Annotated in this window: 37 protein-coding genes and 4 pseudogenes; 27 read left to right on the top strand and 14 right to left on the bottom strand. The window is 67.9% G+C overall.

Features of this window, described 5'->3' with window-relative positions; genetic code table 11:
• Positions 1 to 225 precede the first annotated feature (225 nt).
• Positions 226 to 909, top strand: a complete 684-nt coding sequence (locus tag ABZY11_RS20750; RefSeq protein WP_356480535.1) for a reverse transcriptase domain-containing protein — start codon at positions 226 to 228, stop codon at positions 907 to 909.
• Between the two features lie 33 nt (positions 910 to 942).
• On the opposite strand, the pseudogene ABZY11_RS20745 reads toward ABZY11_RS20750, so the two are convergent.
• The 3 genes and pseudogenes from ABZY11_RS20745 to ABZY11_RS20735 form a co-directional block, all read right to left on the bottom strand.
• Positions 943 to 1122, bottom strand: a pseudogene (locus ABZY11_RS20745) (hypothetical protein); the annotation flags it as partial.
• Positions 1118 to 1504 carry a hypothetical protein gene (locus ABZY11_RS20740; RefSeq protein ID WP_356480531.1) on the bottom strand — a complete coding sequence of 129 codons (387 nt, stop codon included), beginning with the start codon at positions 1502 to 1504 and terminating at the stop codon, positions 1118 to 1120. The gene ABZY11_RS20740 and the pseudogene ABZY11_RS20745, both read right to left, overlap by 5 nt.
• Before the next feature lie 79 nt (positions 1505 to 1583).
• Positions 1584 to 2576, bottom strand: coding sequence for a helix-turn-helix domain-containing protein (locus ABZY11_RS20735; RefSeq protein WP_356480530.1), 993 nt, complete (start codon positions 2574 to 2576; stop codon positions 1584 to 1586).
• A 52-nt stretch (positions 2577 to 2628) separates the two neighbouring features.
• Between ABZY11_RS20735 and ABZY11_RS20730 the strand changes: the two genes are divergently transcribed.
• Entirely contained in the window at positions 2629 to 3024 is a 396-nt protein-coding gene (locus ABZY11_RS20730) for a cupin domain-containing protein (RefSeq protein ID WP_356480529.1), read from the top strand.
• 95 nt (positions 3025 to 3119) lie between these two features.
• On the opposite strand, the gene ABZY11_RS20725 is transcribed toward ABZY11_RS20730, so the two are convergent.
• Entirely contained in the window at positions 3120 to 3305 is a 186-nt protein-coding gene (locus ABZY11_RS20725) for a hypothetical protein (protein WP_356480528.1), read from the bottom strand.
• Positions 3306 to 3735: 430 nt separating this feature from the next.
• Between ABZY11_RS20725 and ABZY11_RS20720 the strand changes: the two genes are divergently transcribed.
• Together ABZY11_RS20720 and ABZY11_RS20715 are read left to right on the top strand one after the other, a co-directional pair.
• Positions 3736 to 4125, top strand: coding sequence for a hypothetical protein (locus tag ABZY11_RS20720; RefSeq protein WP_356480527.1), 390 nt, complete (start codon positions 3736 to 3738; stop codon positions 4123 to 4125).
• 3 nt (positions 4126 to 4128) lie between these two features.
• Positions 4129 to 4563 (top strand): transposase, encoded by a 435-nt coding sequence (locus ABZY11_RS20715; RefSeq protein WP_356480526.1) that lies wholly within the window; start codon positions 4129 to 4131, stop codon positions 4561 to 4563.
• A 216-nt stretch (positions 4564 to 4779) separates the two neighbouring features.
• Here the strand turns inward: ABZY11_RS20715 and ABZY11_RS20710 are convergent, their stop codons facing one another.
• Positions 4780 to 5718, bottom strand: coding sequence for an AraC family transcriptional regulator (locus ABZY11_RS20710; protein WP_356480525.1), 939 nt, complete (start codon positions 5716 to 5718; stop codon positions 4780 to 4782).
• Positions 5719 to 5752: 34 nt separating this feature from the next.
• Positions 5753 to 6676 (bottom strand): NADP-dependent oxidoreductase, encoded by a 924-nt coding sequence (locus tag ABZY11_RS20705; RefSeq protein ID WP_356480524.1) that lies wholly within the window; start codon positions 6674 to 6676, stop codon positions 5753 to 5755.
• Between the two features lie 642 nt (positions 6677 to 7318).
• On the opposite strand from ABZY11_RS20705, the gene ABZY11_RS20700 reads away from it, so the two are divergent.
• The 6 genes and pseudogenes from ABZY11_RS20700 to ABZY11_RS20675 form a co-directional block, all read left to right on the top strand.
• The gene (locus tag ABZY11_RS20700) at positions 7319 to 8164 is read left to right on the top strand and encodes a polyphosphate polymerase domain-containing protein (RefSeq protein WP_356480523.1); all 846 of its coding nucleotides are present in this window, start codon (positions 7319 to 7321) and stop codon (positions 8162 to 8164) included.
• Complete coding sequence (locus tag ABZY11_RS20695) at positions 8161 to 8838, top strand: DUF4956 domain-containing protein (protein ID WP_356480522.1); 678 nt, start codon at positions 8161 to 8163, stop codon at positions 8836 to 8838. Before ABZY11_RS20700 ends, ABZY11_RS20695 begins: the two co-directional genes overlap by 4 nt.
• Positions 8838 to 10493: a CotH kinase family protein gene (locus tag ABZY11_RS20690; protein WP_356480521.1), complete on the top strand. Its 1656-nt coding sequence runs from the start codon at positions 8838 to 8840 to the stop codon at positions 10491 to 10493. The genes ABZY11_RS20695 and ABZY11_RS20690 overlap by 1 nt, the downstream gene beginning before the upstream one ends.
• A 163-nt stretch (positions 10494 to 10656) precedes the next feature.
• Complete coding sequence (locus tag ABZY11_RS20685) at positions 10657 to 11376, top strand: response regulator transcription factor (RefSeq protein ID WP_356480520.1); 720 nt, start codon at positions 10657 to 10659, stop codon at positions 11374 to 11376.
• Positions 11376 to 12914, top strand: a complete 1539-nt coding sequence (locus ABZY11_RS20680) for a HAMP domain-containing sensor histidine kinase (RefSeq protein ID WP_356480519.1) — start codon at positions 11376 to 11378, stop codon at positions 12912 to 12914. The genes ABZY11_RS20685 and ABZY11_RS20680 overlap by 1 nt, the downstream gene beginning before the upstream one ends.
• Positions 12915 to 12938: 24 nt before the next feature.
• Positions 12939 to 13277 (top strand): annotated as a pseudogene (locus ABZY11_RS20675) (cupin domain-containing protein); the annotation flags it as partial.
• Between the two features lie 525 nt (positions 13278 to 13802).
• On the opposite strand, the gene ABZY11_RS20670 reads toward ABZY11_RS20675, so the two are convergent.
• Entirely contained in the window at positions 13803 to 14846 is a 1044-nt protein-coding gene (locus ABZY11_RS20670; RefSeq protein WP_356480518.1) for a LacI family DNA-binding transcriptional regulator, read from the bottom strand.
• Positions 14847 to 15244: 398 nt separating this feature from the next.
• Here ABZY11_RS20670 and ABZY11_RS20665 point away from each other — a divergent pair, with 398 nt between their 5' ends.
• The 5 genes from ABZY11_RS20665 to ABZY11_RS20645 all read left to right on the top strand — a co-directional run bounded on the left by ABZY11_RS20665 (position 15245) and on the right by ABZY11_RS20645 (position 20505).
• Complete coding sequence (locus ABZY11_RS20665) at positions 15245 to 16468, top strand: extracellular solute-binding protein (RefSeq protein WP_356480517.1); 1224 nt, start codon at positions 15245 to 15247, stop codon at positions 16466 to 16468.
• A complete protein-coding gene (locus tag ABZY11_RS20660) occupies positions 16468 to 17466 on the top strand; it encodes a sugar ABC transporter permease (RefSeq protein WP_356480516.1) in 999 nt (332 codons plus the stop codon). The genes ABZY11_RS20665 and ABZY11_RS20660 overlap by 1 nt, the downstream gene beginning before the upstream one ends.
• On the top strand, positions 17466 to 18290 hold the full coding sequence (locus ABZY11_RS20655) for a carbohydrate ABC transporter permease (RefSeq protein WP_356480515.1): 825 nt from the start codon (positions 17466 to 17468) through the stop codon (positions 18288 to 18290). The genes ABZY11_RS20660 and ABZY11_RS20655 overlap by 1 nt, the downstream gene beginning before the upstream one ends.
• Before the next feature lie 65 nt (positions 18291 to 18355).
• Entirely contained in the window at positions 18356 to 19336 is a 981-nt protein-coding gene (locus tag ABZY11_RS20650) for a glycosyl hydrolase family 32 (protein ID WP_356480514.1), read from the top strand.
• Positions 19333 to 20505: a serine hydrolase domain-containing protein gene (locus ABZY11_RS20645; protein ID WP_356480513.1), complete on the top strand. Its 1173-nt coding sequence runs from the start codon at positions 19333 to 19335 to the stop codon at positions 20503 to 20505. Before ABZY11_RS20650 ends, ABZY11_RS20645 begins: the two co-directional genes overlap by 4 nt.
• A gap of 121 nt (positions 20506 to 20626) precedes the next feature.
• Here the strand turns inward: ABZY11_RS20645 and ABZY11_RS20640 are convergent, their stop codons facing one another.
• Positions 20627 to 21598, bottom strand: coding sequence for a lipase (locus tag ABZY11_RS20640; RefSeq protein WP_356480534.1), 972 nt, complete (start codon positions 21596 to 21598; stop codon positions 20627 to 20629).
• A 495-nt stretch (positions 21599 to 22093) separates the two neighbouring features.
• On the opposite strand from ABZY11_RS20640, the pseudogene ABZY11_RS20635 reads away from it, so the two are divergent.
• A pseudogene (locus ABZY11_RS20635) lies at positions 22094 to 22353 on the top strand (IS110 family transposase); the annotation flags it as partial.
• A gap of 1036 nt (positions 22354 to 23389) precedes the next feature.
• Here the strand turns inward: ABZY11_RS20635 and ABZY11_RS20630 are convergent.
• From ABZY11_RS20630 to ABZY11_RS20620, 3 genes are all read right to left on the bottom strand, one after another.
• Positions 23390 to 24256, bottom strand: a complete 867-nt coding sequence (locus ABZY11_RS20630) for an NmrA family NAD(P)-binding protein (protein ID WP_356480512.1) — start codon at positions 24254 to 24256, stop codon at positions 23390 to 23392.
• 55 nt (positions 24257 to 24311) lie between these two features.
• Positions 24312 to 24776 (bottom strand): hypothetical protein, encoded by a 465-nt coding sequence (locus ABZY11_RS20625; RefSeq protein WP_356480511.1) that lies wholly within the window; start codon positions 24774 to 24776, stop codon positions 24312 to 24314.
• Positions 24777 to 24867: 91 nt separating this feature from the next.
• On the bottom strand, positions 24868 to 25389 hold the full coding sequence (locus ABZY11_RS20620; protein WP_356480510.1) for a MarR family transcriptional regulator: 522 nt from the start codon (positions 25387 to 25389) through the stop codon (positions 24868 to 24870).
• 93 nt (positions 25390 to 25482) lie between these two features.
• Here ABZY11_RS20620 and ABZY11_RS20615 point away from each other — a divergent pair, with 93 nt between their 5' ends.
• Positions 25483 to 25626 carry a hypothetical protein gene (locus ABZY11_RS20615; RefSeq protein ID WP_356480509.1) on the top strand — a complete coding sequence of 48 codons (144 nt, stop codon included), beginning with the start codon at positions 25483 to 25485 and terminating at the stop codon, positions 25624 to 25626.
• 473 nt (positions 25627 to 26099) lie between these two features.
• On the opposite strand, the gene ABZY11_RS20610 is transcribed toward ABZY11_RS20615, so the two are convergent.
• Entirely contained in the window at positions 26100 to 27119 is a 1020-nt protein-coding gene (locus tag ABZY11_RS20610; protein ID WP_356480508.1) for a LacI family DNA-binding transcriptional regulator, read from the bottom strand.
• A gap of 145 nt (positions 27120 to 27264) precedes the next feature.
• Between ABZY11_RS20610 and ABZY11_RS20605 the strand changes: the two genes are divergently transcribed.
• From ABZY11_RS20605 to ABZY11_RS20590, 4 genes are all read left to right on the top strand, one after another.
• Entirely contained in the window at positions 27265 to 28569 is a 1305-nt protein-coding gene (locus ABZY11_RS20605) for an MFS transporter (RefSeq protein WP_356480507.1), read from the top strand.
• Between the two features lie 689 nt (positions 28570 to 29258).
• On the top strand, positions 29259 to 29438 hold the full coding sequence (locus tag ABZY11_RS20600; RefSeq protein WP_356480506.1) for a hypothetical protein: 180 nt from the start codon (positions 29259 to 29261) through the stop codon (positions 29436 to 29438).
• Positions 29435 to 32125 carry a family 78 glycoside hydrolase catalytic domain gene (locus ABZY11_RS20595; RefSeq protein ID WP_356480505.1) on the top strand — a complete coding sequence of 897 codons (2691 nt, stop codon included), beginning with the start codon at positions 29435 to 29437 and terminating at the stop codon, positions 32123 to 32125. Before ABZY11_RS20600 ends, ABZY11_RS20595 begins: the two co-directional genes overlap by 4 nt.
• Positions 32126 to 32358: 233 nt before the next feature.
• Positions 32359 to 33840: an amidase gene (locus ABZY11_RS20590; protein ID WP_356480504.1), complete on the top strand. Its 1482-nt coding sequence runs from the start codon at positions 32359 to 32361 to the stop codon at positions 33838 to 33840.
• Positions 33841 to 33870: 30 nt separating this feature from the next.
• On the opposite strand, the pseudogene ABZY11_RS20585 reads toward ABZY11_RS20590, so the two are convergent.
• Positions 33871 to 34659, bottom strand: a pseudogene (locus ABZY11_RS20585) (IS5 family transposase); the annotation flags it as partial.
• A 228-nt stretch (positions 34660 to 34887) separates the two neighbouring features.
• Positions 34888 to 35559: a GntR family transcriptional regulator gene (locus ABZY11_RS20580; RefSeq protein WP_356480533.1), complete on the bottom strand. Its 672-nt coding sequence runs from the start codon at positions 35557 to 35559 to the stop codon at positions 34888 to 34890.
• A gap of 130 nt (positions 35560 to 35689) precedes the next feature.
• Between ABZY11_RS20580 and ABZY11_RS20575 the strand changes: the two genes are divergently transcribed.
• From ABZY11_RS20575 to ABZY11_RS20550, 6 genes are all read left to right on the top strand, one after another.
• Complete coding sequence (locus ABZY11_RS20575; RefSeq protein ID WP_356480503.1) at positions 35690 to 36454, top strand: sulfite exporter TauE/SafE family protein; 765 nt, start codon at positions 35690 to 35692, stop codon at positions 36452 to 36454.
• Positions 36444 to 37799, top strand: a complete 1356-nt coding sequence (locus ABZY11_RS20570) for an amidohydrolase family protein (RefSeq protein WP_356480502.1) — start codon at positions 36444 to 36446, stop codon at positions 37797 to 37799. The genes ABZY11_RS20575 and ABZY11_RS20570 overlap by 11 nt, the downstream gene beginning before the upstream one ends.
• Positions 37800 to 37869: 70 nt before the next feature.
• Positions 37870 to 39114, top strand: a complete 1245-nt coding sequence (locus ABZY11_RS20565; protein ID WP_356480501.1) for an MFS transporter — start codon at positions 37870 to 37872, stop codon at positions 39112 to 39114.
• A complete protein-coding gene (locus ABZY11_RS20560; protein ID WP_356480500.1) occupies positions 39111 to 39821 on the top strand; it encodes a fumarylacetoacetate hydrolase family protein in 711 nt (236 codons plus the stop codon). Before ABZY11_RS20565 ends, ABZY11_RS20560 begins: the two co-directional genes overlap by 4 nt.
• Positions 39811 to 40710, top strand: a complete 900-nt coding sequence (locus ABZY11_RS20555; RefSeq protein WP_356480532.1) for a polysaccharide deacetylase family protein — start codon at positions 39811 to 39813, stop codon at positions 40708 to 40710. The genes ABZY11_RS20560 and ABZY11_RS20555 overlap by 11 nt, the downstream gene beginning before the upstream one ends.
• Before the next feature lie 343 nt (positions 40711 to 41053).
• Positions 41054 to 42025, top strand: a complete 972-nt coding sequence (locus ABZY11_RS20550) for a polymorphic toxin-type HINT domain-containing protein (RefSeq protein WP_356480499.1) — start codon at positions 41054 to 41056, stop codon at positions 42023 to 42025.
• Positions 42026 to 43073: the final 1048 nt, after the last annotated feature.

Here is a 43073-nt window from a genome sequence, read left to right as displayed (position 1 = left end):
CGATGAACCAGGCGTGTCAGAACCCCGACACCCACCCGGTCGGTCAAGCGCACACCGGAAACCGGTCCCGAGTCATCCCACTCCCCACCCATGGGTGAGGAACATAACGGGTTCCGCGGCAAGACGAAAGTGCAGCAGCCAGATCAGTTGACTATCCACAAAGACCCCTGGCGTGTCGCTGTGCATATGTGGACGATCGAGCACCGAATCACTTAACTAAGCGGCATTGCCCCGCAGGGTTCCGCGGTCGCGCCCGTACTTGCAAATCTGTTTCTGCGCTACGCGTTCGATGCGTGGATGACCCGGGAGTTCCCCGGTGTCGCCTTCGAGTGCTATGTGGACGACGCGGTGGTCCACTGCGTCAGCGAGGGCCGGGCGCATCATGTGCTCGCGTCTCTCCAGAGGCGGATGCGTGAGGTCGGACTGGAACTGCACCCGGACAAAACCAGGATCGTGTACTGCAAGGACAGCAACCGGCGCGGCTCCTACGAGCACACCGAGTTCACGTTCTTGGGATTCACATTCCGGGCCCGTCAGGTGCGACTGAAGACTGGGAAGATGTTCACCGGCTTCAATCCAGCGGTCAGCAACGACGCCCTGAACAAGATCAGTATGCGGGTGCGGTCCTGGAGACTGCACCTGCACACTGAGGTCTCCGAAGCGGACCTTGCCCGGCTGATCAATCCAGTCGTGCGAGGTTGGATGCAGTACTACGGCGCCTTCTACCGGTCGGCGCTTTATCCCCTCCTGGGGCGCATCAATTCCTACCTGATGCGCTGGATCCGCAAGAAATACAAACGACTGCGGGGACGAAAGAAGGCGCAGGAAGCGTGGAACAGGACCGTCACTCAGCGGCCTCGGTTCTTCGCCCACTGGGCTTGGGCACCAACAGTCCCCGTCGTCTGGTGATCAGGGCAGCAAGAGCCGTATAACGAGAGATCGTTACGTACGGTTCTGTGAGGGCCGGGGGCTGTGATGCCCCCGGCTACTCGACATCAGTTTCGTCTTCGTGTTGACGCCTTCGGTTCCGCCGTTGTGGAAGGGGAGGGTGAGTCCGTTGACGACGGCGTCGTGGTCGCGTTCCAGGCCGCGAGTGAAGGCGTGCAGGTGAGGCAGGTCAGCGAGGATCCGGTCGCCGTCGGTGATCTTCTGCCGGAACACGCCGCCGCGGGTGCCCGGACGCCGGTTGCCGCCGCGCTGGCGGTGCTGGCGCTCTTCGATCGCGGCGGCAGTAGGGCACGATCAGCTCTTCGCGCAGGGCATGCAGTGCCTCGCGGGACATGCCGGTCAGCGTCGGGTCCGTCAGCGCTTGGCGGGTCGGTGTCGCGGGAGCGTGCTCGGCCGGGCCGCTGCCGGTGACACAGGCGCGGAGATCCTCGGCGCGGGTGAAGTAGCGCACGACGGTGGGCGTGATGCTGATTTTCCGTTCGTCCAGCAGTTTCCGGGTGGCCTTGATGCCGAGGCCGATGGTGACCGGGTTCATCCCGAGCAGGTCGCCCAGCACCTTCTGCGGGCAGACCTGCCGCAGGTAGATGACAGTGAGTAGGACTTCGTCCTGGTTGGCCGGAAGGGGATGCCCGCCGTCAATTCACCTCCGGCCCGAACCGGCGCTTGTATGCCGACGGAGTGATGCCGGTCTCGCGGCGCATCAGCGTGCGCAGATTGGCAGCGGTGCCAAGCCCGCTGCGCCGCGCGACCATCTCGAAGCGGGACTCACCTTGCTCGATCAACCGGCACGCCAGGGCAAGTCGTTCCCCCGTGAGCCAGACCAGCGGCGTCGTGCCCAGTTGCGCCTGGAAGCGGCGGTGCAGCGTCGCCGGACTGACCGCCGCGCGCGCCGCAAGGTCAGACACTGTGAGCGGTGAGTCCAACCGTTCCTGGGCCCAGGCCAGGACAGGCGCCAGGGACTCGTCCGGCAGGTCGGGCATGGGGCGCTCCACAAACTGCCGCTGCCCACCGTCCCGGTGCGCCGCGAAGACCAGTCGCCGGCTCACAGAGTTGGCGACCTCCGCGCCGTAGTCGCGGCGGACCACATGCAGCCCAAGATCGAGCGCGGCCGCGCTCCCCGCAGCGGTGAGGATGTCACCGTCATCCACGAAAAGCACGTCTGATTCGAGCCGGACAGAGGGGAAGCGGGCCCGGAAGGAATCCGCCCACTGCCAGTGCGCTGTGGCCCGGCGCCCGTCGAGGACTCCGGCCTCGGCCAGTGTGAAGGCGCCGCTGCAGAAGCCGACCAGGCGCGCACCGCGTGCGTGCGCCCGTCGGACGGCATCGAGCACGGCGGGGCGGCGGGGCACCTCGATGTCCGGGCGGTTGGGGACGATCAAGGTGTCCGCCGCGTCGGCCGCTTCCAGATCGGCGACTCCCGTGAGCGTGAAGAATCCGTCTCGCATCAGGGTGCGGGGCTCGGGGGAGCAGAGCCTGAAGTCATAGAGATCACGGCCGATCTCCGGTCTGCGTAGACCGAAGACCTCGGTCGCGCAGCCGAGCTCGAAGGGGTTCGAGTTCTCGTCCACGATCACGACGACCCGGTGTACGTCCGCCGTGTGAACTGCGTGCGAGGATTCTTTCGACATGTGCAATTCCTAGCACTCACGGCGGCCATGCGAAACGGCTCAGGATGAGCCCATGAGTAACGAACCCATCCCCCTCAGCAAGGCTCTGGCCTCCTTCGATGCCCTGTGGAGCCCTCGTATCGTCACGCGCGTCAACGACTACGACGTCCGCATCGCCAAGGTCGAGGGCGAACACATCTGGCACGTCCACGACGACACCGACGAGTTCTTCCTGGTACTCGACGGAGAGCTGCACATCTCCTTGCGCGAGCCCGATGGGGAGCGCACGGTCCTGCTCCCACAGGGGGCGGTCTTCACCGTCCGCCGAGGCACGGAGCACAAGCCGTACGCTCCGTCCGGCGCCGCAATCCTTATGTTCGAGCCTGCCGGGACACCGACCGTGGGTGATCGCCACGACGAGATCCCGGACCACGTGGACTCGACGACCGGGCACGCGCTCAACACCTGAGCCGACAGGCCTCGGGCGCGTGCCCCTTCCCTTGGCGTCAGCCCGTCACCGGGTCGGTTCCGTTCACCGACTGCCCGGCGAGAGCGGCGCGGGACTCACTCCTCGGCGGTGTCCGGATCGCGCAGGGGGCGCATTCCGCCGGGCAGGTCGGGGAGCTGGAAGGAGTACCGGCCGAGCAGGTTCTTATCTGGACACTCCCGGGTGGAGTTCAGCGTCTCGGCGTCGCACTTCTCGTCACCGCTCGTTGATGGAACTGTGGAGTGCGAACTGCACGAGCGCATTCAGGACCAGGCCCAGGGCGCCGATCTAGTCCTCCATGCCGAACTCCGTACGGGACGACACCCCATCAAACACCCCATACCGGGCCGCCTTTATCTGTACGAAGGCCAGAAGTGTCAGGGACGTTCGCCACGAGGGATCGGCGAAGTCGCGCATCCTCGTGGCTGACAGTTGGTCGTGACCGTTGTCCGTGACAGTCGTCACCCCACCCGAGTAGCCAGCGGGTGGGGAGATCGGGATGTACGTGCGTCGGGTCGTGGGGACGGGAGCGCGTCGCGAGACGTACACGGTCGTGGACGGCGACGGGAGGGTCGTCGAGATGGTGGACGACTACCTCGCACTGTGCACCGACCGGGAGCACTCGCCGAACACCCTGCGGGCCCGCGCCTTCGACCTGAAGGCGTGGTTGGGCTTCCTGCGTCTCCTGAGCACGTGGACCAGTTCGCCGGCTGGCTGCGCCGCCCGGTCCAGCCCGGCCGTCTGCGCTCGGCGGACACGGACAGTGGCCCGGCGCTGGAGGCGTCGACGGTGAGCCGTGCGTTGAACAGCGTCTACATGTTCTACGAGTTCCTCGCCCGTCGCGGTGTCGGCATGGGTGCTCAGCTGATCCATCGTCGGGCGACCTCGTTCGGTGACCACGGTGGCTTCCTCGCGGGGATCGCCGAGCGCCAGGTCACCGTCCGGCCGACACGGCTGAAGCAGACCAAGTGCCGACCGCCGACGCCGAGGTCCAGCGGATCCTGGATGTGTTGGGGCTCGCGTGGGGTCTTCGACCTGTGCCAGGCTGACGGTCGTTGGTTGCTGGGTGTGGGGAGAGGTTGAGCGATGGCAGTGGGCCGGACTCCGATGCAGCCGGGGCTGCTCTCCTCCACGGCGGGTTTCTGCGAGGGTCGGCTGGCGCCGAACTCGATCTACGCGGTGCTGCACCGCGAGTGCCGGGCGTTGTTCCCCGATGAGATGCTCGCGGATCTGTTCGCCGAGGACGGCCGCAGGTCGGTGCCGCCGATGACGGCCCAGGACCGGGCACGCAGTGCCGACCCCGCCTGGCTGGCCGCCTACCGGGCCACCCGGCCCAAGGTCGAACGCAAGATTGCCCACCTGATGCGGCGACGGCACGGTGGACGCCGCGCTCGAGTACGCGGCCGGGCCAAAGTCGGCGCCGACTTCTCCCTGCTGGCCGCCGCCGCCAACATCGCCCGGCTCGGCGTGCTCGGAATCATGTCCACAGCCAGTGGAAACTGGGTGGTCGCCGCCGGTTGACCACTCCGAGGAGGCTCACGGAGACACAAACGGCCCGCCACCGCCGCACAGCACTCCCGGACGGTCCCAGCACGCGGACCGAGTACCCGCCGAACACCCAATCCACCGGCGGACGACAACGATCTGACGCCCCCCACAGCGAACCCCCACGCCCAGGAAGCCTCACTTAACACCAGTCACCTAGGGTCTGTCCGGCCCTGATCCGCCGGACAGACCCTAGGCAGCCCTGGTCTGGCGCCGGTAGCCGCCCGGGGCCAGACCGTACTCCCGCTTGAATGCTTTGGCGAAGGAGAACTCCGAGCCGTATCCGGTGCGGGCGGCGACCGTCGTCAGTGGGGCGTTGGACTCGCGCAGCAGACGGGCGGCGGTCGTCATGCGCCAGCGGGTCAGATAGGCCATCGGCGGTTCGCCCACCAGCGAGGCGAACCGCCGGGCGAAGGCGGCGCGGGACAGCCCTGCCCGCTGGGCCAGCGATTCGACCGTCCACTGGACCGAGGGGTCGTCGTGAATGGCCGACAAGGCAGGCGCCACCGCCGAGTCGCCCAGGGCCGCAGCCCACCCCCGGGCGGCGGCCGGGGGCTGATCGTCCAGCCAGGCCCGCAGGATGTAGAGGAGCAGCGAGTCGATCAGGCTGGGCACGATGCCGTCCGAGCCGATGCGTGGGTTTTCCAGCTCGGAGCCGAGGAGTTGGACGGCGGCGCTCAACTCCGGATGGCGGCCGTGCCGCGTCGGCAGATGGATCACCTCGGGCAGGTGGCGTACCAGGGGGTGCGGGCGGCTCTGGTCCAGGTGGTAGTCGCCGCACAGGAGGCTGGTCTCGGGGCCCTTGCCACCGAGCGTGAGCGAGCCGATCGGCGATCCCCGTCGGAACTGCTCCGCCGTGGCTTCCACGGCCGGGGTGGAGGGATGATCGGCGAGGATATGGCCCCGCCCGCCGCGCAGGAAGATCACATCACCGGGGCTCAGCGGGATCGGCTTCAGATGCGGTGGTGTGTCATTGAGGGGGACCAGCCAGCAGGTCCCGTACAGCACCACATGGAACCCGGCGCCTGCGACCGGTGGCAGCCGCACGCCCCAGGGGGCGCGGCCGTTGGTCCGTACGGATGCCGGGTGCCCGGTGCGCATCGAGGCCAGCGCCTCGGTGAGGATATCCATCCCGCCTCGCTCTCCCTGGTTCGGCCCGTCGCGGTCAGACCGTCAGGACAATCTTGCCTTGTACGTGTCCCGAGGCGACCAGCTCATGTGCCTTACCGGCCTCCTCCAGCGGGAACGTTTCCTCGACGTGCGGGCGGATCAGGCCCGCATCGACCAGGTCGGCGATCGCTTCGAGCGCGGCGTAGTCCGGCTCGACCGAGATGCCGGCGAAGCGTCGCCCGGCCGCCTCGACGCGTACGGCGAGCTCCGGGTCGGCGTGTTCCACGATGCTGATGAGTACGCCGCCGGGGCGCAGCACACCGAGCGAGAGATCGCCCTGGGCCGTGGAGTCGAAAACCACGTCGGCGTCCTTGACGGCCTCGGTGAAGTCGGTGGTCCGGTAGTCGATGACCTCGTTGGCGCCGAGGCCGCGGACGAAATCGTGCCGGGCCGGACTGGCCATGGCGATCACATGGGCGCCGTGTGCCTTCGCGATCTGCACCGCGAAGTGACCGACACCACCGGCTGCCCGGTGGATCAGTACCCGGTCGCCCTCCTTGACACCTGCCGCCTGCACCAGGCCCTGCCAGGCCGTGAGCGCCGCGAGGGGGATGGCGGCGGCGTGCACATGGTCGAGCGAGGCGGGCTTGCGAGCCACCTGGCGGGACGGTGCGGCGACGTACTCGGCGTACCCGGTGGCGGCGCGGGGGAAGAACGGCATCCCGTATACCTCGTCGCCCACCTCGAACCTGGCGCCGGGGCCGGCCTCCTCGACCACCCCGGAAATGTCCCAGCCCACGCCGAACGGCGGCTCACCGAGCAGTGGGAAGGCACCAGACCTGACGAACACGTCCACAGGGTTGACCGCACTGGCGTGGACCTTGACAAGAACCTCGCCGGGCAGCGGCTTCGGCCGCTCGGTCTCCACGACCTCGAGGACCTCGGGGCCGCCGAAAGACTTCTGGAACACTGCGCGCACGCTAACTCTCCCTGGTTCGACCGGTTGATGTCCGGCTTGGCGTCCTGCTTGATGTCCTCAACCCTAAAAAGATCGAATGAGCCGCAGAATAGCCTTCCGTCTCGGCTACATGTCCCAGCGTCTTGTCGGTGGGTACTCTCGGCCATAAATGCCTCAGGCATCGATGACATCCATCTGGAGATGGAGCCCGTGACTGCCGTCGATGACCGGCTTGAGGAATACCGCGCCCCAGAACCGGTCCTGCGTGGACGACAGCAGGCGCTCCGGTCGCGACAGCGGCCACGGACATCAGCAGTGCCGGCGTAGACGGAAGCAGCCCTTCGCGCGCCGCTTGGGCGAGGGAGACCGCGAGCGTGGGTTCGCGTGGTCGCGCAGGGCCGCGATGATGCTCCCCTGAGGACCGGTCGACAAGACGTCGGTGTCGTCAGTGTTCATTTCGTGGTCACTTCACATCCTCCTTCAATTAACCCGGCATTCTCATGCGTTACTCATGCGCCGTTGGTTGCGTATCGATGCCGGCCGGTCCGGCTCGTACGACGAAGGAGGCGCATGGTGTCGCGACCCGAGGTGGCCGCATCGCGGAAGGCCCCGGTCCAACCGGTCCAAGGGGATTCGGCTCAGGAGGGCGAGCAACCGCTACATGTGGCCAGCAGGCTGCACGCGTTCAACCGGTTCGAGCTGAAGTATCTCGTCCCGGTCGAGCAGGCCGCCGAGATCCGGGACGAGCTCGCCGAGCGGATGGACCAGGACCTCAACAGCCCCGTGGGCGGCTACGGAGTGTGGAGCCTGTACTACGACACTCCGCAGCTGCGTTTCTACTGGGAGAAGATCGAGGGCCTGAAGTTCCGGCGCAAACTGCGCATCCGCCACTACGGCAACTTCGACGGCGTCACCGACGAGTCACCGGTGTGCGTGGAGATCAAGCAGCGCGTCAACCGGGTCACACAGAAGCGGCGCATCACCCTTCCCTACGGCACGGCCCGGAGGCTGTGCGACGAGCGGCAGATGGTGGAGCACTCGCCGAAGGAGAGCCCCTTCATCCAGGAGGTGCTCGAACTGGTCGTACGGCTGAATCTGCAGCCGACCGCGATCACCGGCTACCAGCGTGAGGCGCTGGTCGGCCGGGACGCGGACACCGGCCTGCGGGTGACGTTCGACCGGCGGATCCGCGGCCGTGACCGGGACTTCCACTTTGGCATCCCCACCCCGGAGAACCGGTTCACCATCCCGCCGCACATGTCGGTGATGGAGATCAAGGTCAACGAGCGCACCCCGTACTGGATCACCGATCTCGCCGCCCGCCGGAATCTCAGCCTCGTGCGGATCTCCAAGTACGTGCAGTCCATCGAGGCATTCGGCATGGCCCCCAGGTCCGCCTTCCACGTCAACGAGGCGGACTACCCGCCGCCCACCACCACCCCCACCACCCAGCTGCCGCCCGGGCAGCTCGCGGCGCACAATGCGCCCGTGAAAGCAGGAGCACAGTGAACTTCGATCTGCAGGAACTCAGCGGAACGTTCAGCGTCACGGATGTCGTCGTGGCCATGGCGCTGTCGTTCATCCTGAGCACGGTGATCGGTTACACCTACCGGTACACGCACCGCAACGTGTCCTACAGCCAGTCCTACGTCCAGACACTGATCATCGTCGGCATGATCGTCGCACTGATCATGCTCGTGGTCGGATCCAACCTGGCTCGAGCGTTCTCCCTGGTCGGCGCGTTGTCCGTGGTCCGGTTCCGCAACGCGGTCAAGGAAACACGGGACGTCGGCTTCATCTTCCTGGCCATGGCGATCGGCATGGCGTGCGGTGCCCGCTTCTACACGCTGGCCGCGGTGGGCGCCATCGTGATCTGCGTTGTCATCCTCATGATGCACAAGTTCAACTGGTTCGCCCTCAACGTCCAGCGCCAGGTCGTCAAGGTCCAGGTCCCGGCCGGCGAGGACTACACACCGGGGATCCGTGACGTCCTGATCAAGTACACCAGCGAGTTCGAGCTGGTGAGCACTGAGACGATCCGTGGCGGGGCACTGAATGAGGTGTTCTACACGGTGCGCATAAAGAAGGGCACCGAACCGGGAGACCTGGTCACCGCCCTGCAGGAACGCACCTCCGGCCAGCGGGTCACCGTCCTGACCGGTTACGACACGACGGATCTGTGATGTCCGGCGACCCGACGGCCCGCAAGCGGCGGCGTCTGCGGGACCGTGTCCCCGTGCGGCTGCGGCACCACTGGAAGCCTGCCGGGGCGCTGTGCGCGGGGCTCGCGGTGATGGTGTACGCGTTCGGCGACGCCCGTATCTCGCCGTACGTCACCTCCGCCTCCCGTGTGGAAGCCGACGTGATCACCCAGGACGTCAAGGGCGCGGTGGATCTGTACGACACGTCGGTGACGCACTCCATCGCGCTGGAGTACGACCAGACCGACTTCGACAAGATGATGAAGGAGTTCCGTGACGAGGGCACCAAGGATTCCATCAAGGCCGACCTCACCATCGACGGGGTCTACCTCAAGGACGTCGGGATCCGCCTGAAGGGGAATTCCACTCTGATGTCCCTGCGCGGCAACGGCCAGGGCATGCCCGGTGGCGGCCGGGCACCAGGCGGTGCCGAGCAGGGCGCCCCGCAGCAGCCTCCGCAAGGCGGCGGCGTCGGGGGCCAGGACCGCGGCCAGGCAAATGGCCGCGGTCCTGGCGAAAACAAAGCCGACGGCGGCGGCATGGGCGCGATGGGCGGGATCACGCAGTACAACCTGTCCGCCGACAAACCGGAGGAATTGCCCTGGCTCATCACGATCGACGAGTACGTCGAAGGCCGCGCCTACCAGGGTGAACGGGAGATCTCGCTGCGCCCCGGCAGCAACGCCCAGGTGCCGGTGAACGAGGCGCTGTCGCTGTCGCTGATGGACGAGAGCGGTGAGCCCGCCGAGCAGTACAGCCTTTCGAAGGTGAAAGTGAACAACCGCCCGGTCGCGACCCGTCTGATGGTCGAGAACCCCGACACCGAGTACGCACAGGCCATCGACGGCAACGGAGTGCTCTACAAGGCGCGTGCCGGCGGCAGTTTCGCCTACCGCGGTGACGACCCGTCTGATTATGAAACGTCCTTCCGGCAGCTGAACAAGGTGGGCAGCCAGGACCTCGAACCGGTGATGAAGCTCATCAAGTGGGCGGACAAGGCGTCGGACAAGGAGTTCGCCGAAGACCTCGACAAGTACGTGGACGTCGAGTCCCTCTCCAAGTACGTCGCCGCGCAGAACCTGTTGATGAACTTCGACGACATGGCCGGACCGGGCAAGAACTACCTGCTCTGGTACGACCTGGACACCAAGAAGTTCTCCGTACTCGGCTGGGACTACAACCTCACCTTCAACGGAGACGCGAAGGCCGGCCCGGACGACAGGGCGAGCATGGGCGGTCTGCCCGGCGGAGGCGTTCAGCGCGGCCAGGATGGCCGGATGCCCGAAGGGATGCCGGAGAACATGCCCGAAGGGTTCCCCCAGGGCATGCCGGGCGGCGAGGGCCAGGACAAGAAGGGGGAGAGCCCGGTCGGCAAGGACGGTCTTATGGGCCACGCTCTGAAAGACCGGTTCCTTGAGCTCGACGCCTTCGACAGCGTGTACAAGGAGGCGTACAAGGAGCTGTACGAGAAGTTCTTCGGCTCCGGTGCCGCGCTCAAGGAGCTGGAGAACATCGCCGGGCAGGCCCGGGAGGCCGGCGCCGGATCCAAGGCGCTCGACTCCACCGTAAAAACGCTGCGCAAGACGATCACCGAGCGCACGCAAGCGCTCGCCAAGAACAAGGAAGTGACCGGCTGACCACCGGCGCCCCGGAGCCGGCCCCGTCCGGGTCCGGGGCGCCGACGCTCCTCACCAGACCTTTATGCGGTCTTCCTCCGTAGTTGCACCCGCCAGCATCATCGCGCGCCGCCCCGGTCGGCGCCCTTCGTTCCCGTTCTACCCGAGGTGATCCGAGCCTGTGATGGCCACCCCTTCCGCCCGGTACACCGTCCTCGTCGTCGAGGACGATCCGGACATCCGCACCCTGCTCACCTCGGCCCTGCACGCGGCCGGATACTCCGTCGCCTCGGCCGACACCGGGAACGCCGCCATGTTCGAGGCGGGCCGCTGCCGCCCGGACCTGATCGTGCTGGACGTGATGCTTCCCGATACCGACGGCTTCGCGGTGACCCGCGAGCTGCGCGCCCAGGGCTTCTACACGCCGGTGCTTTTCCTCACCGCCCGTACCGAGGTCGAGGACCGCATCATCGGACTGAGCTCGGGCGGGGACGACTACGTCACCAAACCCTTCCACGTTCAGGAAGTCCTGCTGCGCGTCCGCGCCATCCTCCGCCGCAGCAGCGCCCCACCGACCAGCCCCGCCAGACAGCCCGCACTGCGCTATGCCGACCTCACTCTCGACCAGGAAGCGCACGAGGTACGGCGCGCCGGGCAGCCCGTGCAGTTGTCCCCGACGGAGTTCCGGCTGCTGGTGTGCCTGATGTCCCACCCCGAGCGGGTGCTGCAGAAGCGGGAGATCCTTCAGCAGGTGTGGAACTACGGCTTCGCCGGTGACACACGCATCGTCGACACCTACGTGAAGAACCTGCGTCGCAAGATCGACCGAACCGAACCGGCCCTCATCCACACCACACGCGGGGTCGGATACAGCCTGCGGATGCCCCGCGGGGACCTGCGGTGATGAGGATCTCGAGGCGGCTTCGACCCCGCTCACTGCGCACCCGGCTCGTGCTCATCGCCACCGTGCTGGCCACCTCGGCAGTCCTGGTCTGCCAGGCCGCCGGCCTGACCGTCATGCGCTCCTGGCTCACCGACCAGATCGATGAGCGACTCACCGACTTCCGCCCGCCCTCACCCGTCTACCGCGATGTCGCCGACGGCAACGGACTTGACCATCGGGCGCGTACGGACGACGTCCTGCCCTCGGACTACCGCGTCTTCTTCTACGGCGCGAACGGCCGCCTCCTGTCCGAATCACTCGGCCGCAGTGACGGTGAACCACGCCTTCCGCATACCGCAGCCGCACTGAAACTGTGGAACGGTCGTCCCACCACCGTGCCCGCCGAGACCGGCGATGGTAGTTGGCGGGTCGTGGCCGACTCCGGGTCAGACGGCATGCGGGCCGTCGTGGCCCTGCCTCTGGACACCGTGGAGGGCGCGACATCCAAGCTTCTGTGGTTCAGCCTGGCCATCGGGACGGTCGTCGCCGCCGCTGTCATGGTCCTCGGCAGCGTCGCCGTACGACTCGGCCTGCGGCCCCTGAACCGGGTCGAGGACACGGCCCGGCGCATCACCCACGGCGAACTCGCACTGAGCGTCACGGAGACCAGCCCGGACACCGAGGTCGGACGCCTCGGGATCGCCTTCAACACCATGCTCGACCAGCTCCGCGCCGCCCTGCACCGCAAAGACGCCTTCGAAAGACGACTGCGCCGCTTCATGGCCGATGCCGGACACGAACTGCGTACCCCTCTCACCTCCATCCAGGGCTTTTCCGAGCTGCTCCTGCAGCAACCGGCCATGGCGCCGCTCCAGAGGAACGAAGCCCACGAGCTGATCGCGCGGAACGCCGACCGCATGAGTCGCCTCGTCGACGACCTCCTCATGCTCGCGCAGATCGGCGACACCCCAGCGATACGGAGGGAACTCGTCGACCTGCTCTCCCTGGCCGCCGACGGCGTCACCGCGACCGCGCTACGCCATCCGGACCGAGACATCAGACTGGTCCCCCTCGCCGACGAGGACACCACCCCGGGTGAACTGGATGTCGTCGAGGCACTCGGTGACCCGCACCAGCTTGCCCAGGTCATCGGAAATCTCCTTGCCAACGCCTGTACCCACACGCCGTCCGATACCCGCATCGAAGTACGGGTGGGCACCGTGCGTACCGGCCCCCGGGCCGGTGGGACCGATCGCGCCGGGCGCACCAGCGCCGCCGGGCCAATGACGCCCGGCATCCCGGCGAGTGTCATCGAAGTCGCTGACGACGGGCCCGGACTCGCCGCGGACGACGCGCACCAGGTCTTCGAACGCTTCTACCGCGCATGCCACACCGGTGCCGTGGAGGCCCAGCCGGGCTCCGGTCTCGGACTGGCGATCGCCTCCACCATCGCCGAAGCACACGGCGGGCGACTCGAACTCGACACCGGAACGGGTGAAGGTTGCACCTTCCGGCTGCTTGTTCCAGAGACAACGGCGCCGAAGGGGCACACCCGATGAGGCTCCCTCACTGCGGGCACCGATGGAGCTTCACCTCACCACCACACCGGATCCGCCGAGCTCTTCTTCGTGCTCGGCGGCCGGCTCCAGGCGCTGGCCGGGGACAGCGTGATCACTGCGGACGAGGGAGACTTCCTCCTCGTGCCACCCGGACTGCCGCACGCCTTCGCCGCCGAACCCGATGCGGGCGCCGACGTACTGATCGTCATCACCCCCGGCGTCGAGCGCTTCGACTACTTCCGGCTGCTGGACCGTGTCCGCAAGGGCACGGCCGATCCACAGGAACTCCTGGACTCGCAAGAGCGCTTCGACAACTTCTTCGTGGAGAGCGCCGCCTGGCGGCGGGCCCGTCAGCGTCACTGATCGCCCGATCGTCTCGGAGCGAGACGTCGTTCGCCGAGGGCGACGACGGCACCCTGCCCCGCGGGTTCTTCGCAGAGGCCCACGGTGTCATGGTGCAGGGCGACGATCACGGTAGCTGCGGCGTGGCTGCCGGCGCACCCTTCGGTCCGCGAACGGACCGTCGCGAACCCCCCGAAGCCGGGAGGCGCGGGCGAGCCCGCGCCTCCCGGGGGAGAACGGCGCAGGCCCGCAAGAGGCCCTCACCTGGGGGTTCGGTGCCGCTCTCACACCATGCACCACAGACCGGCCACGGCGATAGATCAAGGCAGAAACTCGCCCATCACCGCACGGCTGCAGGCCGGTGGCGCAGCGCCTCCCAGACCGTGCGCTGTACCAGCACCCGCCTGCGGGGCGGCTGACCGGCCGCCACCGCCCCGCACTTCGGCAGCGACCGGGTTCACTGCTCCGCCGCACCTGATCCGTAGCAGTCGATGACCAAGGAGCCACCGGGAGAGACTTGCAGCCGGCGCTCGAACGAGCTGGCTCTCAGGCAGTCGCATGATCGAGCGGATGGGTCCGGACCGATGTCCGCTCGATCACCGGCATGGGAATCAGGCGGCTGCCGGACGGTGCGCCGGGGGAGAGGATGATTTCGACGGAGGCACGGCCCATGGCCTCGTGCGGCAGTCCGACGGTCGTGAGGCCGGGCCGGAGGTAGGAGGCGAGTTCGTCGTTGTCGAACGAGACCACGGAGATGTCTTTCGGGACGGTCAGACCGTGATCGGCCAGGGCCTGGTACGCGCCGAACGCGAGGCGGTCGTTCATGCACAGCAGGGCTCGGATGTCGCTCCGGCGTTCGAGGAGGGCGTGGGTGACGTCGTAGCCGTGGTGCGGCTCCCAGTCCCAGCACGACTCCTCGGTGGCGAACTGCAGACCTTGTCTGGCCATCTCCGCGCGGATGCCGGAAATCCGCTGCTCGACGGTGGTGGACCGGAAGAGTCCCTTCTCGGCTTCCGCGTTGTGCCCGATGAGGGCAATTCCTTCACGGTGGCCGGCGGCAGCGAGAAGTCTGACTGCTGAGGCACCTCCGGCGAGTTCGTCGGGAAGCACGGAAACGGGGTGCTTCTTGTTCGTGGCGTTGAGCATGACGACGCGCGTGGTCGATGGGATCTCGGGCACGAACAGTTCCCGGGCGCGCATGACGGCGAAGATGATTCCGTCCACCTGACGGTCAAGTACAGCGCCAATCGCCTCCGACTCACGTGCTGGGTCGCCACCGGTCTCCAGCACGAGCATGACATGCCCCGCCTGCTGCGCGGCGTCCAGTGCTCCTCGGATCAGGCCGCTCGCGAAGCGGGTGGTGGCGACAACGTCGGAGATGAACCCGATGGTGAGGCTCTTGTCGGTTCGCAGGCTGCGCGCCGCGACGTTCGGCCGGTATCCGAGTTCGGCGGCCGCCTCGTGGACCCGGGCGTGCGCGTCGGCGGAGAGCCGTGAGTCGGGCCTGCCGTTGAGGATCATCGACGCGGCGGTCGGGGACAACCCGGCACGGCGGGCGACATCGGCGAGCGTGACGCGCTTGGGCGGCATGACTTCCTCTCGTGCGGCGCGACGGGACGGCGTGCGTGCCGGTCCCAAGACAATCACAACGTCCTGACCCCTGACTCCTTGACAGGGGGCATCCGGCATCCCAATATGAGCAGCGCTAAATGCTTTTAGCAGACAGTTTAGCCCGTTTGTCGGGGGTGTTGACCCCCCGACAGTGGCGGCACCCGCTTGTGGTGCGCAGGGGCATCTTCCACGGAGCACGCTCAGACAACGGAGTCTTGTACATGGCACACAAGTCGAACCGCCCCGGTGAGGGACGCAGAGCCGCATCACTCATGAGCTGGAGGCCGGCCGTCACGGCCGCGGTCGCCGTGAGCGGGCTTGTCCTTGCCGGGTGTGCGCCGGGATCCCAGGAAGCGAGCCCGACCGCATCGGGCAAGGTGAGCCTGAAGCTCCCGTCCGACAAGATCACGATCAAGATCCAGGACGAAGCGGGCTTCCCCGTCACCGACAACCTGGCCGACGAATTCACAAAGCAGCACCCGAACGTCACCTTCAAGGTCGTCCGGGACAGCTTTGCCAACCTCACCGCCAACTCGCCACGCCTCCTGGCCAGCGCCGACGCGCCCGACCTCATCCGGCTTCCCACCATGGGGGACACCGTCAAGGACGGGCTCCTGACCAACCTCGACCCGTATTTCAAGGGCTACGGGTGGGACAAATTCTCCGCCGGCCAGCTGGCCGCGTCCCGGATGAGCGCCAAGGGAGTCAGGGGCGAGGGCTCCCTGTACCAGATGGGCCTGGGCTACAGCGTCACGGGCATCTACGTGAACCAGAAGTACGCCAAGCAGCTGGGGCTCTCCGGTGCGCCATCGACCATCGCGGAGCTGGAGCGGTGGATGGCCAAGGCCAAGGCGGCCAAGATCCTTCCCGTGCAGATCGGAATGCAGGACGGCGTGGGCACGTTCGCGCTCCAGTCGCTGATCAACCAGTACGGGGACAAGGCGGACCTGGTGAACTGGATGTTCAACAAGCCCGGTGCCACCTTCGATACCGAGGCCAGCCTCAAGGGCGCCACGACCTTCAAGAAGTGGGCCGACGCGGGGTACTTCCCCTCCGACGTGAACGCGATCAACTACACGACGATGGTGTCCAACTTCCAGGCGGGCAAGGGTCTGTTGATGTTCGACGGAAACTGGGACGCCGCGAAGACCGACAAGGCGATGGGGGAAGGCGCGGCCCGGTTCGTCCTGGCGCCTCCGGCTACCGCCGGTGGTGCGCACGTGGCGATGGGCGCCGCGAACTCCTTCGCCATCCCGGCCAAAGCGAAGCATGCCGACGCGGCGGCGTTCTTCCTGGACTGGATCCACACCGACCCCAAGGCCCGTCAGATCGTGGTTGACGTCACGGGCGCCTCCCCGGGTGGAGATCCCTCGCAGGAGCTGCCCAAGGTGAAGGACGGTTCGCTGATCGCGCAGGCCCTCGCGGCGTCGGCGAAGGTCGGATCCGATGACGGGTTCGTCGACTTCATGGCCAACACCACGGCGGGCATCTACGCGGGCGCTTTCCAGCCGGACGAGCAGAAGCTGCTGACCCGGCGCATGGAACCCAAGGCTTTCGTGGCGGCGATCCAGGAGTACTACGCCAAGGAGCTGACGGGCTGATGGTCAACGATGTCCGTATGCACGAGGACCCGAAGCCGACCGCGGCACTGCGGCAACCCGACGCGGGCGCTCAGGCTGCGGGCGTCGGAAGGCCTTCCGATCGGGCCGGCCGGCCCTCCGCACGAAGGGCGGCCCGTCCCCGGCTCGTCATCGGCTGGCTCTTTGTCCTGCCGGCACTGGCGTTCTTCTGCGCCTTCGTGGTCTACCCGTTGATCACGGCCGTGCAGTACTCGTTCTACCGCTGGAACGGCATCGGCGCGTCGACCTGGGTCGGCGTCGACAACTACGTCCGGGTCTTCACCGATCCGGAGCTGTTGATCTCGATCGTCAACGCACTGGTCCTCATCGTCTTCTTCACGGTGATCCCGGTCGCCAGCGGCCTGGCCCTGGCGACCCTGATCCGTACGATGCGGCCAGGTCCCTTCGCCACGGTCGCCCGCACGGTGCTGTTCCTTCCGCAGATCATCCCGCTGGTGGCCGCCGGTATTGCCTGGTCGTGGATGTACGCGCAGACCGGCACGATCAACACCATTCTCGACTCCGTCGGCCTGGGCCTCCTCTCGCGGTCCTGGCTGGCGGGCTTCGGGACCGCTCTGCCCGCCGTCGGCCTCATCGGCTCCTGGGTGCTGACCGGCCTGTGCACCATCCTGCTGCTCACCGGCATCGGAAAGATCGACGCCTCCCTCTACGAGGCGGCACGGCTCGACGGGGCGGGCTGGTGGCGAGAATTCGTGACCGTCACCCTTCCCGGGCTGCGGCAGGAGATCGTGGTGCTGGTCACCATCACTGTCATCGCCGCGCTGAGCAGCTTCGACATCATCTACACCACCACCAAGGGCGGTCCGGGAACCAGCACGCTCGTCCCCGGCATCTCGATCTTCCGGCTCGCCTTCACCCAGAGCGAAGTCGGCCTGGCCTCCGCCTTCGGCATCATCCTCCTCGCACTCGTCCTCCTGGCAGTGCTGCCCATTCAACTGCTGGGAAGGGAACGCGACTGATGGTCGTCAACAAGACGGAAGCGATCATCGGACGCGTCGTCCTCGTCCTCGTCCTGATCCTCACTCTGCTGCCGCTCGCCGGGATGCTCTCCGGAGCCCTGCAGCCCGCGGATCGCATCCCTGACGGGTTCTCCTGGCCCAGCGATCCCCAGTGGGGCAACTTCGTCGTCGCCTTCCAGACCGCGCACGTCTGGGAACTCCTCGGTTCCAGCACCCTGATCATCCTCGGCGTCGTACCGCTCAGCCTGCTCCTGTCGACGCTGGCCGGCTACGCCCTGGGCAACCTGCGCATTCCCGGCGGGAGTTTCGTGTTCGTCCTGCTCCTGCTGGGACTGACCATTCCCTTCGAAGCGATCATCATCCCGATCTACTACGAGATCAGCGCCATGGGACTGCTCAACACCCAGTGGGCGATCATCCTTCCGCTGATCGGGCTCTACATGCCCTTCAGTGTCGTCTGGATGCGTGCGCACTTCGTCGGCGTCCCCACCGAACTCTCCGAAGCGGCCCGCATCGACGGGGCGAGCACCTTCCAGGAGATCCGCCGCATCCAGATTCCACTGGCCATGCCCGCCCTCTCCGCCCTGGCCATCCTGCTGTTCCTGTGGACCTGGAACCAGTTCCTCCTCCCCCTGGTTCTGGTCGACGATCCCGACAAACGCACCATGGCCGGGGCCCTGGGAGCGTTCCAGGGGCAGTACCTCAACCAGCTCCCCCTGCTGTTCGCGGGCGCGCTGATCATCATGCTGCCGACGATCGTGATCTACGTCATCTTCCAGCGCCAGTTCATCAAGGCGCTTCTCCAAGGCGCGGTCAAAGGCTGAAGCGCCCCTCCTCCGTCACCCTCATCGGTCCGGCCTACTCACGACGACAGCCGCAAGGACATTGCATGACATTTCGTCTCGACCACGCCTGGGTGTGGGACTTCTGGTTCGCCGATGACGGCGACACCTTCCACCTGTTCTACCTCCACGCACCCAAGAACCTGGGCGACCCGGAGTTGCGCCACCGCAACGCCCGGATCGGGCACGCCACCTCCGTCGACCTGGTCGACTGGCAAGACCACGGACCGGTCTTCGGCCCCGGACAACCCGGCACTTTCGACGAGACCGCCACGTGGACGGGCAGCGTGCTCCGCGGACCCGACGGCGTCTGGCGGATGTTCTACACCGGAGCCCGCTTCCTCGACGCCGGGGGCAACGTCGAAACCATCGGCGTGGCCACCTCCCCGGACTTGCACACCTGGACGAAACAGCCCGGGCCGCTCATCGAGGCGGACGGGCGCTGGTACGAGAGGCTGGGGGACTCCAGCTGGCCGGAGGAGGCATGGCGCGATCCCTGGGTCTTCCCGGACCCGGCCGGTGACGGCTGGCACATGCTCATCACGGCCCGGGCCAACCACGGTGCTGACGACGACCGGGGCGTGATCGGGCACGCGACATCACCGGATCTTCAGGCATGGACCGTCCGGCCACCGCTCAGCCGAGTGGGCGCCGGCTTCGCCCACTTGGAGGTCCCCCAGATCGCGACCGTCGAGGGCGAGTCCGTACTGCTGTTGTCCTGCGACACTCCACGGCTGTCCGCCGCACGGCGCAAAGCCGGCCAGGCCGGAGGTGTCTGGAGCGTTCCAGCCGCTGCGGTCCTGGGCCCGTACCCGGTGGAGGACGCCACGTTGGTCGTCGAGGAATCCCTCTACAGCGGGCGCCTCATCGAAGACCGGACCGGTAGAACCGTGATGCTCGCCTTCGACAACTCCACTATCGACGGCGGATTCACCGGCTCGATATCCGACCCCATCCACGTGAGCTGGTCACCGGAGCGGCACGGCATCGTCCCCTTGGCCCTCCAGAGCAAAGGCACCCCGGAATGAGCACCCGCATCGAGGGCAGCACCGCCCCAGGCTTCGCGTCCCTCGCGGAAGCCTTCTCCACCGCTTTCACCGGCCATGACGCCATGGGCGCGGCACTTTGTGTCCGGGTGGCCGGCGAGACAGTCGTTGACCTGTGGGGCGGGATTGCCGACCCGCGCGACCGCTCGCCCTGGACGAAGGACACCACCAGCGTCATCTTCTCCTGCACCAAGGGCCTTGTCTCCATCCTCGCGGCGCGTCTCGTGCAGGACGGACTCCTCGACTACCGGACTCCCGTCGCGACCTACTGGCCCGAGTTCGCCGCCGAAGGGAAAGAAAAGATCACGGTCGCCGATCTTCTTGCCCACCGGTCCGGGCTCTCGGCGCCACGCGATCTCCTGAACGTCGAGGACGTCATCGACTGGGACGTCGTCACGGGTCGCCTGGCAGCCCAGCAACCACTGTGGACCACCGGCCAGGGGCACGCGTATCACGCCCTCACCCACGGCTGGCTCGCCGGTGAGGTCATCCGCCGGATCACCGGCAAAACGGTCGGCCAGTACTTCGACGAGCTCATCGCCGCACCGCTGCAGGCCGACGCGTGGATCGGCCTCCCCCGCGGGGCGCGGCACCAGGTCGCCCATCTACGGGCCGGAACGAGCCTCACCGCGCTCGTTGCTCAACAGGCAGCGGCGCGCGTTGCCGGCGAGATCGACTGGACCGAGCGGGCCATGACCCTCGGAAACGCGTTCCCGCCGGAACTCGTCGACGCCACCGGCGGCTTCAACGACCCCCGTATCCAAGCGGCGGAGCTGCCGGGAGCGGGCGGCATCGCATCGGCCCGGGCGCTGGCCTCGATCTGGTCATCCACCGTGGTGGAGACCGACGGAGTGCGGCTGCTGGACGCCGGCACGGTCGCCGACGCCACGCGACCGCAGACCGAAGGCACCCCGATATTCGGCGGACAACCCCCCTTCGCGCGGTGGGGCATGGGATTCCAGCTTCCCTCCCTCGCCCGCGAATTCGTCGGGGCCGCCTCCTTCGGACACGACGGCGCCGGCGGGCAGGTCGCCTTTGCCGACACGACACACCAGGTCGGATTCGCGTTCCTGACCAACCTCATGGAAGCGGGCCCCGACCACCGCGCCACTGCGATCGTGGACGAACTCCGCCGCATCCTCCGCAAGTAACGCTGAGCGGTGGAGGGTGGCGTGTGGGGTCGGGTCTGGCCCAACGTGTCTTTCAGGTACCGGGCCGGCGGCCTGGATATAGCCGCTATGAGTGGTGGTGTGGTGGGGATTTACTTTCGGATCACCCAACACCGCCGATGAACTGCACCTCCGGGTACCGGGGTGACGGCCCTTCGAGGATCGGGGCACGACGGCCGCGCAGGTGAAGGTCGAAGTAGGCGAGCAGGAAGTGCCGCTGGACGTCGACCCCGCGCCTCCCGTCGAGCGGCCCTATGAACTCGGCCAGTTGCTCGTCGGTCGCTCCAAGCCGTGCGGCGGCCTGCGGCATGAACGTCTCGTAGTCCGTGTATGAGAAGTGCCGGGTACCGGTCAGCCGGAGATGGCGACGCCATCCTCGCAGTCGGGGCCAGATCTCCGGCCAGCTCGGCTTGTTGTCCGCATCCTCGCTCATCAGGAGGAACGGCTTGCGCAGCCCCTTGGCCACCACAGGACCGAAGAGACTGCCGTCGAGGTTCGCGCCTGCCGTGATCGGCACCCCCGCCGCCATCGCCGAGGCCGCGGTCGCACCACCCAGGGAGTGGCCGAACATGCCGGTCCTGGAAAGGTCGAGGATGTCGCCGACTCCGTGCGGGAGCGGGTCCCGGCGGCCCCGTACGAGTCGCGACAACTCCTCCAGCACGAAACGGGTGTCGGCCACCCGTACGTTGACAGCCTTGAGGATCGTCGGGTCGTCGTCGTCCCCTGTGAGAGGTGGCATCGCGTACTTCTCGACCTGGCCGCCGGGGAACTCGACCTGCCCGGCGTCATACGTGTGGTCGATGGCGACCACGACGTAGCCGTGGCTGACAAGATCCTCTACCAGCGCCGTGCTGGAACTGCGGTGCTGCCCGTGTCCATGGGAGTAGAGGATCACAGGCCGCCGGCCCCCACGCCTGTCAGCCGCTGCGCCGATACGGGCGTGCGTGTCCGGAAGCGTGACGTACTCGGGGAGGAGATACCCCGTCTGCTGGAAGACCGCGGCGGCCTGCTCCGTCATCCACGGCGCCCTGGGCAGACCGGCTGCTGTGCGTGCGGGGTACCAGAGCTGAACCATCAGCTCCCGTACCGGCCGTGCAGCGACCCAGGGATCCCGGCGGCTGCGATCGCTGAGACGCAGCGCCACGGTGCCGAGCGCATGAGGACCGCTCGGTCGCGGCAGGACGAGCCGCACGGGCGGCTCGACATCGCCTGGCACCCGGCTGGGCGACGATGCGACGGCGGGAGCGTCAAAGGTGGCGGTCACAGCAAGTCCCGCCACGAACGCGGTACCCGCGGCCACCATCCGCCTCCTGCTGATTCCGGTGGTTCCACCGAACCTCAAGGTGCTGCTCGGTGAAGACAAGGCTGGACGCTGCACGGCGATCTCCTTCACGAGCGGTGCGCAGGCACTTGATTGCCCTACCGGAAGGCTAAGGACCGCTCTGTCGGCGAACCACTCCGATTCCTCATCGGTTTCGCTGACATTTGTCACTCACCATCGTCGTATTGTGGAGGCCGGGCACGCGCAGGGAGCAATGAAGCGGGTGTCGGTCGTCCGCTGCCGGCCAGGGCCCAGCGGCTGATCGACGACCCCTTCGACGCCCCTTGACGAGCAGACCGTTGACGGCCCGGGAACTGGCTCCCTCGGATCGTGATCCCTCGCTTGCGAACATCCGCGAACCGCGACGATCACTGGAAACACAGTTCGGGCAGCTGCTGGAGGCTCGCCCTCTTTCCCTCGTCCTGAACTCGGCTCCGGGAGTCGCGGTGAGGACCGCAGCCCCCTTGCCGGTCACTGCCGGCGACGGCGGTAGCCTCCCCATCGCCGCCCCACCTCGCGCGGACGCCGCCGATGGCACGTCGTCGACCGGGCCGCGCTCGGTCTGACGCAAGAGCGTGCCCGAGCGCCGCACCTGCGCAATGCGGGGGTTGGCGATCGGCGGATACCCGTACCGGGCGAACGGCGGGGATGAAACGCCGGTCTGCACGGAGTGCACACTGACGAGGGAGCTGCGGATCCGGCCGAGCGAGCTCACCGACGCGATGGGGGTGACGTCGGAACCTTGTATCTGTTCATGTGCCGAATACACACCCAGCGCACCGGGCTGCGCATCCAGTGCACGTGGAACACCAGGTCACCCCCGGTGGGGACCCCACAGCCGTCGGCGCCGTGGATACGGGGTCAGCGGACGGCGGCAGGTTCCGGGCCAGTACAGGCAAGCGGCTACCCACCCGACCCCCGATGTCGTCCTCCTGGTGCCCGACGCTGTAGGTCACGTCAGGTGAACCAACTCCGGAGAAGTGGCTTGGCCGAGCCGCGGCGCTTGCCAACCACCCGGCCGGGCCCACTCGCACGTCCTGGCCCCCGGACCACCTGCCCCGGGGGCGCAGGACCGGCAGTCCGGCCCGCAGCCGCTCCAGGAACTCCGGGACATCGTTGCTTTCGCCTTCCGGGCCAATGACCTCGGCGACGAACGACTCCACGATGTTCCCGCTGCCGAAGTCCGCGTCGTCATCGCCGCTGTAGTTGTCCACCTCGCGAGCGCCGGGGGCGGGAACGCGGAGATCGTGGTCGTAGTTGATGACCCGCGGGTTTCTTGACGCTGCCGGTCTCCGGGACGCCGCTGTTGTAGTCGCCGCAGGTCAGGTGGGACATTGTCGTAGCAGCGCTCATAGTCGGCGTGCTCTGCTTCTACGGCGAGTTGGACGAGCGGGATGTCGCCGCCGCCGAGCGCGTCGCCGTAGGACGACGGGTGTTCCTCCGGGCAGTGCCCACGTGGGAGACCGATGCCCTGTGGCAGGTGCATTCGCGCGACAGGCGTCGGACACTGCAGGGCTGTCCCGCGCAGCCGTCGGTAAATGCCGGTCAGGCGACTGGCGCGAACATGGCGAGATGCTCGTGAACGAAGGCGTCGAGTGTCCGGGCTGGGCGGGCCAGGATGGTCTCCACGGTGTCGTTCGGGCGCTCCGGACGCGCGATGGCCAGTTGCTGGATCTCCACGACATGGCTCGCGAGCCAGTCCGGCATGTGCGCGGTCCGGACGAGATGGCCGTGGAAATCGTCCGCCGGCAGGTCGATGTGACGCACGGGCCGACCCATCAGCTCAGCGAGAAGATGAGCGAGTTCCGGATGGCTGAATGCCTGGGGGCCGGTCAGTGTGTACGTGGCCCCACCGATATCGGGCCGGAGGAGGGTCTCCGCGGCGACGTCGGCCACGTCCCGGACGTCGATGTAGTTACAGGGCACGTCGCGCATCGCCCCGATGAGCACGCCCTGGGCGACCGCCGGAGCGTTCAGGAGCAGCTTCTGCATGAACGCATACGGCCGAAGCAGCGTGGCCACCATGCCGGTTGCCGCAAGGTGTGCCTCAACCTGCCAGTGCCCGCGCGAGACGGCGACCGGTGAGTCCGGCTCGGCCGCTGGAGCAGAGAGCTTGACGACGTGCCGTACCCCGCATGCGGCCGCGGCATCTATCGCGTTGATCTCCAGCGCGACTTGACGCGGGCTGTTGGCCATGGCGAGGAACAGCTGTGTGGAGCCGTCGAACGCGGCGCGGAGCGTGCGGGGATCCGCGGCGTCCGCACCGACGACCTCGACCGGCGTTTCCGCCCCCATGGCGGCGCACAGTTTGTCCGGAGTACGGCTGACGGCACGGCAGGGGATGTCCAGTTCGATCAGGCGCCGGAGCAGCGTGCCGCCGGTGGCGCCGGTCGCGCCCATGATGGTGATCACAATGTGCCCTTCGTCGTGTTGATGGGTGCAGGGGGATGGCTGGGGATCGGTCGGGTCACTTCTGCTGTCGGGGCGCCATGCCGTGCCATCGCCAGGTGACGATCGTGGTTGCCAGGGCGGCCGACAACGGCAGGTCGATGCGCAGCCGCTCCAGCCACCCGTCATCAGGCACCGGCGTGTGCGACGGCAACCAGCCGGACGCGAACCACCCGGCCACGCCCGCGATTGCGGCAGCGGCAGTGCCGAGTCCGACCGTGATCACCGGACGCGGCACCGACGTCGTCCATCGGCGCGGCCGGCCCCGGTGGTGCAGCCACCCGCCGACGACGAAGGCCATGACGGCCGATGTGGCCCCGATGGAGGTGAAGGCGGCCATCGTCAGTTCGGGCTGCCCGCTGAGGACTCCGCCGAGCCCGGCTGTGAGCGCGGGGGCCAGGTAGGCGACTGCGACTTCCTTCCAGAGCGTGAACGGGCGTACAGGGCTTCCGCGCTTGGCGGTCTCGTTGCAAGTACGGCTCACGCGCACTCCTCATTCATTAGGGGCCTAACTATTCGGGTAGATAGGGGCTGCTGCATAGGCAAGGCGGCCGCTCCTCGTGTGATGCGGGACGCTACTCGGCGGTCAGCGCACCGATCCCTTGCGTAATGCGTTCGAGCAGGTCCAGGAACAGCACGCACTCGTCAGCGGTCAGTCCGCCGACCAGCGCCTGAAGGCGCGCGAAGTGGTCCGCGGCCATATCACGCAATCGCTGGGCGCCGCGCGCCGTAAGCACGACCACCGCACCCCGCCCATCCTCCGTGGACGCGCGGCGGACCACGAGGCCCTCACGCTCAAGCCCGTCCACCAGGCCAGTCACCGTGGCGCGCGAGACATCAAGGCTCTTCGCGAGCCGCGACGGCGACTTCTCTCCGTTGCCATCCTCGAGGTCCACCAGGAGGCGGTAGCGCCCGGTCGACAGTCCAAAACGAGAAAAGTGCACTTCGGACGCACGGTCCAGTCGTGCCCCGGCGGCCATCAGGCGCACCGCCACAAGCACGGCCCGGGGGTCGGCATCAAGCCCGTACCGTGCGATCTGACGCCGTGCCTGATCAAGCGTGGGCGCAGCGCCGGGGTTCACATCTTCGTCGCTCATGAAATTAATATGGCCCCTAACTAACTCGCGGTCAAGCCATGTGGCCGCGCCGCGACGACAGCACCCACTCACCCGGGCTGCCACCACGGCGGAATGACCTACGCCCGGCTGCGGCAGCACATCGACTGCGACTGCGAGGACCTGGCCGACGACGAACGCGGCTCCGGCGAAGTCGCGGAGTGGGAACGCGTTGCGCAGGTGCTCGCCACTGCCGACGGAGCGGTGCGGCCCATGTGACATGCCTCGTCCAGGTCCCGGAGGGCCGGCGGGGGAGGGTGCACTGCAGCGTGGCGGTTACGTTCTGGCGGAGCCTACGAGCACACAGCCCAGTGCGGTCAGCGCGAGCCGGCCGTTGCCGTCCGCGCTGGTGTGACTGAGTTCCCCGTCCCCGGCCGCCGTATCCACCTCCGTGGCTGCCCTCGTGTCCGCCCTTGCTGTGGCTGCCGTCGCCCGGGGACTTCGTGGTGTCGGGGCCAGGCCAGGTGTGCGTCGGGTGAGGGGTAGGTGTCGGGTGCGGTGACGGTGAGCTGCCGTGTGCCTTGTCGGTGAGGGTGCAGGTGACCGCGTCGCCGGCGGCCGCGAGGCGGCGACCTCGTTCTCGATCCGGGGTGATCACACACGGGCCGCAGCGATTTTTCTCGACACTCCTTGCAGAGAGCGGTGCCTGTATGACTCGTCCAACCCCCTCACGGGTTGAGCTGGACACGTTTTCAAGCCGAGCGGCGTGTGACGAGGCGGGTGACACCGGGCCCGGGTTGTTCGGGTTCCTGCGAGCCTCGAAGGCAGTGCAGCAGGGTGGTGGCGGCGTACTGGGCCATCGCCTGCGAGTCGATGGCGATCGTACTGAGCGGAGGGTCGGTGAGTGCGGCGGTTGCGATGTCGTAGACGCCGATGACAGCGAGGTCGTCCGGGGCGGCGAGCCCGCTCAGACGAAGGCCGGCGAGGAGCGCGAGAGCGGTGATGTCGTTGTAGGCGCACACCGCTGTCACAGCCGGGTCCTGTCGGAGCCAGTCGGCGATGGCCTCGGCGGCCGCCTCGGGCGCGTGGGGGATGGTGTGGACAACTGGGTCGGGCAGTCCGTGCGCGGCGCAGGCGCGGCGGGTGTGGTGCAGGCGCAGCTCGGCCTCATGCTGGAGCCTGGGGGCGGCCGGGACGGCGTAGCCGAGACGGCAGTGTCCTGCGGCGACGAGCGCGTCGACCTGGGTGCGGGCGATGTCGTCCTGAATGCTCTGGACCCACCGGGTCAAGGGGTCGTCGACGCCGAAGAGTTCCATGATCACGGTGATGCCCGCTTCGCGCATCGCTGTTCTCTCGTCGTCATCGAGCTGGAAGGCGATGACTGCTGCCGGGGTGACGGAGCGCCACAGGTGGTCCAGTGAGCGTCGGCCGCGAGCCCACGGATAGGTCAGCAGGGTCAGCCCGGTGTCCGCCAGTGCGTCGGCGAAGTGCTCGATGAGTGCGTCGAACTGTTCGTGCGGGGGCAGTTCGGCGGGCTGGAGGGCCAGGACGATGTCGCTGTGGCCGCGACTGAGGGCCCGGGCCGCGGCCGAGGGCGAGTAGCGCAGCCGGGCGGCGGCCTCCCGTACGCGTTCCCGGGTGGCCTCGGGGATCTTCTGGTGCGGGGTGTCATTGAGGACGTAACTCACCGTGGCCCGAGACACGCCCGCTTCGCGCGCCACGTCGACGCTGGTGGCGCGGCGCACTGCCCCGCGGCCTTGGTGTGACGTCACGCACGGCTCCGTTCGTGTGGGTTGTCTTCCCTGATCTTCGCAGTCTACAGTGCTGGCACGCTTCACTTACCCGCGTAAGTGGCGCCTGTCAGTACTGGTCGTCGGCAGGCGGAGGAAGGCGCAGTCAAGCAGCACTGGGGAGCCGATGTCCGAGCGAAAACGCGCCAACGGCCCGTGGAAGGTCGCACTGCTCGCCGGTATGGCCTCCTACCTGGACGCCGGGGCGCTCATCTCCTCCGGCCTGGCCATCGGCACGCTGTTCGAGGAATCCATGCATCTCGGCGGCGGGACGGTCGGAGGCATCCTGGGGGTGCAGACGCTCATGGTCGCCGCCGGAGCGGTCCTGGGTGGCCGGAGCGGCGACCGCTACGGGCGGCGGAAGGTCTTCACGCTCTCGCTGATGCTCTTCGCGGCCGGTGCCACTGTTCTGCTCGCCGCGACCGGTCCGGCCATGGTGTGGATCGGGGCGACGGTCATCGGCGCGGCGATCGGCGCCGACCTGCCGGCTTCGTTGGCGATGATCGGCGAAGAAGCGCCGGAGGGGATGAAGGGGAAAATGGTCGCGCTCTCGGAGCTGCTGTGGGGTACCGGGATTGTGATCGCCTCCCTGCTCGGCGCGATCACTGCCGATCTGGGGGCACTTGGCGCACGCATTCTCTTCGCACACCTGTTGGTCGTGGCTCTCGTCGTGCTGGTGCTGCGCATGACGCTGGGTGAGTCGGCGGAGTGGGCCCGGGCTCGGCAGACCGCGGCGACGGCGGACAAGACAGCCGCGGACAGCGCGGGACGGGGGCGCCTGGGCCCCGCGTTCCGAAAGCCCGTGATCGCAGCAGTGGCCGCGACCGGCCTGTACTACGCGGCGTGGGGCGTAGGCGCCAACACACTGGGGCAGTTCGGGTCCTACATCTTCACCCACCTGACAGACCACTCCGCGGCCACGTGGTCGCTCGTCTCCCTGCTCGCCATCCCGCTCGGCGCCGGCACGGGCCTGATCCTGCTGCGGGTGGTGGACACCCCTGCGCGCGGCCGGTGGTTCGCGGTGGGCTCGGCGCTCCTGATCACCGCATGGGCCCTGCCCGTCTTCCTCGGCCCCACCGCCGCGACACTCGCAGCGGCCGGCGTCCTGCTGACCGCCAGCACGGGCCTGGCAGGAGAGACGATGTACAAGGTCTGGTCGCAGGAACTGGTACCGACCCTGCTGCGCGCCACGGTCCAGGGAACGACCTTCGCGTTCAACCGTGTGGTTGCCGCCGGGTTCGCCTTCGCCACCCCCGCCCTCGTCCGGCACCACCCGACCCTGCTGTTCTCTCTCGTCCTCGCCCTGGCCGTCGGTGCCTCCCTCATCGGTCTGCTGTGGATCCCGCGCCTGTCCAAAGCGCGTGAACTCGACCATCGACCGCCCTCGCCCGATGTGCGTGCGGTGGACATTTCCACTGAGGTGATCACATGAGCGGGAACGTGAAGACGGGCCGGCGGCACCGGGCCGTGGTCCGGGCCGCACGTCTGGTCCGCTACAGCCGCCTGTGGGCACCCGGCCTGCTGGCCCGCCCAGCCACGTGCAGGGCAGCACGGGCCGCACGGCGGGGGGCGGGCCCTGCTCAGGCGGCACCGAGCCGCTGGGTGACGCGGCTGCCGCAGCGTCCTGCCGTGCACCGTGTCGTGATCTACCTGCATGACGGTACGTACGTCGCCCAGTGCAGCGCACTGCCGTGTCACTGGTGTGCTGATCTCGTCCGCCGCACCACCGCTGCGGTCATCGTTGATCCACCGATTGGCCCCGGCCGGTGCCGCCGCACCGGCGGCACCGGCCACCACCGAGGTGCTCGGCAAGGCGATCGCCGAGCACGGGGCGGACGCCATCATCGTTACCGGCGACTCCGCCGGCGGCCTGGCGCCGGCCGTCAGTACAGCAGCCGATCCACCGGGGAGCGACGCCACTGGACCCTCTGTTGCTCATCTGGCCCTGGCTGGACGTCACGCTCGACGCCCCGCGAGCGCGGCGATGGACGACCCACTGCTGGGCGTGGCCGGCCTGCGCGCCTGCGGACGGCTGCGCGCAGGGGACCTCGATCCCGCATACCCATGGCCAGCCCGCCGTCCGGGCCGCTCTGCCGCCCATCACCGTCAACACAGGCATCCTTGACGCGCCATTACCCGGACACCGCACGGCTCGCCGAACGTGCCCGGGCCGAGGGCGCCGCCGTGAACGTCGTCGTCCGCGAGGGCCTGGTGCACACCTGGTCCCTGCTCACGTTCCTGCCCGAGACCCGGGCCGTCCGGCCCCAGCTCCACCACGTACTGATCGGAGACACCGCGTGATCCCGTCCGCCCCGTCCACCACCAGGATCGTGCACGCCGTCAGGCTGCGTACAAACGGACGCGGAGCCCCGCTGGGCATCGACGACCCGATGCCGTCCTTCTCCTGGCAACTGGCCGCCCCGACACCCCCTGCGGGACAGGGCGGCTACACGATCCAAGTGGCCGAGGACGGCGACTTCGACGGCACCCTGGTGTGGGACAGCGGGCACGTCGTGGGCTACGAGCAGACCGGCGTACGTTACGCGGGGCCGCCCTTGGCCTCCTGCACACGCTATGTCTGGCGTGCCAGGCTCCACGACATCGGCGGCGCCGCCAGTGACTGGAGTGAGCCGGCCGACTTCGAGACCGGTGTCCTGGACGACGGGCGGTGGCGGGCATCGTGGATCAGCGGCCCACCGGTCACCGCCGACGACGTGGCGGCCCTATACCTGCGCGGCCGGCTCCAGCTGCCGGCCGCTGTCGTGCGCGGACGCGCCTACGCGAGCGCGCTGGGCTGGTACCGGCTGTTCGTCAACGGCACCGACCTCACAGGACCCGCCCTGGTGCCACGCTTCACCCCACTGGACAAGGTGGTGGAATACCAGGCCTACGACGTCACCGAGCACTTCCGTGAAGGCGCCAACATCGTCGCCATCGCCGTCGGCGACGGCCGCTACCGCGGCCGACTGGGTGTGCTCTCCCGCCGCAGCGTCTACGGCACCCGGCTCGCCGGATTCTTGCAGGTCGAACTCGACCTCGCCGACGGTACTTCGGTGTGCTTCACCACGGACGAAGGCTGGAGCGCGGGCACGGGCCGCATCACGCGCTGTGATCCCAAGGACGGCGAACACACTGACCTGAGCGTCCCGGACAGCGACTGGCTCACCGCCCCCCAGCCGCCGGACCGCTTCAGCCCCGCGCAGACGCTGCCTTCGCATCCCCGCCGGCTGATCGCCGAGGAAACCGCACGCGTCGGCGAGATCGGCCGGCTGCCCGCAGCACGCATCTGGCGCTCCCCCAGCGGCCGCCAACTGGCCGACTTCGGACAGAACATGGCCGGCGTGGTCCGCCTCCGCCTGTCCGGACCAGCCGGCACCCGCGTGCGGCTCACCCACAGCGAACTCCTCACACCCGCCGGGGAACTCGACACTGACTACATCCTCGCCGACAAGAGCAAACCCTGGTACCAGCGCGACGAGATCACCCTCGACGGCACCGACACCTGGTACCAGCCGTGGTTCACCATCCACGGCTTCCGCTACGTCGAGATCCAGGGCCTCACCCAGGACCTGACCGCCGACGACATCGAAGCCGTGGTGCTGTCCTCACAACTCGAACAGGCCGGAACGTTCGCCTGCTCCGACGAACGGCTCACCCGGCTGTGGCACAACGTGCTGTGGAGCACCCGCTCCAACTTCACCGACACCCCCACCGACTGCCCCACCCGTGAACGCTCCGGCTGGACCGGCGACATCCAGGCATTCACACCCACCGCCACCGGCATGGTCGACGCCCACACCTTCCTGACCCGCTACCTGCGCAACCTCGCCCTCGAGCAGTTCCCCGACGGCCGGGTGCCCCCGTTCGTCCCCACCGAGGCGTCCACCACCTCCACGGGACGGGCCACCTGGATGCTGGCCCGTACCCTGGCCAACTCCACCGGCTGGGGCGACGCGGCCGTCCTCATCCCCTGGAACCTCTACCGCTACTACGGCGACCACGCCGTCCTGGAGCGGCAGTACCCCAGCATGCGCGCCTGGGTCGAGTACATGGCCCGCATCGCCCGCAACCGGCGCGGCCTGCCCCGCCGCGTATCCCGCCGCCGCGCCGGGACCCTGGAGCGGTACATTCTCGACAGCGGCTTCCACTGGGGCGAGTGGCTGCGCCCGGGCGAACACTTTCCCGCCAACGCTCTGGAAGGCACCCTGCGCGGCGCCGTCGTAGCTACCGCCTACCTCGCCCACTCCTCGCGCGTTCTCGCCCAAACAGCCACCGTACTGGGGCGCGACCGGGACGCCCACCACTACGACGCGCTGTCCCAGAACGCCCGCGAGGCATGGCGAGCAGCCTTCCTCCACCCCGACGGCACCATCGGCACCGACCGGCAGGACGACTACGTCCGCGCCCTCGCCTTCGACCTGCTACGCCCCGCGCAACGCCCCCGCGCTGCCGCCCGGCTGGTGAGCCTCATCGAAGAAGCCGGCAACCACCTGGCGACCGGCTTCTTGAGCACCCCCATGCTGCTCCAGGTCCTCACCGACACCGGGCACGCCGACACCGCCTTCAAACTCCTGCTGCAGAGCTCCCCACCGTCCTGGCTCCACCAGGTGGAACTGGGCGCCACCACTATCTGGGAAACCTGGGAGGGCTACACCGACACAGGAGAAGCGACCGCCTCCCACAACCACTACGCCTACGGCAGCATCGCCTGCTGGCTGCGCGAAACACTCCTCGGCATCACCCCCGCCGAACCCGGCTACCGCCACATCCGCATCGCCCCCGTCACCGGCGGCGGCATCAAAACCGCCGAAGGAACCCTTCAGACCCCCTACGGCATCGTCGGCAGCGACTGGCGCGACAACGGGGATGGCGGCGAACTGAACGTCACCGTCCCACCGGGAACACGCGCAACGGTGCACCTCCCCGACCACACGGTCCATCCCTGCGGCCCCGGCCCACACACCTACACCTGGAAACTGCCCGACTGAGAGATTGGTTCCACCTCGGCGCTTGCGGAATAGAGCGTCAGTGGGTGAGTGGAGTGGATGGCCGTCACCGTCCGTTCCGGCAGCGATGCGTTCTCACTCTGTGGCAGTGGCGCGCAGGTGGGCTTTCAGCCGTTGCTCCAGGCCGTGGATGAGTGCGGTGATTCCAATGTTGAAGGCGGGCTCCGCAGCCTCCTTCACCCTTAAAACTAAGACCTCTAGTTAATGAGAGTGGCATGGAATACAGCGAGTACCGGAACTTCGATGCGGTTGGCCTGGCCGAGCTGGTCGCCCGTGGCGACGTGTCCGCCGCAGAGCTGCTTGCGGTGGCGATCGGCCGGGCAGAACATGTCAATCCCCAGGTGAACGCGATTGTGTATCCCATGTACGAAATCGCGCAGAAGCGGGCCGCGACGGAACTGTCCGGACCGTTCGCCGGTGTGCCCTTCCTGATCAAGGATCTGATGCAGGACTACGCGGGACTACCCACAGCCGGCGGTTCACGGTCCCTGCGCGGGCATGTCGCACCGGCCCACAGTGCGGTCGTCCAGCGGTGGCTCGACGCCGGGCTGGTGATCTTCGGGAAGACCAACACGCCGGAATTCGGCAGCAAGCCGGTTACCGAGTCCGCCGCGTCCGGCCCGGCCCGCAACCCGTGGAATCTGGGTCATACCCCCGGAGGGTCCTCCGGGGGTGCCGCAGCGGCGGTGGCTGCTGGGATCGTTCCGGTCGCCGGGGCCAGCGACGGGGGTGGGTCCATCAGGATTCCGGCGGCGTGCTGCGGCCTGTTCGGGCTCAAGCCGGGCCGCGGCCTGGTTTCCTGCGGCCCGCACCATGCCGAGTACCTGCTCGGCGCGGCGACCGAGGGCGTGATCTCCCGGTCAGTGCGCGACACCGCGGCAATGCTCGACGTCCTCACGGCCATCCCTGACAGGGGCGGTCCCTACCTGTCCGCCCTCCCCGCCGAGCCCTATGCACATCTGGTCGGTCGAGACCCAGGCCGACTGCGCATCGGATTCCTGACGAGCTCCCCGATCGGGACTTCCGTCGGCGACGAGGCGGTTACGGCGGTCGAGCATGCCGTAGCCCTGCTCACCGGACTGGACCATGAGGTCGAGCCCGTCGAGCTGGATATCGACGGGCATCAGCTTGCACAGGACTTCTCGCTGATGTGGTCCGTCGAAGTCGCCGCCACCATCGCGGACATCCAACGCACCACAGTCGCCCATACCGGAGACATCGAACTCGACAGCCGCCTGCTCGCAGCTGCAGGAAGGGCGGTGAAGGCCCCCGAGTACACGGCCGCACACCAGCGATGGAACTCCCACACCCGTGCGCTGGCGGCATTCCACGAGCGCTACGACATGCTGCTCACGCCGTCCCTGGCGCGGGCTCCTGTACGCATCGGGGAACTGGAAACCCCCCGTGTCACCCGCCTGTTGGGTGAATTCCTGCTGCGAGTTCGACTTCTCGGCCCCTTCTCCAGGACGAAGCTCTGGGCCGACCAGGTCACTGCCAACCTCGCGACCGTCCCCTTCGCTCAGCTCGCCAACATCACGGGCCGGCCGGCCATGTCCGTCCCCTTGTACCGCACGCCAACAGGTCTCCCGCTGGGCGTCCAGTTCGTCGGCGGTCTCGGCAGCGAACACACCCTCCTGGCTCTCGCCCACCAACTCGAAGCCACTCAGCCCTGGGCCGACCATCAGCCACCCCTGTAAGAACTCCTGGCGCAATGGCTTCAGGCGCCGCCAGCAGATGAGTGCGCAGCCGAGGGTGAGGAAGGCTTCGTGGATGTTGTCGCGTATCTCCCAGTGGATTCGCAGGCGACGGGACCAGTGCAGGTGAGCGAACGCGCGCTCTATGAGCGAGCGTTGGTTACCGAGTCCCGAGCCGGGCTCGGTGCCGCGGCGGGCGATCAGCGGCTTCACGCCGAGATCCCGGACCACGTGGCGGTACGTGTCGTGGTCGTAGCCGCGGTCGCCCAGCACCACTCCAGGCGGCGACGGGGCCGCCGCGTTTGCCCCACACCGGCGGTTCCGCCTGAAGCAGTGGGATCAGCTGGGTGACATCGTGGCGGTTGCCGCCGGTCAGGGGGGGCGCCGAGCGGGATGCCGGTGGCGGCGGTGATCAGGTGATGCTTACTGCCCTTCCTGCCCCGGTCAACAGGGCTTCGTCCGGTCTTGGAGCCCCCTTTAACGCCCGGATGTGGGAGCCGTCGACGGCCGCCCGGGAGAAGTCCGGGGCGGCCGCGCTGCGGAGCTCGGCGAGAAGAACCTCGTGGAGCCGGGGCCACACCCCGGCCCTGGTCCACTCGGCGAGGCGGCGCCAGCGGGTCATGCCCGCCCGAAGTCGAGTTCCTGTGGCAGGTGTTCCCAGGAGATCCCGGTGTGAAGCACGAACAGGACGCCCTGGAACACCAGCCGGTCCGGATGCCGCTTGCGTCCTGGATGCCGGGCCCGATGCTCGGCCCTGGGCAACAGCGGCTCGATCACCGCCCACAACTCGTCATCGCCTTCCCACGGCTTCGGCCGAGCCACCGCGCATCCCCGGATCAACGATTCCGGAGCGATCCAACCACTTCGAAGATCATTTCGTTAGGAGTTCTGACAGCTCCGTCGTCGGGCGTCGGACACGTAGCCGGGACGGTTGCGCGGCTGGCCGTCCAGAAGATTCCCCCACGGCCGTACCGCCGCCGTGTCCCCCCTCGTGCGGCACTCCTGACTGTGCGAGGGGGAGGCGCAGTTCAGCGCTGGGCCCTCGGCCGGTCATCCCCGGCCGAGGGCTTCGCTGTAGACGCGCATCGCCGACAGGATGTGCTCCTCGGCCGCCCGGCGGGCGGCGTCCTCGTCTCCGGCGATCATGGCCCGGCATATTTCCTGGTGCTGGGTGAGCGCGGCCCGCGCCCACTCTCCGTCGGAGAGGTTCGACACCGTGGAGATCGCGATACGGTCCCACACCCGGTGCAGCGCGTCCGTCAGGAACGCGTTGCCGGGAGCTTGGCCGAATGCCCGGTGGAAGGCCAGGTTGGCCCGCGCCGACTGCTTCGCGTCACCCTCGGCAACCGCTCGCTCCACCTCTTCCGCGGCCTTCTCGATGTCCCGGAGGTGCGCGGGTGCGATCTGCCCGGCCGCTTGCAGGCGGGCGGTCTGGGCCGCGGCCAGCCCCTCCAGCACGGCGCGCAGATTGTAGAGCTGTTCGATCTCGTCGCTGCTGAGCGTCGCCACCGCGACCCCGCGCGCCATCGGTACGACGAGACCGTCCGCCTGCAGGCGGCCCAGGGCCTCGCGCACCGGCGTGCGGCTCACTCCGAGCTCCTGCGCCAAGGCGGCCTCGGTGAGTCGCTCGGCCGGTGCGAGCTCCCCCTCCGCGAAGCGCCGGCGCAACGTCAGATACACGATGTCGGCGCTGCTCGCCGCTGGATTGGAAAGCGATCCCATGTGGTCCACGGCCAAGAGTATACAGGGTGTGCATTGCATGCAAAAGGTATGTCCAATTGGACACATCAACCGTTGACATGCATTGCATGCAGTGCATACCTTCCTTCTCGTGAAGGGAGGTGGTTGCGACGTGACGACCGATCTGTGGGAGCTCGGGCTCTTGGCCGTGGTCGGCCTGCTGGCCGGCGCGGTGAACGCGGTGGCAGGCGGGGGCTCGATGATCTCCTTCCCCGTACTGGTGGCCATGGGCGTCCCGCCGGTCACGGCGAACGTCACCAACTCCGTCGCGGCCCTGCCGGGCTATCTCGGCGGCTCGCTCGGCTACCGGGCCGAGCTGACGGGCCAAGGTCGGCAGGTCCGTACATTCGCCCTGGTCAGCATCCCCGGCGCGATCGGCGGGGCGCTCACCCTGCTCGCGGTGAGCGGCGACGTGTTCCGCGCCGTCGTGCCGTGGCTGGTTCTCGCGTCCGCCGTGATGCTCGCCGCGCAACCCCGGGTCGCCGCCCTGGCGGCGCGGCACGGTGCCCGGTCGAGCCGGATCGGACTGCTGTCCGCGCAGTTCGTTGTGGCCTTCTATGGCGGATTCTTCGTCGCCGGGCTCGGCATCGTCATGCTGGCAATGCTCGGCGTCTTCTTGACCGACACAACACATCGGCTCAACGCCCTAAAGAGCGTGCTCTCGCTCATCGTCGGGTCGGTGTCCGCTCTCGCGTTTGTCGCTCTCACCTCGGTGGCCTGGGGCCCTGCCCTGCTCCTGGCCGTCACCGGACTCGTCGGCGGCCGACTGGGCGTGTCGGCCGCGCGGCGAATATCACCATCGGCACTGCGCCGGGGTGTCGCCGTGTGGGGTGTGGGCGTAGCCATAGCACTGGAAGTGAGCTTGTATGTTTCCTGAACCCGAATCCGACCTGCCCGAACGCGGGGATCTGGTCCTCAGCGGTGTCACCGCGGTCACGATGGACCCGCGCCTGGGCGACCTTGAGCACGCGACAGTGACCGTGACCGACGGCGTGATCACCTCAGTCACCACCGATGCGGACACGGCCACCCCACCGGGCGCCACGGTGATCGACGGAAGCGGACTCCTCGCGCTGCCCGGCTTCGTCGACACGCACTGGCACCTGTGGAACAGCCTGCTGCGCGGCTCCGTGAGCGACGCGCCCGGCCGCGACTACTTCTCCGTCAAGCGCGCGCTCGGCCCGCACCACGACCTTGAGGACTTCTACTGGGCCGCCCGGTTCGCCCTTGCCGAGGCGGTCACCGCCGGCATCACCACCGTGCACAACTGGGACCACAACGTCCGCTCGCCCGAGGACGCCGACGTCAACGTCAAAGCCCAGCTCGACGCCGGTGTCCGCGGCCGGTTCTCGTACGGACCGCGCGACTCCACCCCGGCGGATGAGCCGATGGACCTCGACGACCTCCGGCGCTTCTCCGCGCGCTGGCCCGCCGAGCGGCTCGACGGCCTGCTGGACTTCGGTGTGGCGCTGCGCGGCCCCTACCGCACCCCCAACGGGGTCTGCCGCAGCGAATGGGGAGCCGCCCGTGAGCTGGGCCTCCCGATCACCATGCACTGCGACCGCTGTCTGCGCGAGGAGGGCTGTCGTTCCTGCGGCCTCACCCGGCTCGCCGACGAGGACCTGCTCGGACCCGACGTGCAGATCGTGCACGCCGTACACGCCTCTCCGGACGACATCGCCGCGCTGGCCGCCACCGGCACGCGCATCTCGCTCAGCCCGATCACCGAGATGCGCACCATGGGATTCCCCCTGTTCAGCGAGCTGTTCAAGGCCGGGGTGCCGGTGTCGTTGTCGACCGACACCCTGGCCATGCCGACCGCACCCGATGTGTTCACGACGCTGCGCGCTGTGGAGGCCGTCGAGGCCGCCCGAACCGGATCGCCCGAGGTCACCCCGCGCCGGCTGCTGCAGATGGCGACGCTCGACGGCGCGCACGACCTCGGCCTCGGCGACGTGACCGGGTCGATCACCCCCGGCAAGCGGGCCGACCTGCTGCTGATCGACGCCCGCACCCCCAACCTCCTGCCGTCGGGCGACCCTGCCGAGGCACTGGTCAGGCAGGGCCGGGCCACCGACATCGTCACGGTCGTCGTCGACGGCCGGGTGCTGCTCGACCGCGGCCGGCTCACCCAGCCCTCGGCGCAAGCCGCGATCTCCGGTGCCGATGACCGCCGTGACGTGCTCGTTGAGCGGGCGCGTGCCGCCGGTGACTGGAGATGAGGCCGCCCCGTGGCAGCGTCTCCCGCGCGGCCACAGCTCTCCCATCGATCACGATCCGGGCGGTGTGCGGATGACCATCAGAGCGGCATCGATCCGGCCCGCGACCCAGGCTGTCGTGGGTTTCCCCGCCGTCGTCATGTACGTCCTGCTCCTGCTGGCGTACTCGGTGAACGCGATGGACCGGATGGTCTTCCCCGTCCTGCTCCCCGAGGTCCGGCACGAGTACGGATTCAGCCTCGACCAGTCCGGCCTGCAATCCACGATCTTCGCCCTGGGAATGGGGATCGTCGGCATCCCCGCCGGAATCGCGCTCGCCCGCTTCAGCCGCAAGATGCTCGTCGTCGTCGGCACCAGCATCTTCTCCGTCGCGACCGTGCTGACGGTCTTCAGCGCAGGCTTCGCCGACATGCTGCTGTGGCGCATATCCTCCGGCGTCGGTGAAGCACTGCAGCTGGCCGCGATCCTGACCGTCGCAGCCGGAGCCTTCCCACGCCACCGGGGACTGGCGATCGGCGCGGTGAACATGGCATTCGCCACCGGGTCGGTCATCGGTCCCTGGGCGGCGACCGCCCTCCTGGAGCACTACGGCACCTGGCACGCGCCGATGTTCGCGTTCGGCGGGCTGGGCCTGCTGGTGACCCTCGCGGTGGCCCTCTTCGTGCCGCGCCGGTTCACCGAGGCCACCGGTACGCAGACGCGGGAGCCCACCGTCGGCGGGTCCCCGTCCCTCCTGAGCTGGAACCCCATACTGCTCGCCATCATCACCGTGCTGTTCGGGCTCGCCGACTTCGCCTACATCGGCCTCTACGCCACCTACTTGCGCGACGAACTCGGCTTCACCTCGGGCCAGGCCGGCCTCGCCATCGGGCTGTCCGGACTGGCCGCGTTCGCCTCGCCCCTCGGCGGCTGGCTCACCGACCGGATCGACCCGCGCGTGTGCATCGGCTCGATGAACGCGCTGGCGGCCGCGTCGGCGGCCGCCCTATTCCTGGGCCCGCACGACGTGGCCTGGCATGCCGCGTTCTCGTTCCTGTTCGGGCTGTTCGCCAGTGGCGGGACCTACGTCGCCCTCGCCGGCCTGCTGGTGAAGTCCGTCCGACCCGCCATCGCGGGACACGGCTCGGGCATGTTCATCACCTGCGTCTACATCGCCGCCGGCGTATCAGGCTGGGTCTTCAGCCAGTTCGTGTCCGCCTTCGGATGGACCGGCGCCGGACTCCTGCAGATCGCCGGTTTCTTCCTGGCCGGCTCGCTGCTCGCCCTCCTGCTGCGCCCGGCCCTGTTCAGCACCACAACCCCATCGGAGCTCTCATGACTCTGTTGTTCCCCCCGCCGACCGTGTCGGTGCCCGTCACCGGAATCGCCGAGCGCTTCCCCGTACGCCGCGTCTACTGCGTCGGCCGCAACTACGTGGACCACGTCCGGGAGATGCGCGAGGGCGACGAGCGGGACGATCCGTTCTTCTTCCAGAAACCGACCGACGCGGTTGTGCCCGGCAACGACCAGGTGCCCTACCCGCCCCGCACCTCCGACTTCCAGTTCGAGGGCGAACTCGTCGTCGCGATCGGCGCCGAGGGCGTGGACGTACCGGTGGCACAGGCGCTGGACCTGGTGTACGGCTACGCCGCCGGCATCGACCTGACCCGCCGCGACCGCCAGAGTGACTGCCGGGACCGGCAGATCTCCTGGGAGGCCGGCAAGTCCTTCGACGCCTCCGCGCCGTGCGGCCCGATCACCCCCCGCGCGTCGGTGGGAGACCTCGCCGCAGCCGAACTACGGCTCGATGTCAACGGCGAGGTCCGCCAGCGCACCCCGCTCGCGCTGATGATCTGGAACGTCGCCGAAATCATCTCCCACCTCTCCACCGACTACCGGCTCCGCCCCGGTGACCTCATCTACACCGGCACGCCCGCCGGCGTCTCCGCGATCGCCCCGGGGGACGTCGTCCACGTCGAGATCAGCGGCCTCGCACCCCTGTCCGTCACCATCACCGAGAACGGAAGCCACCGTGATGCCAAGTAACGCCCGCATAAGGCCCAGTGAGCGGATCGACTACGACCCCATCGAGGGACGCCGGGCCCTGCAGCTTCCGGGCGGAGCGCGGGTCGCCGTCTGGCTCATCGTCAACATCGAGGAGTGGTCGGACTCCGAGCCGATGCCGCGCACCGTACTCTCCCCGCCGGCCGGCGGGGTGCCCTCGCCGGACGTACCGAACTGGGCCTGGCACGAGTACGGCAACCGCGTCGGATTCTGGCGGATGCTGCGGGTGATCGACCGGCACGAGATCCCCGCGGTCCTCGCTGTCAACGGCTCAGCGATCTCCGCCTACCCGCAGATCACCGAGGCCGCTCTCCAGCGCCGGTGGGAGTTCATGGGCCACGGCTTCACACAGAAGAACATGCAGAAGGTGCCCGACGAGCAGCTCGATATCCAGCGCACCCGCGACGCGATCACCGCCGTCGTGGGCAAGCCGCCCCGCGGCTGGCTCGGCCCAGGTCTCACCGAGACCTGGGAGACCCCCGACCTGCTGGTCGAGGAGGGCTACGAGTACGTTTGCGACTGGGTGCTGGACGACCAGCCGACTCAACTGCGCACCCGCACCACCCCCATTGTCAATGTGCCCTATACACAGGAGTGCAACGACGTGGCGATGATGCTCATTCAGCACCACTCCGCCGAGGAGTACCGGCGTCGTGCCGTGGACCAGTTCGACCAGCTCCTGGCCGACGCCCGCGCCGACGACTCCGCGCGCGTCATGGCACTGGTCGTCCACCCCTACATCATGGCCGCGCCACACCGGCTGAGGTACCTGGACCAGGCCCTGGAATACATCCGCGGCCACGCCGAGGCGACTTTCCTCACCGGCGAGCAGATCCACGACTGGTACCAGGGCCAGACCGCTTCTGAGTGACGGTCCCGACCGTCAGGGGAAGCCGACCAGAGCCCCATGGCCTCCGTCGACTCCTCAGGACGGCCGACCGCGTCGCCGGCCAACGGATCACCACCACGCTCCTGCGGGACGCCAACCCTGGTCCCGCGGGAGAGACCTCAACGCCATCCGCGTGCGGTCCGGTGAATGCGATCCGGAGCATCGAAAGGGCCGCTGATCCGGGAGAGATCTCCCGGATCAGCGGCCTGCGGCACGCGAACCCGGCGTCCGGCGGCGATGTCGCTGTCGCCCTCACTCGGCAGGAAGTAGCCGTGGTGCGTCCGCCGAAACGATTGACGACCCCCGCCTCGCCGTCGGCGGCCTCGTGGACGGCGGCATCGACTGGGCATTCCAGCGACTCTCCGGCCGCAAGGTCAACTGGGGCCAAGTCGGCAACGCCGCCCTGACCGGCTGCATGATGGGCATGGCCGGCGAAGCCCTGAGCGCCTTCATGGCCGCCAGAGGCACCATGCGCCTCGGGAGTTGCCCGACGGGCAACAGCTTCACCGTCGACACCCCGGTCGCCATGGCAGACGGCACAAGCAAGCCGATCAAGGACATCACGATCGGCGACAAGGTTCTCGCCACCGATCCAGAAACCGGCGTAACCGGTCTCCGCGCCGTCACCGCGCTCATTGAGGGGAACGGGGAGAAACAACTCGTCGACCTCACCATCGACACCGGGCAAGCGCAGAACACGAAGGCTGGCAGCATCACCGCCACCGAAGGCCACCCGTTCTGGATCCCCGAACTCCACCAGTGGATAGAGGCAGGGGACCTCAAAGCCGGGCAATGGCTGCAGACGAGCGCCGGCATCTGGGTCCAGATCACAGCCACCAAGCACCGGGTCCAGTCGACAAGGGTCTACAACCTCACTGTTGACGACCTGCACACGTACTATGTGCTGGCGGAGGCCACCCCGGTACTCGTGCACAACTGTGGTGGCGCTTCTACTCACGCCGTTGGTAAGGGCGATGACCCGCTGGTTCCGGAACTCATAAACGACATCTGTGCCCGCTATCCCGGGCACGTCCGAGCTCAGGGCATCGAAGTCTATGGGCCGGATGGCAAGCCGCTCACGGACTTTGACATCGTGACCCGGAATGCAGTGGTCCAGGTGAAGTCGGGGTCGGGAAAGAAGGCGTTGAAACAGGCCCTGGCAACCCAAAGGCTGACGGGCCATCCGGTCATCGTCTACCTTCCGCAGGCGCGAGGAAGCGTGATCAAGAGTCTCGAGAAGGCAGGCATCATGGTCACCCGCGATAAGAATCTCCTGCTGGATGTTTTGGCTCCGTAGCTCAAAACGCATTTCTAATTCCCGTCATGGCAGGAGATCTATGCGACCTACTATCGTTCTCCTCAGTCCTCCAGAGGATCATCGGAGTATCGTTGTCCGTCTGCAAGGGGCCGGTGCATATAGCAAGGGTGAGTTCTTTGATCGACTCGACCGAGGGGAATGTAGCTTCGGCGTAGACACGTCACAGGACGTTCTCAGTGAGTTCGAGAAGGATGAATTGGATGAGATTCATCGGGTAATTGGGGAAGCTTTTCAGGCGGTCGCGCTTGAATACTCTGGGGTGTCTTGCGTGCGCGACCTCCTAGTCGAAGTTCTCCAGGGGGTGTCGGGCTTGCTGGATACGAACTACGGTGAGCTCGTTGAATATGGAGAGGTCCTAGCGCGTTTTCGGAAAGAACCTCTGTGGGATTGGCGGTCCGCGGTAGGTGGATAAATCCCACAGGCGAGTGCGGCAAAATGTGTGAGGGGGAGGGATGACGGCTAGTCAGACCCTTCCTGGAGGAGACTCCTGGAAGCATGATGCATCGAAGATCGGTATACGTTGGGCCGTGCGGGTTCCGACGACGAAGAAACGGGTGCCGCCTGACATCGCCTAGATGGCGCCGTTGAGTACGGGAACGGCTGTGGTGAGGCCTTTGGCTTCGTGTGCTCTATCTACTTCCTCAGCGCTCACGTCGGGCAAGGACGTGGAGTGAATTGTGCAGACTTGATCCCGGAGGACACGCGTGGTGTCTGACGCTGCTCCTCTTCGGCCCGAGTGCGCAGTGTGGATTTCCCGGAACTCCCTTGATCGAGGCACGTTCGGCGTCGGCCCGCCCCTCCGTATCGCTGCTCAAACTGAATCGGGAGCCCCAGAGGTGGGGGTGCCAGCACAGCCTCTGCTGCTTGCTCCTCGGTCGCAGGGGAGTGGATTAGGTAGCGCGCACCCCACTTTCCGCTTTGACGGTGCAGGTGACTCTGCTGCCCAATTCACTGCGGGGGTGAGGGCGGGTCCGCGATGATCGTTCGCGAGGTCGCTTTTCCGTCGTGCGGCCGTGGAGGCGGTACG

The organism is Streptomyces sp. NPDC006510, assembly GCF_040611955.1.
Lineage (GTDB): Bacteria > Actinomycetota > Actinomycetes > Streptomycetales > Streptomycetaceae > Streptomyces.
This window is presented reverse-complemented; position numbering and strand designations above follow the sequence as displayed.

Excerpts from the sequence above, each read along its gene's own strand:
- ABZY11_RS20670 (WP_356480518.1), bottom strand. The coding sequence starts at position 14,846 with ATGCCGCCCAAGCGCGTCACGCTCGCCGATGTCGCCCGCCGTGCCGGG.
- ABZY11_RS20640 (WP_356480534.1), bottom strand. The coding sequence starts at position 21,598 with ATGGTTCAGCTCTGGTACCCCGCACGCACAGCAGCCGGTCTGCCCAGG.
- ABZY11_RS20565 (WP_356480501.1), top strand. The coding sequence starts at position 37,870 with ATGACCATCAGAGCGGCATCGATCCGGCCCGCGACCCAGGCTGTCGTG.
- ABZY11_RS20725 (WP_356480528.1), bottom strand. The coding sequence starts at position 3,305 with ATGCGCTCGTGCAGTTCGCACTCCACAGTTCCATCAACGAGCGGTGAC.
- ABZY11_RS20660 (WP_356480516.1), top strand. The coding sequence starts at position 16,468 with ATGGTCAACGATGTCCGTATGCACGAGGACCCGAAGCCGACCGCGGCA.
- ABZY11_RS20560 (WP_356480500.1), top strand. The coding sequence starts at position 39,111 with ATGACTCTGTTGTTCCCCCCGCCGACCGTGTCGGTGCCCGTCACCGGA.
- ABZY11_RS20655 (WP_356480515.1), top strand. The coding sequence starts at position 17,466 with ATGGTCGTCAACAAGACGGAAGCGATCATCGGACGCGTCGTCCTCGTC.
- ABZY11_RS20735 (WP_356480530.1), bottom strand. The coding sequence starts at position 2,576 with ATGTCGAAAGAATCCTCGCACGCAGTTCACACGGCGGACGTACACCGG.
- ABZY11_RS20710 (WP_356480525.1), bottom strand. The coding sequence starts at position 5,718 with ATGGATATCCTCACCGAGGCGCTGGCCTCGATGCGCACCGGGCACCCG.
- ABZY11_RS20645 (WP_356480513.1), top strand. The coding sequence starts at position 19,333 with ATGAGCACCCGCATCGAGGGCAGCACCGCCCCAGGCTTCGCGTCCCTC.
- ABZY11_RS20615 (WP_356480509.1), top strand. The coding sequence starts at position 25,483 with ATGACCTACGCCCGGCTGCGGCAGCACATCGACTGCGACTGCGAGGAC.
- ABZY11_RS20605 (WP_356480507.1), top strand. The coding sequence starts at position 27,265 with ATGTCCGAGCGAAAACGCGCCAACGGCCCGTGGAAGGTCGCACTGCTC.
- ABZY11_RS20685 (WP_356480520.1), top strand. The coding sequence starts at position 10,657 with ATGGCCACCCCTTCCGCCCGGTACACCGTCCTCGTCGTCGAGGACGAT.
- ABZY11_RS20620 (WP_356480510.1), bottom strand. The coding sequence starts at position 25,389 with ATGAGCGACGAAGATGTGAACCCCGGCGCTGCGCCCACGCTTGATCAG.
- ABZY11_RS20590 (WP_356480504.1), top strand. The coding sequence starts at position 32,359 with ATGGAATACAGCGAGTACCGGAACTTCGATGCGGTTGGCCTGGCCGAG.
- ABZY11_RS20570 (WP_356480502.1), top strand. The coding sequence starts at position 36,444 with ATGTTTCCTGAACCCGAATCCGACCTGCCCGAACGCGGGGATCTGGTC.
- ABZY11_RS20690 (WP_356480521.1), top strand. The coding sequence starts at position 8,838 with ATGTCCGGCGACCCGACGGCCCGCAAGCGGCGGCGTCTGCGGGACCGT.
- ABZY11_RS20555 (WP_356480532.1), top strand. The coding sequence starts at position 39,811 with ATGCCAAGTAACGCCCGCATAAGGCCCAGTGAGCGGATCGACTACGAC.
- ABZY11_RS20730 (WP_356480529.1), top strand. The coding sequence starts at position 2,629 with ATGAGTAACGAACCCATCCCCCTCAGCAAGGCTCTGGCCTCCTTCGAT.
- ABZY11_RS20715 (WP_356480526.1), top strand. The coding sequence starts at position 4,129 with ATGGCAGTGGGCCGGACTCCGATGCAGCCGGGGCTGCTCTCCTCCACG.
- ABZY11_RS20580 (WP_356480533.1), bottom strand. The coding sequence starts at position 35,559 with ATGGGATCGCTTTCCAATCCAGCGGCGAGCAGCGCCGACATCGTGTAT.
- ABZY11_RS20680 (WP_356480519.1), top strand. The coding sequence starts at position 11,376 with ATGAGGATCTCGAGGCGGCTTCGACCCCGCTCACTGCGCACCCGGCTC.
- ABZY11_RS20650 (WP_356480514.1), top strand. The coding sequence starts at position 18,356 with ATGACATTTCGTCTCGACCACGCCTGGGTGTGGGACTTCTGGTTCGCC.